This is a genomic window from Vibrio sp. 397, assembly GCF_033339395.1.
GTDB lineage: Bacteria > Pseudomonadota > Gammaproteobacteria > Enterobacterales > Vibrionaceae > Vibrio > Vibrio alginolyticus.
The window spans coordinates 1-56817 of the sequence record NZ_JAWOUN010000003.1; the positions used below are offsets into that span (position 1 = coordinate 1).

General features: G+C 46.5%; 58 protein-coding genes, 1 rRNA gene, 1 pseudogene and 1 riboswitch (1 of these 61 only partly in view). Of the genes and pseudogenes, 36 read left to right on the forward strand and 24 right to left on the reverse strand.

What is annotated here, in order from left to right:
* A 16S ribosomal RNA gene (locus tag R7P36_RS05450) occupies positions 1-394 on the reverse strand; the annotation flags it as partial.
* 468 nt (positions 395-862) lie between these two features.
* On the reverse strand, positions 863-1387 hold the full coding sequence (locus R7P36_RS05455) for a DUF3087 domain-containing protein (protein ID WP_053304014.1): 525 nt from the start codon (positions 1385-1387) through the stop codon (positions 863-865).
* Between the two features lie 158 nt (positions 1388-1545).
* Between R7P36_RS05455 and trmY the strand changes: the two genes are divergently transcribed.
* Positions 1546-2145 carry a tRNA (pseudouridine(54)-N(1))-methyltransferase TrmY gene (gene trmY, locus R7P36_RS05460; protein WP_017634347.1) on the forward strand — a complete coding sequence of 200 codons (600 nt, stop codon included), beginning with the start codon at positions 1546-1548 and terminating at the stop codon, positions 2143-2145.
* A 78-nt stretch (positions 2146-2223) separates the two neighbouring features.
* On the opposite strand, the gene R7P36_RS05465 is transcribed toward trmY, so the two are convergent.
* Both R7P36_RS05465 and R7P36_RS05470 read right to left on the reverse strand, forming a co-directional pair.
* On the reverse strand, positions 2224-3567 hold the full coding sequence (locus tag R7P36_RS05465; protein WP_053304013.1) for a TldD/PmbA family protein: 1344 nt from the start codon (positions 3565-3567) through the stop codon (positions 2224-2226).
* Entirely contained in the window at positions 3567-4952 is a 1386-nt protein-coding gene (locus R7P36_RS05470; RefSeq protein ID WP_170889897.1) for a TldD/PmbA family protein, read from the reverse strand. Before R7P36_RS05470 ends, R7P36_RS05465 begins: the two co-directional genes overlap by 1 nt.
* Before the next feature lie 311 nt (positions 4953-5263).
* Positions 5264-5371, forward strand: a riboswitch (TPP riboswitch).
* Between the two features lie 97 nt (positions 5372-5468).
* Between R7P36_RS05470 and thiD the strand changes: the two genes are divergently transcribed.
* The 8 genes from thiD (at position 5469) to R7P36_RS05510 (ending at position 12002) form a co-directional block, all read left to right on the forward strand.
* Positions 5469-6326, forward strand: a complete 858-nt coding sequence (gene thiD / locus R7P36_RS05475; protein ID WP_005383329.1) for a bifunctional hydroxymethylpyrimidine kinase/phosphomethylpyrimidine kinase — start codon at positions 5469-5471, stop codon at positions 6324-6326.
* Positions 6316-7071, forward strand: coding sequence for an ABC transporter ATP-binding protein (locus R7P36_RS05480; RefSeq protein ID WP_213900026.1), 756 nt, complete (start codon positions 6316-6318; stop codon positions 7069-7071). Before thiD ends, R7P36_RS05480 begins: the two co-directional genes overlap by 11 nt.
* Positions 7064-7864 (forward strand): ABC transporter permease, encoded by an 801-nt coding sequence (locus R7P36_RS05485; RefSeq protein ID WP_213886347.1) that lies wholly within the window; start codon positions 7064-7066, stop codon positions 7862-7864. The genes R7P36_RS05480 and R7P36_RS05485 overlap by 8 nt, the downstream gene beginning before the upstream one ends.
* Positions 7865-7911: 47 nt before the next feature.
* Complete coding sequence (locus R7P36_RS05490) at positions 7912-8862, forward strand: ABC transporter substrate-binding protein (protein WP_213900025.1); 951 nt, start codon at positions 7912-7914, stop codon at positions 8860-8862.
* Between the two features lie 54 nt (positions 8863-8916).
* Positions 8917-9579 carry a thiaminase II gene (gene tenA, locus R7P36_RS05495; protein WP_124008241.1) on the forward strand — a complete coding sequence of 221 codons (663 nt, stop codon included), beginning with the start codon at positions 8917-8919 and terminating at the stop codon, positions 9577-9579.
* A gap of 18 nt (positions 9580-9597) precedes the next feature.
* Positions 9598-10389: a hydroxyethylthiazole kinase gene (thiM, locus tag R7P36_RS05500; protein WP_213900024.1), complete on the forward strand. Its 792-nt coding sequence runs from the start codon at positions 9598-9600 to the stop codon at positions 10387-10389.
* 62 nt (positions 10390-10451) lie between these two features.
* Positions 10452-11066, forward strand: a complete 615-nt coding sequence (gene thiE, locus R7P36_RS05505) for a thiamine phosphate synthase (protein ID WP_213900023.1) — start codon at positions 10452-10454, stop codon at positions 11064-11066.
* 210 nt (positions 11067-11276) lie between these two features.
* Positions 11277-12002: a phosphatase PAP2 family protein gene (locus tag R7P36_RS05510; protein ID WP_005374297.1), complete on the forward strand. Its 726-nt coding sequence runs from the start codon at positions 11277-11279 to the stop codon at positions 12000-12002.
* Positions 12003-12072: 70 nt separating this feature from the next.
* Here R7P36_RS05510 and R7P36_RS05515 read toward each other — a convergent pair whose 3' ends face one another.
* Positions 12073-14520, reverse strand: a complete 2448-nt coding sequence (locus R7P36_RS05515) for a trimethylamine-N-oxide reductase 2 (protein ID WP_213900022.1) — start codon at positions 14518-14520, stop codon at positions 12073-12075.
* Between the two features lie 22 nt (positions 14521-14542).
* A complete protein-coding gene (locus R7P36_RS05520; RefSeq protein ID WP_005374302.1) occupies positions 14543-15637 on the reverse strand; it encodes a NapC/NirT family cytochrome c in 1095 nt (364 codons plus the stop codon).
* Between the two features lie 270 nt (positions 15638-15907).
* On the opposite strand from R7P36_RS05520, the gene R7P36_RS05525 reads away from it, so the two are divergent.
* The 5 genes from R7P36_RS05525 (at position 15908) to R7P36_RS05545 (ending at position 18783) form a co-directional block, all read left to right on the forward strand.
* On the forward strand, positions 15908-16423 hold the full coding sequence (locus tag R7P36_RS05525) for a GNAT family N-acetyltransferase (protein ID WP_213900021.1): 516 nt from the start codon (positions 15908-15910) through the stop codon (positions 16421-16423).
* Between the two features lie 9 nt (positions 16424-16432).
* Positions 16433-17164: a glucose 1-dehydrogenase gene (locus R7P36_RS05530; protein WP_318122056.1), complete on the forward strand. Its 732-nt coding sequence runs from the start codon at positions 16433-16435 to the stop codon at positions 17162-17164.
* 1 nt (position 17165) lies between these two features.
* Positions 17166-17636 carry a GNAT family N-acetyltransferase gene (locus R7P36_RS05535; protein ID WP_213900020.1) on the forward strand — a complete coding sequence of 157 codons (471 nt, stop codon included), beginning with the start codon at positions 17166-17168 and terminating at the stop codon, positions 17634-17636.
* A gap of 118 nt (positions 17637-17754) precedes the next feature.
* Positions 17755-18222: an HAD family hydrolase gene (locus R7P36_RS05540; protein ID WP_025768769.1), complete on the forward strand. Its 468-nt coding sequence runs from the start codon at positions 17755-17757 to the stop codon at positions 18220-18222.
* A 33-nt stretch (positions 18223-18255) separates the two neighbouring features.
* Positions 18256-18783 (forward strand): GNAT family N-acetyltransferase, encoded by a 528-nt coding sequence (locus tag R7P36_RS05545; protein ID WP_054575248.1) that lies wholly within the window; start codon positions 18256-18258, stop codon positions 18781-18783.
* Between the two features lie 37 nt (positions 18784-18820).
* On the opposite strand, the gene R7P36_RS05550 is transcribed toward R7P36_RS05545, so the two are convergent.
* The 3 genes from R7P36_RS05550 to R7P36_RS05560 form a co-directional block, all read right to left on the reverse strand.
* The gene (locus R7P36_RS05550) at positions 18821-19411 is read right to left on the reverse strand and encodes a type II secretion system protein (protein ID WP_225455765.1); all 591 of its coding nucleotides are present in this window, start codon (positions 19409-19411) and stop codon (positions 18821-18823) included.
* 154 nt (positions 19412-19565) lie between these two features.
* On the reverse strand, positions 19566-19853 hold the full coding sequence (locus R7P36_RS05555; RefSeq protein ID WP_005374318.1) for a hypothetical protein: 288 nt from the start codon (positions 19851-19853) through the stop codon (positions 19566-19568).
* 66 nt (positions 19854-19919) lie between these two features.
* A complete protein-coding gene (locus R7P36_RS05560; RefSeq protein ID WP_213900019.1) occupies positions 19920-20819 on the reverse strand; it encodes a DMT family transporter in 900 nt (299 codons plus the stop codon).
* Between the two features lie 92 nt (positions 20820-20911).
* Between R7P36_RS05560 and R7P36_RS05565 the strand changes: the two genes are divergently transcribed.
* Positions 20912-22348: a PLP-dependent aminotransferase family protein gene (locus tag R7P36_RS05565; protein ID WP_064369519.1), complete on the forward strand. Its 1437-nt coding sequence runs from the start codon at positions 20912-20914 to the stop codon at positions 22346-22348.
* Between the two features lie 95 nt (positions 22349-22443).
* Here the strand turns inward: R7P36_RS05565 and R7P36_RS05570 are convergent, their stop codons facing one another.
* From R7P36_RS05570 to R7P36_RS05580, 3 genes and pseudogenes are all read right to left on the reverse strand, one after another.
* Positions 22444-23580: a glycerate kinase gene (locus R7P36_RS05570; RefSeq protein WP_054576490.1), complete on the reverse strand. Its 1137-nt coding sequence runs from the start codon at positions 23578-23580 to the stop codon at positions 22444-22446.
* A gap of 16 nt (positions 23581-23596) precedes the next feature.
* Positions 23597-24948 (reverse strand): annotated as a pseudogene (locus R7P36_RS05575) (GntP family permease).
* Between the two features lie 158 nt (positions 24949-25106).
* Positions 25107-26249 carry a sugar diacid recognition domain-containing protein gene (locus R7P36_RS05580; RefSeq protein ID WP_005374330.1) on the reverse strand — a complete coding sequence of 381 codons (1143 nt, stop codon included), beginning with the start codon at positions 26247-26249 and terminating at the stop codon, positions 25107-25109.
* Between the two features lie 234 nt (positions 26250-26483).
* Here R7P36_RS05580 and R7P36_RS05585 point away from each other — a divergent pair, with 234 nt between their 5' ends.
* On the forward strand, positions 26484-26657 hold the full coding sequence (locus tag R7P36_RS05585) for a hypothetical protein (RefSeq protein WP_005374332.1): 174 nt from the start codon (positions 26484-26486) through the stop codon (positions 26655-26657).
* A gap of 72 nt (positions 26658-26729) precedes the next feature.
* Here the strand turns inward: R7P36_RS05585 and R7P36_RS05590 are convergent, their stop codons facing one another.
* On the reverse strand, positions 26730-27092 hold the full coding sequence (locus R7P36_RS05590; protein WP_017634365.1) for a hypothetical protein: 363 nt from the start codon (positions 27090-27092) through the stop codon (positions 26730-26732).
* Between the two features lie 276 nt (positions 27093-27368).
* Here R7P36_RS05590 and R7P36_RS05595 point away from each other — a divergent pair, with 276 nt between their 5' ends.
* From R7P36_RS05595 to R7P36_RS05615, 5 genes are all read left to right on the forward strand, one after another.
* Complete coding sequence (locus R7P36_RS05595; protein WP_213900018.1) at positions 27369-29216, forward strand: M3 family metallopeptidase; 1848 nt, start codon at positions 27369-27371, stop codon at positions 29214-29216.
* A 69-nt stretch (positions 29217-29285) separates the two neighbouring features.
* Positions 29286-29822: a DUF924 family protein gene (locus tag R7P36_RS05600; protein ID WP_213900017.1), complete on the forward strand. Its 537-nt coding sequence runs from the start codon at positions 29286-29288 to the stop codon at positions 29820-29822.
* A 24-nt stretch (positions 29823-29846) separates the two neighbouring features.
* Positions 29847-30203, forward strand: a complete 357-nt coding sequence (locus tag R7P36_RS05605; RefSeq protein ID WP_213900016.1) for a DUF4144 domain-containing protein — start codon at positions 29847-29849, stop codon at positions 30201-30203.
* Between the two features lie 139 nt (positions 30204-30342).
* Positions 30343-30828 carry a VOC family protein gene (locus tag R7P36_RS05610; RefSeq protein ID WP_213900015.1) on the forward strand — a complete coding sequence of 162 codons (486 nt, stop codon included), beginning with the start codon at positions 30343-30345 and terminating at the stop codon, positions 30826-30828.
* A 174-nt stretch (positions 30829-31002) separates the two neighbouring features.
* A complete protein-coding gene (locus R7P36_RS05615) occupies positions 31003-31428 on the forward strand; it encodes a VOC family protein (RefSeq protein ID WP_213900014.1) in 426 nt (141 codons plus the stop codon).
* 77 nt (positions 31429-31505) lie between these two features.
* Here R7P36_RS05615 and R7P36_RS05620 read toward each other — a convergent pair whose 3' ends face one another.
* Positions 31506-32642: an MBL fold metallo-hydrolase gene (locus R7P36_RS05620; protein ID WP_213900027.1), complete on the reverse strand. Its 1137-nt coding sequence runs from the start codon at positions 32640-32642 to the stop codon at positions 31506-31508.
* A gap of 180 nt (positions 32643-32822) precedes the next feature.
* Between R7P36_RS05620 and R7P36_RS05625 the strand changes: the two genes are divergently transcribed.
* Positions 32823-33068 carry a Rho-binding antiterminator gene (locus tag R7P36_RS05625; protein WP_005460845.1) on the forward strand — a complete coding sequence of 82 codons (246 nt, stop codon included), beginning with the start codon at positions 32823-32825 and terminating at the stop codon, positions 33066-33068.
* 96 nt (positions 33069-33164) lie between these two features.
* On the opposite strand, the gene R7P36_RS05630 is transcribed toward R7P36_RS05625, so the two are convergent.
* From R7P36_RS05630 to ompW, 3 genes are all read right to left on the reverse strand, one after another.
* Positions 33165-34655 carry an MDR family MFS transporter gene (locus R7P36_RS05630; RefSeq protein ID WP_213900013.1) on the reverse strand — a complete coding sequence of 497 codons (1491 nt, stop codon included), beginning with the start codon at positions 34653-34655 and terminating at the stop codon, positions 33165-33167.
* Positions 34652-35677 carry an HlyD family secretion protein gene (locus R7P36_RS05635; RefSeq protein WP_053303998.1) on the reverse strand — a complete coding sequence of 342 codons (1026 nt, stop codon included), beginning with the start codon at positions 35675-35677 and terminating at the stop codon, positions 34652-34654. Before R7P36_RS05635 ends, R7P36_RS05630 begins: the two co-directional genes overlap by 4 nt.
* 214 nt (positions 35678-35891) lie before the next feature.
* Positions 35892-36536: an outer membrane protein OmpW gene (gene ompW, locus R7P36_RS05640; RefSeq protein WP_005391962.1), complete on the reverse strand. Its 645-nt coding sequence runs from the start codon at positions 36534-36536 to the stop codon at positions 35892-35894.
* A gap of 494 nt (positions 36537-37030) precedes the next feature.
* Between ompW and R7P36_RS05645 the strand changes: the two genes are divergently transcribed.
* Genes R7P36_RS05645 through R7P36_RS05655 form a run of 3 tightly spaced genes read left to right on the forward strand, consistent with a single transcriptional unit; the run spans position 37031 to position 38661 of the window.
* On the forward strand, positions 37031-37681 hold the full coding sequence (locus R7P36_RS05645) for a Qnr family pentapeptide repeat protein (protein ID WP_005374358.1): 651 nt from the start codon (positions 37031-37033) through the stop codon (positions 37679-37681).
* Positions 37682-37690: 9 nt separating this feature from the next.
* Positions 37691-38002: a cupin domain-containing protein gene (locus R7P36_RS05650; RefSeq protein ID WP_005383281.1), complete on the forward strand. Its 312-nt coding sequence runs from the start codon at positions 37691-37693 to the stop codon at positions 38000-38002.
* 38 nt (positions 38003-38040) lie between these two features.
* Positions 38041-38661: an HAD-IB family hydrolase gene (locus tag R7P36_RS05655; protein WP_033907205.1), complete on the forward strand. Its 621-nt coding sequence runs from the start codon at positions 38041-38043 to the stop codon at positions 38659-38661.
* Positions 38662-38777: 116 nt separating this feature from the next.
* Here R7P36_RS05655 and R7P36_RS05660 read toward each other — a convergent pair whose 3' ends face one another.
* Both R7P36_RS05660 and R7P36_RS05665 read right to left on the reverse strand, forming a co-directional pair.
* Positions 38778-39956, reverse strand: coding sequence for a lytic polysaccharide monooxygenase (locus R7P36_RS05660; protein ID WP_213900012.1), 1179 nt, complete (start codon positions 39954-39956; stop codon positions 38778-38780).
* 214 nt (positions 39957-40170) lie between these two features.
* Positions 40171-40611 (reverse strand): Lrp/AsnC family transcriptional regulator, encoded by a 441-nt coding sequence (locus R7P36_RS05665; RefSeq protein ID WP_005482841.1) that lies wholly within the window; start codon positions 40609-40611, stop codon positions 40171-40173.
* Between the two features lie 114 nt (positions 40612-40725).
* Between R7P36_RS05665 and R7P36_RS05670 the strand changes: the two genes are divergently transcribed.
* Both R7P36_RS05670 and R7P36_RS05675 read left to right on the forward strand, forming a co-directional pair.
* Positions 40726-41310 carry a LysE family translocator gene (locus tag R7P36_RS05670; protein ID WP_053303997.1) on the forward strand — a complete coding sequence of 195 codons (585 nt, stop codon included), beginning with the start codon at positions 40726-40728 and terminating at the stop codon, positions 41308-41310.
* Between the two features lie 179 nt (positions 41311-41489).
* Positions 41490-42263 carry a siderophore-interacting protein gene (locus tag R7P36_RS05675; RefSeq protein WP_318122059.1) on the forward strand — a complete coding sequence of 258 codons (774 nt, stop codon included), beginning with the start codon at positions 41490-41492 and terminating at the stop codon, positions 42261-42263.
* Positions 42264-42362: 99 nt separating this feature from the next.
* Here R7P36_RS05675 and R7P36_RS05680 read toward each other — a convergent pair whose 3' ends face one another.
* Together R7P36_RS05680 and R7P36_RS05685 are read right to left on the reverse strand one after the other, a co-directional pair.
* Positions 42363-43235 carry a LysR family transcriptional regulator gene (locus R7P36_RS05680; RefSeq protein ID WP_017633836.1) on the reverse strand — a complete coding sequence of 291 codons (873 nt, stop codon included), beginning with the start codon at positions 43233-43235 and terminating at the stop codon, positions 42363-42365.
* Between the two features lie 80 nt (positions 43236-43315).
* Positions 43316-44122: an arylamine N-acetyltransferase family protein gene (locus R7P36_RS05685; protein WP_017821026.1), complete on the reverse strand. Its 807-nt coding sequence runs from the start codon at positions 44120-44122 to the stop codon at positions 43316-43318.
* 293 nt (positions 44123-44415) lie between these two features.
* On the opposite strand from R7P36_RS05685, the gene R7P36_RS05690 reads away from it, so the two are divergent.
* The 5 genes from R7P36_RS05690 to R7P36_RS05710 all read left to right on the forward strand — a co-directional run bounded on the left by R7P36_RS05690 (position 44416) and on the right by R7P36_RS05710 (position 48883).
* Entirely contained in the window at positions 44416-45564 is a 1149-nt protein-coding gene (locus R7P36_RS05690) for an S-(hydroxymethyl)glutathione dehydrogenase/class III alcohol dehydrogenase (RefSeq protein ID WP_017821027.1), read from the forward strand.
* Between the two features lie 62 nt (positions 45565-45626).
* Positions 45627-46466, forward strand: coding sequence for an S-formylglutathione hydrolase (gene fghA, locus R7P36_RS05695; RefSeq protein WP_005374382.1), 840 nt, complete (start codon positions 45627-45629; stop codon positions 46464-46466).
* Positions 46467-46910: 444 nt separating this feature from the next.
* The gene (locus R7P36_RS05700) at positions 46911-47366 is read left to right on the forward strand and encodes a hypothetical protein (RefSeq protein ID WP_005374384.1); all 456 of its coding nucleotides are present in this window, start codon (positions 46911-46913) and stop codon (positions 47364-47366) included.
* Positions 47367-47371: 5 nt separating this feature from the next.
* On the forward strand, positions 47372-48469 hold the full coding sequence (locus tag R7P36_RS05705) for a GGDEF domain-containing protein (protein WP_005383270.1): 1098 nt from the start codon (positions 47372-47374) through the stop codon (positions 48467-48469).
* A gap of 24 nt (positions 48470-48493) precedes the next feature.
* The gene (locus tag R7P36_RS05710) at positions 48494-48883 is read left to right on the forward strand and encodes a hypothetical protein (RefSeq protein ID WP_005464976.1); all 390 of its coding nucleotides are present in this window, start codon (positions 48494-48496) and stop codon (positions 48881-48883) included.
* Between the two features lie 107 nt (positions 48884-48990).
* Here R7P36_RS05710 and R7P36_RS05715 read toward each other — a convergent pair whose 3' ends face one another.
* Positions 48991-49794, reverse strand: a complete 804-nt coding sequence (locus tag R7P36_RS05715; protein ID WP_025516303.1) for a Cof-type HAD-IIB family hydrolase — start codon at positions 49792-49794, stop codon at positions 48991-48993.
* Between the two features lie 94 nt (positions 49795-49888).
* A complete protein-coding gene (locus R7P36_RS05720) occupies positions 49889-50776 on the reverse strand; it encodes a LysR family transcriptional regulator (RefSeq protein ID WP_213900010.1) in 888 nt (295 codons plus the stop codon).
* A gap of 126 nt (positions 50777-50902) precedes the next feature.
* Here R7P36_RS05720 and R7P36_RS05725 point away from each other — a divergent pair, with 126 nt between their 5' ends.
* From R7P36_RS05725 to R7P36_RS05735, 3 genes are all read left to right on the forward strand, one after another.
* The gene (locus R7P36_RS05725; RefSeq protein WP_213900009.1) at positions 50903-51769 is read left to right on the forward strand and encodes an MBL fold metallo-hydrolase; all 867 of its coding nucleotides are present in this window, start codon (positions 50903-50905) and stop codon (positions 51767-51769) included.
* Complete coding sequence (locus R7P36_RS05730) at positions 51763-52383, forward strand: DsbA family protein (protein WP_213900008.1); 621 nt, start codon at positions 51763-51765, stop codon at positions 52381-52383. The genes R7P36_RS05725 and R7P36_RS05730 overlap by 7 nt, the downstream gene beginning before the upstream one ends.
* A gap of 117 nt (positions 52384-52500) precedes the next feature.
* Positions 52501-54180, forward strand: coding sequence for an RluA family pseudouridine synthase (locus tag R7P36_RS05735; protein WP_213900007.1), 1680 nt, complete (start codon positions 52501-52503; stop codon positions 54178-54180).
* Positions 54181-54277: 97 nt separating this feature from the next.
* On the opposite strand, the gene R7P36_RS05740 is transcribed toward R7P36_RS05735, so the two are convergent.
* On the reverse strand, positions 54278-55618 hold the full coding sequence (locus R7P36_RS05740) for an MATE family efflux transporter (RefSeq protein ID WP_005374400.1): 1341 nt from the start codon (positions 55616-55618) through the stop codon (positions 54278-54280).
* Positions 55619-56125: 507 nt separating this feature from the next.
* Here R7P36_RS05740 and R7P36_RS05745 point away from each other — a divergent pair.
* Positions 56126-56817, forward strand: the 5' portion of a protein-coding gene (locus tag R7P36_RS05745) for a GGDEF domain-containing protein (RefSeq protein WP_053308037.1). The gene runs 457 nt beyond the window's last position; only the first 692 of its 1149 coding nucleotides appear in the window; it begins with the start codon at positions 56126-56128; its stop codon lies beyond the right edge, outside the window.

The window sequence follows — 56817 nt, forward strand, 5'->3', positions numbered from 1 at the left end:
CTTGCGCCCATTGTGCAATATTCCCCACTGCTGCCTCCCGTAGGAGTCTGGACCGTGTCTCAGTTCCAGTGTGGCTGATCATCCTCTCAGACCAGCTAGGGATCGTCGCCTTGGTGAGCCCTTACCTCACCAACTAGCTAATCCCACCTAGGCATATCCTGACGCGAGAGGCCCGAAGGTCCCCCTCTTTGGCCCGTAGGCATCATGCGGTATTAGCCATCGTTTCCAATGGTTATCCCCCACATCAGGGCAATTTCCTAGGCATTACTCACCCGTCCGCCGCTCGACGCCGTTATCGTTCCCCGAAGGTTCAGATAACTCGTTTCCGCTCGACTTGCATGTGTTAGGCCTGCCGCCAGCGTTCAATCTGAGCCATGATCAAACTCTTCAATTTAAGATTTTGTCGGCTCAATGAATACTGAACATTACATAAAGTAATGTTTGAATTGACTGTGCTGAATCCTAAGATTCAATGGTCACTTCGTATCATTGAAACCTAATTTGATACCGAGGTATCTAATTGGATCATCATCAACGAGTGCCCACACAGATTGATAGGTCTATATTGTTAAAGAGCTTGCTTCGTAAGCTTTGCTACCGAAGCGGAGGCGTATTCTAAGGAATTAATTTTCAGTGTCAAACACTTTTTCAAATTAATTTTTAGAAGCTTTTCTTTCGCCTCATTGCCAACTGCTTTTGCGTTTCCGCTTTGCCCTGACAACGGAGGCGCATTATAGGGAGATGATTTTTCTTGGCAACCCTTTTTTAGAAAAAAACTTTAAAAAAAACGTCGAGTGATGAAATCTCACTCAAACGCTTATTTTTAACACTTAGTTGTTAACTTAACGTAGCAAATAGGCAATCAATATGTGTCAATCCAAGACTCTTCAAAGCTTGTGATATCAAGATCCAGTGACTTCGCCGCTTCGATTTGCTCAATTGCCTCTAATTCTTTATTTACACTGCTCATCGTTAATGTGTTGTTGTCTAACTCAAACACCTGACTTTGAGTCGTATAGTAGAACTTAAGTATCGTCAGCGCTTTTACATCGTGCTCAGCAGAAGCGGCTTTAATGCTTTTCAGTTTGCGAAAGATCTTGTTCTGCAACTGCTTGAGTTTCCAGACATACAACACTTCTTCCATATAAGGGCGTGTTTTGAATTGGTTCAGCAAAGACAGTGAAGTAGCTAAGGCAAGCACAACACCAATTAAGTTCCAATGAAAGTTCCCCGTCGACTGTTCAGGTACTACATCTGTATTACCGAACAAAACAATCAACAAGGTACTAAAGGCAAGAGAGGAGATGGCGAGCAACGCAACAAAACCGCCAATCACAAGGTTTACTTTCTTTTTATAAATGTCTTTATTTATCTGTTTGATTTCCATATACCGCTCCTAACAGGTTACCTCTATTTTAACCAGCGCACTCCGCACGACAATCGAAGCTTTGTAAGTAAGTTCACATTTGCTATTAAACTCGCATCCCTTCCCTGCTTGGGTATATACTTCCGCGCATTCACTCTTCCTATATAGAGGCTAAATTCATGCGCTCTTTTGTTTTACGAGCTCGCGCGGCGCCAACCACCAGCAAAGCACTGTTAGAAGGTGTTGGTAATGAAGCGCATACAGAGATTCTTGCTCATACCATGATGAACACTATGTTCGTTGCTCAATCACACCGTGAAGATGTGGTTGTTCACTTGGTTTTGGAAAGCACAAAAGACTTCTCACGCACCATTACTATTCGCTCCAACGACATCACCAACATTGGCGGCTTCCATGAGTCAACCTTGATTGCAGCAGTGGCTCGCGCTTTGGATGCTTCGGTTGGTATGGGTAAAGAGCAACTTCGTGAAGTCGAACCTGGTATTACCGTTCGTACAGTGAGCTTTGAACGCCTAGTACAAGAGCTGGCAGAAGATCACCAACTATATATGTTGGATAAGAAAGGCGAATTTGTTCGTGATGCAGAAATTGGTGAAAATCCATGTTTCTTGCTAACTGACCATATACCGATGCCGAAAAAGTCTTTTAACAGCTTAAAGCGCCTTGGCACAGAGAAGATCAGCTTAGGTCCTAAGATGCTTTTCGCTTCTCAGTGTGTGGTATTGATCCACAATGAGTTGGACATACGCGAATTCTAGTTATTCGCGCACACGTTGCTAGGTAATGAAAGAGGACTCCATTGAGTCCTCTTTTTTGTTTCTATAGGGATGCTAAGTTTACTTACCACCAATGCTCAAACGAGCAAAACGAACGTCTGGCGAGAAGAAAGTTCGGCTATCGTTAATTAACTGAGTATCACCCACTGCCTCAACTTCTTGCAGCATCTTGTAGAAGTTACCCGCTACCGTGATCCCACGAACTGGTTGAACGCGCTCTCCATCACGGCACAAGAAGCCACTCGCACCAAATGAGAAATCACCACTCACTGCATCCGCACCAGAATGGACACCTTGAAGCTCGACTAACTCTAGGTACTCACCCGCTTTTACTTCTGACGCACTGCTGTTGCCTGTCGCAATCACTTTGTGATTCGCTGATACGTCTAGGCTCGATTTTGCACCGCGAGCGGCACTTGCTGTCGAGACTGCGCCCAAGTAACTTGCGGTCTGGCTGTTGTGTAGCAAGGTTTTCAACTCACCATTAGCAATCATGACATTATCTTGAGTAGCGAAGCCTTCACTATCAAAACTCGCGATTGCCATACCATTTGGCATGTAAGCCGTATCAGTAAAGGTAATTAAATCACTCGCAACACGTTGACCAAGCTTGTCACCCAGTGGCGTAATGCCTTTCATCGCGCTTACGCCAGAGAAAGCACTGCCGAAAGCACCGAATAAACTTGCTAGCGCATTAATGTGGAAAATAGCAGGGTAGTTACCTGTCGCAACCGGAGCACCTTCCAGAAGATCGCGAGCAAGGTTGTAGCCACCCTCGATACAGTAAGCTGGATTCAACTCATCAAAACGGCGACCCAGTGACATTCTACCCGCCATTGACTGTTTGCCGTCTTTTTCAAACAAGGTATACGCGTAACAAGTGAACGAGCGCTCGAAGTGTTGACACAATGTGCCTTGAGTATTGGCAATGATCAGTTGTGTTTCGCCATCGCTGTAACCATTGTAAGGTGCGCTAGAGGCGTGAGGCAGAGCCACTACGCCTTGCTCAAGAGCGAGAGACAGTTCGATTTTTTCGTCAACAGAAGTTGTATCTTCTTGCGCAATCTCAGCAACATCAGTCGCGATTTGGCTGTTCACGCAACTAATTGTCTGATGTTCATCTTGCTTGGAAAAGCGAGCGCTTTGCAGTGCGTTGGTCAGCATCAAATCCAAGCTTGGTTGCTCTAACGACTCAGAATAGCTTGTTGCAACACGCGCATCTTTCACAACACGAACACCCAGAACTTGGCTTGAGCTTACTTTGTACTCATCCAGCTTTCCTTGGTTCGCTTTCAAAGAAAAGCTACTGTTACGGTTTACAATGACGTCCGCTTCTGCACCTTGGCGTTTTGCTTCTGATAGGACGTAATCAACCGCATTAAGAAGTTGTTGTTCTTGGCTCATTAGTTACCGCCTCCTACCAGAATGTTATCTACTTTCAGCGTTGGCTGACCGACAGTTGTTGGTACTGAACCACTCACGGAACCACACATGCCCGGCGCAAGCGCCATGTCTTTGCCGACCATGCTGATTTCTTTCAACACTTTTGGACCCGTGCTGATCAGCGTTGCTGTTTTCAGAGGCTTGGTGATTTTGCCATTTTCAATGAGGTAGGCTTCACGAACAGCAAAGTTAAACTCCCCCGTACCCGGTTGAACAGAGCCACCGCCCATCTTCTTCGCATAGATACCACGTTCGATGCCTGCCAGCATGTCATTAAGTGAATGCTCGCCCTCTTCGATAAAGGTGTTACGCATGCGCGAGGTTGGTGCGAACTTGTAGTTTTGACGACGACCAGAACCCGTAGGTTCGTAACCTGTCTTCATGCCACCCATTTTATCGACCATAAAGCTGGTTAGCTTACCGTCTTTGATCAATTGGGTACGCTGAGTCTTCATGCCTTCGTCATCAACATGAATCGAGCCCCATTCGTTGGTCATGGTGCCATCATCGACTGCGTTCACCGCGGTGTGAGCAACCATTTCGCCCATCTTGTCGTGGAATACTGAAGCTTTCTTCGCAACTGAAGTGGTTTCTAGCAAGTGACCACACGCTTCGTGGAAGATTACGCCGCCAAAGCCGTTACCAATTACCACTGGCATTTCACCCGATGGACAAGCATCCGCGCCAAGTTTTACCAACGCTTGTTGCGCGATAGTTTGACCTAGCTCTTTGGCATCAAGCTGTTCACTGAATTCCCAACCAGCAAGAGCGCCAGGACCTTCCATACCAGAAGACTGCTCATTACCTTTTTGAGCGACGGTATTACCAGCAACTCGGATGTAATGACGAGTATCGTCAACGTGTAGACCTTCTGAGTTGAAGATAGACACTTGTTGTTCACGCTGAAGCACGCTGCCAATAAACTGGCTGATATGCTCACTCTCAGCACGTGCGGCTTGGTCAACTTTCAATAGAAACGCGATTTTTGAATCTAGGTTAGCATCCTTACTTAGTGGCATGCGGCAACCATGTTGGATTGGGTAGCGGTTCAAATTCAAAGAACCCGCTGACGCGATTTGCTCACGCTTGTCTTTTGCAGCAAGCAGCGAGGTTACGCGCTTTAGTTCGGCTTCATCTGTGCTGTTGGTGTAACCGTAAAGCACCTTATGACCGAAAAAAAGACGAATACCGATACCAAAATCGATACCCGAGTTAACCTTATCCACTTCACCAGATGCGATCTGGACAGTGTTGGTTTGGTGATGTTCAACGAATAGTTCAGCGAAATCAGCCCCCAAAAAGAGCGCATGATCGATCACTGACTTCGCTGTTACAGAATTAAGCATGAAGTCTCCTTGCTCGATGATCGTCTTAGCCATCCTAATTAACTGTGAAAAAGTTCAACAAAGTTAAATTGGCAACACGTTAAATTTTAACAGTTTTTTAACCTTGTTTTGTGCTAATCCTTGCTTAACGAGACCACGATTATTTATTAAATATTCCAGGTTCTGCTCATTCACCAGAGCGTTGCACTAGTAAATTCCACCCAGCAAACCATTTAGGTGCTTACTTTATCACTCACCTCGCATAATTGAATACTCATTATAATTACGCTCAAAAAACGTATCCCTTCCGCAATGGTCCTGCTATCATCCGAACGAAATAGTCGGGGGGCCACACGACAAGTGTTGGCTGAGATCGAAATTCGAGACCCGTTGAACCTGATTCAGTTAGCACTGACGTAGGGAACTATGCACACTTTGCCTTTCGTCGCCCCTCTTAGGTAAGCGATAGCGATCGAAAAATCGATCTATCTGCAACGGTCAAAGTCAGTTCCTATACGTCTTGTAGTAGGAGCGACCATGACGCAGCAATCACAACCTCATTCACATCACACGCCAGCCTTGCCTACCCCTATCGTATTGACCATCGCGGGCTCAGACAGTGGTGGCGGTGCAGGTATTCAAGCCGACATCAAAGCGATGTCCGCAACCGGCAGTTTTGCTTGCTCGGTAATCACGGCGATTACTTCGCAAAATACCCAAGGCGTTTCTGCGATTTTCCCCATTCCTCTCGACCATGTAGAGAGCCAACTTGATGCAGTATTTACCGACCTCAACATCGTTGCAGTCAAAGTGGGCATGCTGGCCGATTCCAACATCATCAAAGTCGTTGCAGACAAAATTAAGCAATACCAGCCAAAACACCTCGTGATTGACCCTGTAATGGTGGCCACCAGCGGCGATCTATTACTGGAACAGTCGGCAATCAGTACTTTAAAAGAAGAATTGATTCCGCTCGCAGACATCATTACCCCTAACCTACCCGAAGGCGCAGCATTGACGGGTAAGCCAATGCCTCAGTCTGAATCTGAAATGAACGATATGATTACCGACCTTCGCGCGCTTGGCGCCAAAGCTATTCTGCTCAAAGGCGGTCACCTTGAAGAAAATGAAAACAGCAACGATCTGCTTATCATGCAAGACAGTGCCGAGTTAATTAGCGCCAAGCGATTTCCAACCAAAAACACCCATGGCACAGGCTGTACACTTTCTTCCGCCATTGCGTCTTATCTTGGCCAAGGCAACAACCTACACAAAGCGGTGCACCTGGGTAAGCAGTACATCAGCCAAGCTATCGCACACGCTGATGAATTGGATGTAGGTAAAGGCCATGGCCCTGTGAACCACTTTTTTGCGGGTCATACTTATGTTCGCTAACGCGATTGGCATTCAGCTTTCCGATGCTAGCCTGCGATACAAAGATAGCCAAACACCGACTTTAGCAGGAATGAACATGACCATTCCCGTCGGTAAATGGACGGTATTACTCGGACGAAGTGGCTGCGGGAAAACCACAATATTGCGTTACTTAGCTGGCCTACTGGATGACCAAGTTGACTGGCATGGCGAACTCATCACAACCGATGGCGCTGCACTGCATGACCGTATCGCTTACATGGCTCAACAGGATTTATTGCTACCGTGGTTGAATGTGTTAGACAACGTCTGCCTCAGTTCTCGATTTTCTCAAGAGCAAGCACCAGAGCAAAATAGACAACGTGCACTGACTTTACTAAGCCAAGTGGGACTCGCCGATTACGCGGATGCTAAGCCAACTCAGCTCTCTGGCGGCATGAGACAACGTGTTGCCCTTGCTCGTACTCTGATGCAAGACAAGCCTCTGGTTCTGATGGATGAGCCCTTCTCTGCGCTGGACGCGGTTACTCGCCATAAGTTGCAAACCTTGTCTGCCGAATTATTGAAAAATAAGACGGTTGTTCTGATTACCCACGATCCACAAGAAGCGGTGCGATTAGCGCACCAACTCTATGTGTTGCAAGGCACACCTGCGCAAGCTCAGCACTTGGTCGTTCCAGACTCCAAGCCGCCACGAGTTCTCGATGGAGAGTGCGCCGCGCTTCAACAAGCGATTTTGGATCAATTGGAGAAAGACTATGAGTGATATGACTCAGTACAACTCCGTTTCGGCACGTATTAGTAAAAAAGAACGCGTGACCCATCCGGCTCTGCGCTTAGTTATCAGCACAGCGGTGATCTTGGGATTGTGGCAGTTGGTCGTGGTGATATTCGACATGCCAAACTTCATCTTACCTTCACCAATTGAAGTGCTGGATAGATTGGTCACTCGTTACGATGTCCTGCTCAAACATACTTGGGTTACCGCGCAAGAGATCTTATTTGGCTTGGCGCTTGGATTATCGATGGGTTTGCTGTTCGCATTGCAAATGCTGATGTTTGAGCCGCTGAAGCGTTGGTTACTGCCTATTCTGATTGCTAGCCAAGCGATCCCTGTGTTCGCCATCGCGCCAGTGCTCATGCTTTGGCTGGGTTACGGTATTGCATCGAAAGTCGTCATGGCAGCGATCATCATCTTTTTCCCCGTCACGACATGTTGCTATGACGGCTTACGCAATACACCAACAGGTTACCTCGATCTTGCCAAGACCATGGGCGCGTCGAAATGGCAGCTACTTCGTCATATTCAATTGCCAGCCGCGCTACCAACGTTAGCTTCAGGTATTCGTGTTGCCGTCGTTATTGCGCCAATTGGAGCAGTGGTCGGTGAGTGGGTAGGTTCAAGTGAAGGCTTGGGTTATCTGATGCTCCAAGCTAACGCTCGCATGATCATTGACGAGATGTTTGCGGCGCTGTTTATCCTCGCCGTGCTGTCTATCTCACTCTACTTCATCACCGATAAATTATTGAAAAAAGCCATCCCTTGGGAAAGCAAGTAATTACAGAAAATAACCAAAGAAAATTGGGAAAGAAAAGGAAGAACCCCGTGAATAAAAACAAACTTGTGAGCGCTGCTGCTCTACTCGCTTCAGTGGTATCAACCAACGTGCTTGCAGCTGAAAAAGAGATGACACTGATGTTGGATTGGTTCGTCAATCCAAACCATGGTCCTATCGTGATTGCCAAAGAGCGCGGTTACTTCAAAGAACAAGGTTTGAAGGTCAACATTCAAGAGCCTGCAGATCCAAGTACGCCACCTAAGTTGGTCGCTGCTGGCAAGGTCGACATGGCGATTTCATACCAACCGAGCCTAACTATCGATGTCGCGGCTGGTTTGCCACTAATCCGCTCTGCGACTTTGATTGCTACGCCACTCAACACGCTGATGGTGTTGGACAACGGTAAGAATGAAAACCTTGGCGACTTAAAAGGTAAGAAGATCGGTATTGCGATCGCAGGCAACGAAGAAGCGACAATCGGCACCATGCTTGCGCAAGAGAACGTGAAGTTTTCTGACGTACAAATCATCAACGTAGGTTGGGCGCTGTCTTCGTCTCTTGCATCTGGCAAAGTGGATGCGATTTGGGGCGGTCTACGTAACTTCGAAACCAACCAACTGGCACTAGAAGGTTATAAAGCTAAAGCCTTCTTCCCTGAAGAACACGGAGTACCAGCGTATGACGAGTTAGTCTTCGTAGCCAATGCAAAAACCTACGACAAAGAAGCCATCAAGGCATTCAACAAAGCACTAGAGCAAGCGACCACTTACATCGTTAACCATCCAAAAGAGTCGTGGAAAGAGTTTGTGGCTTATTCACCAGACACACTCAACAACGAGCTTAACCAACACGCTTGGAACGACACGCTAACTCGTTTCGCTCTTCGTCCATCTGCAGTGGATCTGAAACGCTACGATGATTATGCCGAATTCATGTATTCACAAAAAATCATCGAAACACTGCCAAAAGCGAAAGATTACGTACCGAGCTTTGACTAATTCTACTGACCTTAGGATCTAAGCCTAGGGTCTTTTGATAACGAGATACCCATAATGAAATACCAAGATTTGATCGACGCTTGCCGCCAAGATTGGCAAGAATACACTGAGCATGCTTTCGTGCAGCAATTGGCGAAAGGCACTCTGGCTCAGCCTTGTTTTCTGCATTACCTAAAGCAGGATTTTCTTTTCCTAAAACAGTACGCACGAGCTTACGCATTAGCGATCTACAAAGCACGTACTTTGGATGACATGCGCCGTGCCCTACCAAGCGTACATGCATTGCTCGATTCTGAAATCGCCCATCACGTGACTTACTGTGAGCAATGGGGACTGACGGAATCCGACTTAGAAAATGAGCCAGAAGACTTCGGCACGGTAGCTTATACCCGTTACGTATTAGATGCTGGCATGACCGGCGATCTTGTTGATCTTTACGCAGCACTTGCTCCTTGCTCTATCGGTTATGCCGTTATCGGTAAGATGCTGATTGAAGATGAAAAGACAGTAATCGAAGGCAACCCATACGCAAGTTGGATCAAACTCTACGGTGGTGAAGAGTTCCAATCTGGTGTCGCAAAAGGTACAGAACACTTTAACCAGTTATTGGCGGAAATCGACATCAATAGCCAGCGTGGTCAAAACCTGATTCAGGTATTCAAAACCGCAACGCGTATGGAAGTGGCATTCTGGCAACAAGGTCTGAACGCTCAGTAAGATTAATCGGAGAGTCTCATGTTAATTGAACAAATCACCCAAGCATTAACCGCAGTACGCCAGCAAAAGCCGTTAGTCGTCAACATCACTAACTACGTGGTGATGAATAACACAGCAAACGCACTATTAGCGATCGGCGCTTCTCCAATCATGGCGCACTCCAAACAAGAGATGGCAGAGATGATGTCGTTCGCTGGCGCACTGATTATCAACATCGGTACCCTAGACAGCGTTTGGACACCGCGCATGAGCTATGCCGTAGAGCAAGCCAATTCCAATGGTAAAATCGTTGTACTCGACCCTGTCGGTTGCGGAGCAAGCTCACTACGTACCGAGACATCACGTGAGATCGCACGCCTTGCAAACAAGCTGATCATTCGTGGTAACGCCTCAGAAATCATTGCACTCGCTGGCGAGCAAGCACAAAGCAAAGGCGTCGATGCGTTAGACAGCAGCGACGCAGCACTTGGCGCAGCCAACTTCTTAGTCGCAGAGTATGGTGCAAGTGTAGTGATTTCTGGCGAGACTGATTACATCGTCACGAAAGAGCAAACCGTCCAGTTGAATAATGGTCACGAGATGATGCCTTACGTAACCGGAATGGGCTGTACACTAACGGCACTGACGGGTGCTTTCGCTGCTGTTGGTGATGATACCGGCCTTGCTGCAGCGGCGGTACTGGGCGTTGTTGGCGAGATTGCAGCGGAACAAGCTCGCGGCCCAGGTAGCCTGCAAATGAACCTGTTGGATGAGCTTTACCAGTTGGATGAAGAAACGCTGGCAAAACGCTTAAAGCTGCAAGTGAGCTAAGCTTTTCTCTAACAAATACCGGCCTCTCATTCCATCTAGGAGAGAGGCCCAAAGGAAACACAATGAACGCCTATCGTTTGTATTTGGTCACCGACGACCAACAAGATTTACCCACTCTCAAACACGTTGTAAGAATGGCGGTAGAAGGTGGCGTGACCATGGTGCAGGTACGCGAAAAGCACGGTGATGTACGTGCGTTTATCGAACGTGCTCAAGCCGTGAAAGACATCCTTAAAGATACCAATGTGCCTTTGATCATCAATGACCGCGTTGATGTTGCACTGGCAGTTGATGCCGATGGGGTTCACCTCGGGCAATCAGACATGCCCGCAACTATCGCTCGTGAGTTGATTGGACCAAACAAAATCCTCGGCTTATCCATCGAAAATGAAGAGCAGCTTGCAGAAGCGGACTCTCTTCCGATTGATTACATCGGCTTGAGCGCAATCTTCGCGACGCCGACCAAAACCAACACCAAGAAGTTCTGGGGTATTGATGGCTTGAAGATGGCGTTAGAGACGACTTCACTGCCGATTGTTGCCATTGGCGGCATTAACGAAAGTAACATTCCGCAACTCAGCGCCACTGGTGTTCATGGCTTAGCTTTGGTTTCAGCGATTTTCCACGCAGAAGATCCAAAAGCCGCATCGGAATATTTATTAGGGTTGATGAGCTAACCTTGCTCACGCCTGAACAAAGCGCTTATGGATGAGCGCGTTTGCCTTTCAGTACTTTCAACAACCTCTCCTTTCACAACGAAGAGCTGCAATGTCACTTTCACGCTCGAATTGACAGAGCGTTGATAAGTTTTTCACGCCAGATAACGTAAGATAAGCCCCTTATTTTCACGTGGTTGAATAACCCTCAATAAAAACAAAACGCTCTCAATGAAAACCAAAAAATATGGATTGATGATGCTCGCCTTGTTTGTTCTTGGCATCATCCCAATGTCGCTGTTTGGCTCTTATCACAATCTCACTTCACAGGTGCCGGAAAGTCTGGGGATTACTTTTACTTTGCTCACAGATTCTGCTGGTAGCAAAGGCTTTTTAATTACGTTAACACTGCTACTGCTTTCTTTATTTCGCTTTAAACCAAGTCGCATTGAGTGGATACAAAAACTCTCAATGTTAGGGTTGTTACTGGTGATTGGTTTTGCCAGCAAAACGGGGCTAAAACTGATGACAGAAAGCCCGCGTCCCTACACGGAATTGCTCGCAGCAGAACAATTGATTGAGCACCCAGACGCGTTTTATCAGTTGGATACAAAGCAGCAAGCCAACGTAATTAACCAGATTTCTGAACACGTCAGTGATTGGCGAACGCGCCATTGGCAAGGCGAGAAAGACTATTCTTTCCCATCCGGCCATACGATTTTCGTTTCGATTTGTTTGGCTTTCTTTGGCGGGTTGTTCTTACAGAACAAGTGCTATATCTCTGCACTGTCATTATGGATGTGGGGAATGAGCGTCGCATATAGCCGCTTATGGCTGGGGATGCATCGCCCTGAAGATTTAATAGGCTCAGTCTTGTTTGTCGCGATTGTATTTACTTTACTCCCGACATTTCAAATTAAGAAACAGATGCCATTTGTTTCTCTCGCTTCGCGCTAATGTGAACGATTACTAGATAAAAAAGAAGCCAGCGATTCGCTGGCTTCTTGCTTTAAAACGCTACTTTTTTCTAACCATTTCTTGGTGGTTCAAACGCTGTTAGTTCTAATTCTGGGCCAGTGTATTTTTCAATACGAACCAGCGCCGAGTTCGCCGCACAGCCGTTTGCAAGTCGAGAGGTCGGAATATCCAACGTTAACACGTTACAACCGCCGTTCTTACAAATGCCGGTTTTCGGATCCAGATCCGGCCAGCCGCCTTCATGAATACACACTGAACCTTGCTTGATTCGGTCAGTCACTTCTGCACCAACCAATACTTGGCCACGATTGTTAAACGCACGAACTAGATCGCCCGTTTTAATACCACGCGCTTTCGCATCTTCAGGGTGAATCCAAATAGGTTCACGGTTTGCAATTGCGTACTCTTCGCGAATCTTCGCGTAGTTGAATTGGCTGTGTAGACGATGCGCTGCGTGAGCGGTCATTAGCTGCAACTCGCCATCTTTCGCAGTACCCGTGTACTCGGTTGGTGCCATCCACGTTGGATGTGGAGGACAGTCTTCCAACTGATAACCTTCAATGGTTTTCGAGAAGATTTCGATCTTACCACTTGGTGTACCGAGTGGATTCATGATCGGGTCTTCACGGAAATCTGCGTAACGAACAAACTGTGCGTTCTTCTCGTTCCACTTCATCTCGATCAGTTGGTTATCTTCCCAGAACTTGCTGAAGTTCGGCATTGCTACGCGAGAGCCACGGCCACCTTGTTGCGCCGCCTTGTAGAAGCCGTACAGCCATTCCATTTCAGTTTTGCCTTCGGTGTATACGTCACGGCCACCCGGAGCTAGCATCTCGGCCATGTCCGCGAATACATCGAAGTCATTACGCGCTTCACCTTGCGGCTCAACCACTTGCTTCATTGGCACCAAGTGTTGGTTACTGTAGTCACCCGTCATCGTTAAGTCGTTACGCTCGAACGATGTGGTGATTGGCAGAACAATGTCCGCGTGCTTCGCAGCCGCCGTCCAGTAAGGCTCTGAAATCACGATCAGCTCAGGCTTTTGCCACGCTTTGATCAGACGGTTGGTGTCTTGGTGGTGAGTAAAGTTCGCACCACCTGCCCACCAAATCATCTTGATGTCCGGGAACGTCAGTTCATGACCGTTATGATGGTAGGATTGACCTGGGTTTTCCAACGCCTCGACAATACGCGCCACAGGGAAGCTTTGCACCGCGCCAGACACCGCCCAGTCGTTCCCCGCAGAAGAGCCGCCACCCAGCGATGCCGAAATCGCAGGAAGTACGCCAGCATCACGAGCAGGGTTACCACCGTTTGAGTAGTGGTAAGAGAAACCAAAACCACCGCCCGGTAAACCGATTTGACCCAACATTGTTGCCAGTGTAACCAGCATCCAGTGACGCTGCTCACCGTATTGTTGGCGCTGCATGCCCCAACCAGCCATCAGCATGGTGCGGTTTTTACTGAAGATGTCAGCCAGTAGCTCAAGTTGCTTCGCAGGTACGCCACAGATTTGTGATGCCCATTCTGCTGATTTTTCTACGCCGTCTTCTTCGCCCATCAGGTACGCTTCAAACTTGTCGTAACCTGCGGTGTATTTATCGAGGAAGGCTTTATCGTGCTTACCTTGTTTCACTAAGGTGTGTGCGATACCCATCATCATTGCCACGTCGGTCATTGGGTGAGGAGCAATCCACTCCGCATTCTCGCCAAAGAACTCGATGGTTTCAGAACGAATTGGGTCAATCGCAATGATCGTCTTGCCTGATTTTTTCAATTGATGGAAGAATTCAAGACCAGCACAGTCTGTTGAGCTCCACGCGATTTTTAGGGTGTTGATTGGGTTTAAGCCCCAAAGCACAACCACATCACTGTGCTCTAGTACCACTGGGTACGTGGTTTGTTGCTCGTACACTTCGATAGAGCCCACAACGTGCGGCATGATGATCTGCGCAGCACCCGTTGAGTAGTCACCCAAGTGGCCTGAATAACCGCCCGCCATGCTCATGTAACGTTGCAGCAAGGTTTGTGCTTTGTGCAGCACGCCACTTGAACGCCAGCCGTAAGAACCAGCAAACACAGAAGCCGGGCTATATTCTTTGCGAATTCGCATGTGCTGTTCGTGGATCAGCTTGTAAGCCTCATCCCAAGACACACGCACAAACTCATCACTACCGCGCACACCTTCTGGCGACGATGGGTTTGCCAAGTAACCTTTGCGAACCATTGGGTACTTAACACGCGCTTTAGTGTGCACTTGGTCAGGACCGGTGCTTTGTAGGCTGTTTGGTACCGTTTGTGGCAATGCGTTCGTGGTTGAAACCAGCTTACCGTCTTGCACTTCACACAGCATTGGGCCCATGCGGCCCGCCGTTAGAATGCCTTTGCCGCGAGCATTAGAAGAAGCAACAGACATAGGTGCAAATGAAGTGAATGCCATTGCACCAGCCGCCATACCAGTGCCTTTTAGAAATCCGCGACGGGTCATATTAGTCATAATCTTATCCTTCTATTTATCGTTAGTGACCAACCACATCTTTCGCGTGGTGCTGGAAGAACTTGGTTAGAATTTCTAGGTTCTCGGCTGAAATATCAGTTCGATCACCCATACTTTTCGCTACCGGTCCCCATGCATTCACTGTGAAGTGATTTGAAGGAATTTTCGCGTGACAAGTTGCACAGTAAACGTTGTCCAACTCTTCTGCGTATGACCATACTGGTTCAAGCGTGTCAACAACTGGAGAATCAATAGCGCCAGTTAGAGAAACCGCGCGCCATTCGTTGCCGTAAACATCTGCCTCAAATTCACCAGTTTCAAGCGCTTGTTGGCCTTGCTCTGTTAGCGTTGCAACGATGGCACGTTGACCTTCTCCCATGTAAAGCACTTGCTCTGCGCCTTTCATTTGGAATGCGTTCAACTTAACAGTGCGGTTGTCGCCTTCAGAGCTGATTACTTCCAACTTCGTCGTTGGGTTAATTTTACCCATCTCACCCATTGCGATTTCAGTCACAGGGTAAACAACCTTGGCATTAGGTGATGTTTTTGTGGTGAAGCTCATCAACGTTTCAAATGCCTTGCTGTCTAGCTCTGCTTCTGGTGCAAAGTGCGCCACACCTTTATGACAATCGATACACGTTTGATCGTTTGCTTTCGCGTAAGCGTGCATCTTCGCCGCATCACGTGATTGCTCAAACTCTTCCATTGCATCGAAATCATGACACGAACGACACGTCGCTGAATCATTTTCACGGAACTGAGCCCATACCGTTTCAGCCATATCTTTACGATGTGCTTCATATTTCTCTGGCGTATCGATCTTACCTGTCACAAATTCATGGTAGATGTCTTTCGACGCGCGAATTTTGGTGATCAGGTAATCCATTGGTTCTTGAGGAATATGACAGTCAGAACATTCCGCGCGAATGCCTTTCGCATTACTGAAGTGCACTGAGCCTTGGTACTCTTTGTAAGGGGTTTCCATAGAGTGGCACGAGAGACAAAATTCAGTATCTGAGGTGTAATGCATTACTGCCGCACTCCCCCCCAAAGTTAACCAGCCCACACCAATGCCGGCAGCAACCAGCAGTGCAACATATCGTTTTTTTATTGACATAATTAGCAACACTTCCAAATAAAATGTAATTATAGGTCGCAAATTACTACTTTATGGGTAGTCCTCTCTTGATCCACATCATTTCCGTGTTGCTCTGTATGCCTCAAGTATGAAATTTTGTTATTTGCATCTCAAAGATGAATATATTGCAATAATCCATTACCCAGCCAACTATTCACCACATAAATCACTTTTATGAATGCAACTATTTGATTAAATAGATAAGAGGATGAGAGACTGAATCTCCACATTGATGCAGTAAGGACACGCATGTCAGTTTACATCGAGACGCACAGAAGCCAATTAAGACCCACCAAAGCCAGTGACTGGGAACTCTTTCAACGATTACTCTCCGAACAAGAGGTTATTGCGCTCTGTTTCGATCGTCCCAGCGAAACAGAAATAAGAGAAAAATTTGCTTCGCGATTATTACCATGGACCCCAAATTGCCAGCATTGGCTTTGCCTTGTAATACTCGATAAGCAATCTGAACAACCCATCGGCATCACTGGCTTTGCTATTGAAAACGGTAAGGCTGAGGTAGGTTACTTACTTTTGCCGGAATTTCATGGCCAACAGTTTGGAACAGAAACTCTTCAAGCGCTTCTATACTGGGCAACCTCGACACATAACATCAACCACTTTTCCGCGACGGTCACTGAAGGCAATATTGCATCAGAGCGTGTCCTGATAAAATGTGGTTTCGAACTCATTGAGGTCATTCCAGACGCATACCAAATTGGTGGCAAACCCTACGCCGATAAAATCTACTCACTACATAAATAAGGACGTATTTTGAATAAAGTAGTCATCATTACCGGCGCAAGCCGAGGCATTGGAGCCGCAGCGGCAAAAAAGCTGGCCGAGCAAGGCTATCGCGTTTGCGTTAATTACCGCACTCAGCAAGAGGCCGCCGACCAAGTTGTGGCAGAAATACAAGCAAACGGTGGAAAAGCGATTGCCATCGCCCCAGACGTAGCCGATGAGAAGCAAGTGCTCTCCTTGTTTGATGAAACAGAACGTGAATTTGGTGCAGTGACGCACTTGGTCAACAACGTTGGCATCCTATTTACTCAATCGCCTTTGTCAGAAATCAGCTTGGAACGCTTTCAGAAAGTAATGAACACCAATGTGAATAGCTGTTTTCTCTGCTGTCGAGAAGCGGCGAGGCGATTCAGTGCAGGCGGTGCAATTGTGAATGTCTCCTCTGGAGCGTCGCGCTCAGGCGCGCCATTTGAGTATGTCGATTACGCCACATCAAAAGGCGCGATGGATACCTTAACTAAAGGGCTCTCGCTAGAGTTGGCAGAGCGCAATATTCGCGTCAATGGCGTTCGACCTGGTTTCATTTACACTGATATGCATGCCGACGGCGGAGAACCAAACCGAGTAGATAGACTCAGCCCTCAAATTCCTCTTAAACGCGGTGGCACGGTAGAAGAAGTGGCAAATGCGATCGCTTGGCTATTAAGTGACGAAGCCTCTTATATCACAGGATCATTTATCGATATTGCAGGGGGCAGATAGAATGCAAGTCCATATCCGACAAGCGATTCCCGATGATTTAGACGAAATTTTTCAGCTTAATTTTCAAATTAATTTACTGCATTTTGCGAATGCGCCAGAAGCCTTTGTTGCGCCATCAGAAGCTGACCGTGAATTTCTTGCACAAGCACTAGAGAACAAAGAGCGACTCTTTTTGATTGCCGAACGCGAACAGCAAATTCTCGGCTTCTTAACCGCGATGATCACCCAAAACGACACCGTCAGTTTTCTGATCAAAGACCCAATTTGTCGCGTGGGAACAATTGTTGTCGATGAAGCGCAAAAGCAGCAAGGAATCGGCCGCCAACTGCTCCTAGCCTGTGAGCAATGGGCGCGCGACGCCAATGCCACACAAATTCGATTGGAAGTGATGGAATTCAATCAGCCAGCACAGCGCTTTTACGATAATCAAGGTTTTAAAACTAACTCACGCATTATGCTGAAACATTTGTAACGATAACGACAATTAAGCGCTTTTCACGACTAAACCCACCTAAATCGTATTTATCGATGCAATTTACCCCCTAATTTTAGAAAAAGACGATATGATGTGCGGATAAGGAGATTCGAACATGATTTATCTTTTCGATTGGGGGAACACCTTGATGGTAGATTTCCCTGAGGCACAAGGAAAAATGTGCGATTGGGAACACGTAGAAGCAGTTCCTCAAGCCAGAGAAACACTGGCAATACTTTCCCAAAATCATCCCATCTACATTGCGACCAGTGCATCTGATTCCAACATGGAAGAGGTTCAGCGTGCATTTGTTCGCGTCGACTTAGACCAATACTTAAATGGCTATTTTTGTTTTGCCAACCTCGGCATCGCTAAAAACCAACCTGAGTTTTATCTCGCCATCGCAAAACAGTTAGGGGTTAACGTGAGTGGAATAACCATGGTTGGCGATTTACCTCACAAAGATATTTACCCTGCGATGAAAGCGGGCGTAAACACAATTTGGTTTAACCCAACGGGCGCTGATGCACCAGCCGAAGCCATTCCTAACCAAATTCGTTGTTTATCTGAGCTTATCCCCTAACCGTTACTAACCTGCACTAATCAAGGAAGATGAATGCAAATCAGATCCATCAAGGTGAGCGATATCGCGCGCTTCACCGCGCTGTGGAATCGAGTGTACTCCGAAGGGGAATTTTTGATTTCTCCTGCACCCGATAACGCAACGCTTCGCAGAATCCTGCAACGTGTGGAAAACGAGTCCATCCCTCAGTTTGTCGCGTTTGACCGCCAAAAACTTATCGGTAGTGTTGAAATCTACCCAGCTGAGATGTGCGGTTACGAAAGAGAGCAACGCCTTCGCGTCGGTATTCTTGGTATTCACATCGACAAAAACTACCGAGGCAAAGGATTGGGGCGAAAACTGTTGGCTGTCGCGATCGCACGTGGTTGGGAATTTGGTTACGACCAAATCGCACTCTACGTATACAAAACCAACACACCAGCGATTGCTTTGTATGAACGGTTTGGATTTGAACATCAGGGGGAACTTGGGGAAGTGACCTTGCCAAATGGTAAAGTCTTGATGAGTCAAAAAATGATATTGTATAAAGCGCAAAGCCGTTCGAAAAGCCCAGATTTGTAGACTCACGATAACCGTTGTTCGCAACACTTATTCGGGGTTAACACCCTTGCGTCACATGCCCTCGAACAATTGAATCGTTAGAGGCTTGATTCACGTAGTAGAAATAGCATGCCTCTTCTGCCAGTGTGTAACCTTGCGGCCAAATGTACACCACGCGATCAACACCCGATTTATCTAAGAACTGATAATCAGGAATAGCGACAAAATGAGCACTGTTTGGGTGCTGCTGACCGATGATGCAAAAATCACTGCCTTTGCACGGCACGTCAATTTTCGAATAACCTCTGGCTGGTAGATCGATTTCTAACAAAGCTCGAATACTATCGGCACTCGCTTCTGGCATGCCTTTGCGTGTTTTGACATGTCGGTCAATGTAGTGAACGTGCTCTTGGCCGTAAGCGTTATCAATCACTGATTGAGCATGAAAGAATTTGAGAGCCGTACCCAAAGAAGACTGAGAACTGTGCAGCATCGCAGCGTATGCTTGGCGATGAATATCGAGTAATACTGGTAAAGCAGCTAATGCGATGAAAGCCAAAGTGGTAAGCACTATGGTGATTTCCATCAGCGTAAATCCCTTTGATTTCACGTTTCTTATCTCAACTAGCCCAAGACAATAGCCCCACATCCATGTGAGACCGAGCCAATATATCGCCAATTTCTTACGATTAAAGGCTTAAGGGGTAAGAAGAGACAAACACCACTCAAACTTGAGAACAGCAGCCAAAGAGCAGTGTAACAAAACGACGCTATGTGTCAGATATTAGACGGTTTTTTACTCTCTAGTTACTGAGTAAAGGCACATTATTTCGCACCAGACCACGACGAACATTCGTGCACATTTTGCCAAAACGACGAATCTCATCGAACTGCGGAACAATGCCGCGCTCCATGGCTGACTCCCAATAAGTGACTTCTGAATCGACCATTTCCAACAATTTCTTCGGACAGCCAATGCACTGCCCTTCTGGTCCACATACAAACGTTTCTGGTTCATAAATTGGTAGTTCCGCTTTTACTTGCTCGATGATGCTACGCATGGCGGTCATTCGATCTGGCTTTACCTTCATCATTCTGCTCCACGGATTAAGATGAAGCAGATTGTACCCACTGGTACGAAAATGTCCCTACCCAATTTAGGTATATTCTGTTTGAATCGATTTCTTTATCGTCAGATCCGGCTTTTTAACCACCAAATACATCGCCGTAGCTGCCAGTACGAAACCAGAAATCCCCATCCAATCAAATGACTCTCCAAACGCGAGCCAAGCCTGAATCGCCGTCGTTGGCGGCACCAGGTAGAATACAGAAGCTACGCTCGATGCAGCACCGTTCTTAACCATGTACAACAGCAGTAGAATAGCTACACAAGAGAGCACGACGACCAACCACAACACAGTCAAAATAAACTCCAGTTCCCACTGCACTTGCATGGTTTCAAACTGCATCGCAACGGGCAGAAACATGACGAGAGCGGCCAAATATTGCACCGTCGCACCACCCACCATATCCACTTGTTGGCAATGTTTTTTCTGATAAAGCGTCCCTAGCGTGATACCAACCAAAGCCAACAAACACAAACCAATGGCCAACACTTTATGCTGCTCGGATTGCCACTCCATTTTGCCCATCAACACCATAGCGATACCGACAAAACCAAGAGCCAAACCCAACCATTGCGAGGGTTTAAATTCCTCACGAACAAACGCCACCAGCAAAGCCGCGGTTAAAATCGGTTGAATACCCACCAGCAACGAACTCAACCCAGCAGGCATACCCAAGGCGATAGCGAAATAAGTACCGCCCAGATAGAAACCGTGGATCAACGCACCAACTACACAGCTGTGCCAAAAATCTTTTCCTGTCGGCAACCTTCTACGCAATACCGCCACAAGAACCAAAAACAATAAGACATTGAATGCCATACGGATAGAAAGTAGTGTCGCTGGCTCGGCATATTGCAAACCAAAACGCGCACCAACGAATCCAGAAGCCCAAAGGATGACAAATACAAAAGGGATGGCTCGGATTAACATGATCGCCTCACTCACGCTTGTTTTATGTTTTGAGATACTGCTAATGTAATTAGGTACAGTGTTTTCAAAAAGTGACAGATGGAAGTGTTTTTATGGGTACAGATTTATTGGGAAGCGGTGAAGGGAATAAGTACCTCGTGGTGGAAAAACACCTCAAACAAGCCATCAATGGTGGCGTTTATCAGGCGGATGATCGACTGCCCTCCATTCGCTCGTTGAGCCAAGAATTAAACGTCAGTAAAAATACCGTGATTCGTGCGTATCAAGAGCTGGAAGCACAAAACTTGGTTTACTCGGTTCCCAAATCGGGTTATCGAGTTAAAGTCGCCTTGCCGACCTCTCGCTCAATTCCGGATCCGACTCGCGTGGATTTGCTCTCGATCTGCAAAGAAATCCTTACTTATCCTGAATACCAAGAGCGTTTGCCTACCGGTTCTGCCCACCCAAACATTGACTCCCCCGCGATCAAAAGCTTGTACGCCGAGATCGGCCGCCACAGCCGCCAGCAAACGCATGTACCGAGCCATTACCAATTACCACCCGGTGATCACCTCTTAATCAAACAACTGGCGAAAATCACACAAGATTTGGGCACGCCAGCCAAGTTGGATGAGATCATGGTAACGCACGGCGCGCAACAAGCCATTAGCCTAGCGCTGCGCGCAACGACACAAAAAGGCGATATCGTCGCGGTGGAGTCCCCTTGCTATTTTGGCAACTTATTGATGCTAGAATCACTCGGCCTCAAAGTGGTGGAAATTCCGAGTTGCCCACGCGACGGTATGTGCCCCGAAGCCTTAGCAAAAGCAATGGCGACATGGGACATAAAAGCGATCATCGTAACGCCAAACTTCACCAATCCAACTGGTGCCATGATGCCGCTAGAAAAGCGTCAACAATTACTATTGGCGTCCGGCAATATTCCTATTATCGAAGACGATGTGTTTGGCGGGTTAAGTTATGATAAGCCGTTGCCAAGCTTGAGATTGCTCGATGACAAGCAACGCGTAATTTACGTGAATTCGTTATCCAAAACGCTCGATTCGCGTTTGAGAATTGGTTGGATGTTGGCGGGGCGATATCGAGACCAAATTGAACAATATCTACTGTGTGAGAACATGGGCAGTTTGAACCTGATGCAATCCGCCGTGGCAACGTTTCTAACGTCAGGCAAGTATCGAACGCATACTGCGCGAATGGGTCGGGTTTATCAAAACAACATGCGACGATTTATCCAGATGCTTCATCAATACTTGGATGAATACGAACCTCTAAAAAATCGATACCAGATCAACGCCGTACAAGGCTCGTTCTTACTTTGGTTGCGACTGCCCGAAGACACGGACAGCTATGCGTTGTATCAAGCATGCAATAAGCACAGAATCAGCCTACTTCCCGGCACCGTATTTGGCACTCAAGGGCAATATCGACATTGCGTGCGCCTCAGCGTGGCAAACTTTGGTCATGAAACCGATTGGAGTCACGCGATGCAAACACTGGCAAAATTGATAGCAAAGCATGCCTGTTAACTCGCTCTTACTAAATGAACTTATGCCGACACACGTAAACAGGTAACAACAAAAAACTCCACGCAAAGGTGGAGTTTTTCATATCGTCATCGCCTTCAGTGCGACTTAATTTGCCACATTCTCGCGACGTTTTCGGCTAAATTAGCAACGTTGACGTCGGCCTCTTTCATGGCCTCAGGTAAGCTCATCGCCCTTGGTACACAAGCAAACACCGCATCAATGCCGCACTCATAAACCGCCTGATAGTTGTCGCCCACACAGCCTGCTAATGCAATGACTGGTAAATTACACTGCTTAGCCACCTGAGCAACGCCCATCGGCGTTTTGCCATGTGCGGTTTGATGATCGATTCGACCCTCGCCTGTAAATACGATATCCGCATCCGCAACATGCTGAGCAAGTTTGACCGTTTCAAGCACAATCTCAATTCCCGGTTGCAAACGTGCTGGCGTGTACCCGAGCAAGGCCGCGCCCATACCACCAGCAGCACCCGCCCCTTCACGAGTCAGTACATGCTTACCCGTCGCTTGTTCCGTCAACTCGCCAAACTTGCGCAATGCGTTATCGAGCAGAGTAACGTCTGATACGGTCGCTCCCTTTTGCGGGCCAAAGATAGCCGACGCGCCTTTGTCACCACAGAGTGGGTTATCAACATCGCACGCTACCAACATTTCGCAAGTTGCTAAACGAGGGTCAAGACCAGAAATATCGATGGACGCAAGCGCCGCTAACCCGCCTCCATTTGGGGTAATTGCATGACCAGATTCATCAAGAAACGCCACCCCCAACGCGGTCAACATGCCCACGCCACCATCATTGGTAGCGCTGCCGCCCAAACCAATGATTAAGCGTTGAATACCTCTATCTAGCGCGTGTTTGATCAGCTGTCCAGTACCAATGCTGCTGGTCAGTTTTGGGTCGCGAGCATCACTCGGCACAAGGTGCAGACCACTGGCCTCCGCCATTTCAATAACCGCGGTTTCGCCGTCGCCGAGGATGCCATAAAACGCTTCAACATCATTCCCTAATGGCGCGGTCACCGTTGTGAAGACTTGTTCGCCTTGAGTTGCATCTATCAAAGATTGAACCGTGCCTTCGCCACCGTCTGCGACCGGAACCGTAACAAACTCAGCATCATGCCATACGCGAGCAAGACCTGTTTTGATCGCCTCGCTCACTTGTTTGGCGGTTAAGCTTTCTTTAAATGAATCAGGTGCAATTACCACTTTCATACGTATTTCCAGAGACTTATAAGAGAACGAGGCTCAAAATGTACACCAATGCCATTGCCGTGACACCTTGAACGAGCGTAGCCATGGTTTGCGCGCGGTACGCTAGGCCCACCGACATTCGACTAAACTGCGAAACTACCCAGAAGAAACTGTCGTTTGCATGAGAAACCGTCATCGCACCTGCACCGATCGCCATCACCGTTAATACGCGGCCCATTTCTGAATCGAGCCCCAATTGCGTGAGCATAGGCGCAACCAAAGCCGATGTGGTCACCAATGCAACCGTTGATGATCCTTGCGCCGACTTTAGCGCAGCCGCAACGATAAATGGCATGAAAATACCCACACCCAGCGCCGATAGCGTTGTACCTAAGTATTCACCTAGCGGCGTGGCTTTTAATACCGCGCCAAATGCGCCACCCGCACCGGTAATCAAAAGAATAGGCGCAGCAGCCGTAATACCTTGGCTGATTCGCTCGCCAAATTCTTCAATCTTGTTGTCTGATTTGAGTAGGCGAACAGAAAGGAACAGGCCAATCACTAATGCCGTTAGTGGCTGTCCTAAGAAAGTCAGAACATCAAACACAAAACCTTCGCCCAGCGGTAGGCTTGGGAATTTCGCGATAGAGCCAAAACAGATCAATAAGATAGGAACAAAAATAGGAGCGAATGCTTGGTTCGCCGTTGGCAATTTGCCGTAAGACGCTTTGAGTGCTTGCCAGTCTTGCTGAATTTCTTCTACGGCTTCAATGCCATCTGGTTCAACATGTTGGAATCGGTTCGCCCACAACATACCCGCTAACGCCGCAACCGCTGCAACAAACACACCCACACCAATCACTAAACCAAGGTTAGATTCCAGGCCTAAGTTACCCGCAGCGGCAATCGGGCCAGGAGTTGGCGGCACAAACGTGTGCGTTGCGTATAAGCCAGTTGCCAACGCCACACTCATCGCAACGCTTGAGGTTTTTAAACGCTTCGCGAGTGATTCTTTGAGCGAGTTCAGAATGACAAAGCCTGAATCACAAAATACCGGAACAGAAACGATGTAACCTATGATGCTCATAGTCAATGTTGGGAAACGCTCACCCAACACTTTGATGACCGTATCGGCCATGGTGATCGCCGCACCACTTTTTTCCAAAATAACACCGATGATGGTACCTAAAACGATAACCAAACCAATGTAACCAAGGATGCCGCCAAAGCCAGAAGCAATGGTTTTGGCAATGCTATCTGCCGGTAAGCCGTAAGCAAATGCCGCAAGGAACGCCGCGATGATCAGCGCTAAAAAGGATGTAATTTGAATTTGGTGGTCGTGAGCACAATAAATGCGATCACCCCAAGCAGGATTAATATAAGGTTCATGATAACTCCATTTATTCTTATTTTGCTGAGCGAGTCCGTGTTGGCTCACTCAACATGTAGGGACGCATGAATTATTAATCGTTTGCTTTCGAATTCCTTTAGGCGGAGTGACAAATGATGTGGTCAAAAAATAACGCGTATTGTGCAAATGCACAACATCACGACATTTTTGAGAGCCGAGTCGCAATATAAAGCTCCGCTAACCCCACAAAATTGGTGGTTGGTAGCCCTGTTATCTCGGTGATTTTCTCTAACCGATAGCGCAGAGTGTTCCGGTGAATAAACAGCATTTTAGAGCATTCTGTTACATTGCCATTGCATTCAAACAGTGCATCTAGGGTTTTCAGTAATTGCCCAGATTTGTCTTTCTCTTTCAACCGTTTCACACCATCAATAATTTGTTCACCTTGCCAAATATCCGCCAACGGCGCTAACAAAACAGGCAAACGAAGTTCATCGAACAGGTACTTACGTTTCTCTGGGTAGAACTGCTTGCCAATAGCTAATACCTGCTTCGCACTTTGGTATGACAACGCGACATCTTTAGGCTCATTAAACAGCTGCCCTAGCGCAATGTGAAACGTATGCGAATCGTGATCGCTTAAACGCGACATCAACTTATCAATGCGCTCACTTTCAACTTGGCTATCCCACTGCTTGGCGGAATGACACGGTTTCAACACCACAATTTCATTCACTGAGACAATCGCAACTAGGTTGTTACGCTCTGGGTATTCAAGCAGCTCAACAATATTGCGCACACTCTTCATGCTTTTCGAGGCCGACGGCGTCGAGACTTCAATCACCGTTGCCACCCGTGGTTGAGTAACATCGATAGAAAGACGCATCGCCCAATCTTTCAGCTCTTCATCGGTCAATTTCCCATTGATCCAAGCCAGAATAAACTCTTCGCGATGACGTCTGTCCCACTGAAATTTTTCCACCAGCGCGGCTTGCTCGATTGTCAATTCAGCGGTCATTTTAACCAGTTTGGCAAAATCTCGGATTTTCTCCGGCTCGCCTGTGACACCAACAATACCGACCACGTCACCATGCAATTTCAACAGCATATTGATACCGGGTTTGACACCCTGCAACGTCAAACATTGCTGCTCATTAAGCTCTAGCGAATCGCCATGATTCAGCGCCAGTACCGCGCCATCATGCACTTGCCCAACACGTTTAGGGTCGCCACTGCCAATGATGATGCCTGCCGAGTTCATCACATTCACATTGTGACCAATGATGGACATGGTTCGATCAACAATTTGTTGTGCTAAAGCGTGGTCGAGAATCACCATTTCGAGTTTCCAAATTGACCGTTTAATCACTCAATAAATCACAAATGGCAAACTATCGCGATGCTGCGGTTCTAAATAACGGAAGCAGCTCAAAGCATTATCCAATTACCCATATTTAAAAAGTGGATTAAACCTTCATTTTTAGCAGCGGGTTATATACTTAGAACAAAGGTTACCAATGCATTCTTCACTGTGCATTGATGCCACTCGTCTACCTACAGAGGAGAGATCAACATGGAGTTACGGAATAAATCAGGGGAAGTTGCAAATATTGCTGATAACCTCACTTTGAAGGAAATCACAGAAATGGGCTACACCGTAGATTTATGCGATGAAGCATTTGCTCCTGGAGAGCATTGGAAAGCGGAAGGTAAAACGCAAGGTATGGGCGAGTATCCAGAGGAGTAAACGTCCTGACGAACCAGCGTACAAAAGCGTTCCACAAACAGAAAAGCCGAGCGACTTAACGCTCGGTTTTTTTTACTTTTGAACTTCTTGAATAAACAAGCTCATCTCTTCAAGATAATTGCCGTTTGAGCATCCCCAGTCGGTGACCTCAATCAACTCTGTAACTAACTGTCCAGACTCATCATCTTGCACTCTCTGCACAAACGCTTCAAAACGTTCCAGTTGTGCCTGACTCTTAACGCCATGCACGGCATATTCTACAAGCAAGCCGTTGTACGTCTGCCAGCGCTGATCGCCCGCAACATCATTGCTTAAAATCACAGAACACTTTTGTTGAATGCTTTCAACCGCATCATTTCTTGGTGGCGCGACTGTGGAACATCCAACTAAAATCGTACCTACCGCCAATAACGTAACTTTTGTCTTATTTATCATATCGTTTCCAACTGTATCGCCACGATATGGAAATCTTATTACACCTGATAAGGATCATCGATAGCGCACCGCAGATTAATTACTTAATAAACTGTAAACTCCATACCAGTCTTAACACTGCAAGCTCATAACTCCTATTAACTCACCCAAATGTAAACAAATAGTAAAATCACCTTTACGCGATGCAAAATCGACAAATGAGATTAGCGTTCCTTTCTCGCGACCAAGCGTGCAATAATCAACTGTCTACATAACGAAACCATTTGAAGGATCAAAATGACCGCAACGGATTACCTCAACGACCTCAATCAACGTTACCTTGCGATTCACCGCACCAAAGAAGATTTCTTTTGGGAAACTTACATGGGGATCAGCGATGACCATGATGGCTCGACGCAAGCACAAACGGCATGGACAAGCTTTTTAAGCAACGCCGAGCAAATTACTGCCATCAAACAACAACTTGAAGCCGCGGACTCAATTACCGACCCACAAGAGAAACAACAAACCATTACGGGTCTATCTGGTTGGCTGGCGATGTTTGAATCTCACGCTATCGAGGGCGAAAAAGCACAAGCGTTGAAAAATCAGCTCATTGCCTTTGAAGCTGAGCTCTTCGAGAAAAAACAGAACCACGTACAAACATTTACCGATGAGAACGGCGAGCAAGTAGAAGGTTCACTACCCGTATTAAGCTCAACCATTCGCACCAGCAATCATGAAGAAGTTCGCCAATCGGCTCATCAAGCGTTGCTGAACCTTGAACAATGGCTACTGCAAAACGGCTTTATAGAGCTGATCAAACTGCGCAACCAGTTCGCTCGCTCACTCGGTTATGCGACTTTCTTTGATTACTCCGTGCAAAAAACGGAAAAGATGAGCTCTGAACAGCTATTCGAGATTTTGGAAGATTTCGAACAACGCACGCGAGATGCGCATCTAAACAGCTTAGAAAACTTGGCGAAAGAGAAAGGCGCAAGCGCACTAGCAGGCTACAACTTTGTTTACTCATTCGCGGGTGACGTTATGCGTGACCTTGACCCATACGTGCCGTTCTCAAAATCTCTGAGACGCTGGGTAGAATCATTTGGTCGCCTAAATATTGATTACTCTGGTGCGACGCTAACGCTGGATTTACTAGATCGCAAAGGTAAGTACCCGAATGGGTTCTGCCACGGCCCTATTCCTTCTTTCTATAATCAAGGCGAATGGGTCGCAGCGCAGGTGAACTTCACCAGTAATGCCAAACCAGACCAAGTGGGCAGTGGCTACGATGGCATTAACACGCTGTTCCACGAAGGCGGCCACGCAGCACACTTTGCGAACGTAAAAATGAACGCGCCTTGTTTCTCGCAGGAGTTTTCGCCGACGTCAATGGCTTATGCAGAAACTCAGTCGATGTTCTGTGATAGCCTGTTAACCGATGCCGATTGGCTAAAACAGTACGCACTGGATGATGAAGGGAATCCGGTTCCTGATGAGATTATTCAAGCGATGATCAACAGTCGTCAGCCATTCAAAGCTTATGAAGAACGTAGCATCTTGGTTGTGCCATATTTTGAGCGCGCGTTGTATCAACTGAGCGATGACGAGTTAACGCCAGAGCGCATCACTAAGCTAGCTCGCGATTGTGAAAAACAGATCCTTGGTTTGGAATGCAGCCCTCGCCCACTGATGGCGATTCCACATTTGCTATCCGACGAAGCGGCGTGTGCGTATCAAGGTTATCTACTCGCGCACATGGCGGTGTATCAGACCCGTGCATACTTCCTTGAGAAGTTTGGTTACCTGACGGATAACCCAGAAATTGGCCCACTGCTGGCAAAACACTACTGGCACGCAGGCAATCACTTGTCGCACAACGAAACCATTGTCAGCCTGACTGGCGAAGGCTTCAATGCCAAATACCTTGCAGACGTGTGTAACCTGTCACCAGAACAGGCATGGGAAGTGCAGCAGAAGAAAATCGACTCACTTGCGACGCGAGAGCGAGTACCAGTCGCTTCACTGAACGCCGCGATTAAAGTCGTCGACGGCAGTAAAGAGCTGGCAAGCAACACCATCTCTGACGAACAAATGTGTGACGATTTTGAACATTACATCGTAGAGACTTACGGTCGATAACACGCAGAAAGCCAGGAGCTCGCCTTCTGGCTTTTTATTCTTTAGCTAATGCAATAGGAAGGAAGATCCATGTACCAAGAAGTCATCAAATTTTGGTTCGAGGAGCTATCGCCCCAAAATTGGTTTGAAAACAACCCAGAACTGGACAAGCGTATTACATCGCGATTTGCCTCGGTATTAGAACAAGCGGCTCGTTGTGAACTGTTTAATTGGCGTGACAGCGCACAAGGACGATTGGCCGAAATCATCGTCCTCGACCAGTTTTCACGTAATGTGTATCGCAACACCCCAAAAGCGTTTGCACAAGACCCACTCGCATTAGCATTGGCTCAAGAGGCAATTCGGTTAGGTCACGACAAAGAATTAGCGCCCGAGCAGCTAAGCTTTTTGTACATGCCGTTTATGCATAGCGAATCTCGCCTCATTCATGTCGAAGCTGAAAAATTGTTTCGCGCATCAGGGCTTGAAAATAACTACGATTTTGAGCTAAAACACAAAGCCATCATCGACCAGTTTGGGCGCTATCCTCATCGCAATGCGATACTGGGAAGAAAGAGCACTCCCGAAGAGTTAGCGTTTTTGCAACAACCTGGGTCAAGTTTCTAAATAACAATGAATAATGAGTTAACCATGAGAGACCACGCAGTATGCTGGCCATGCTTGCTAAAACTAGACGGCGACGATGAGCTGATCTACACGCATTCCCAGTCCGACTTAGACTCTGAATGCGAAGCCCTCATTTTTGGGCAAGATGATTACGTTATTGACTCAAATGGCAACACGTTCGAATTGAAAAACAATGGCAACACGTTCGAATTGAAAAACAATGGTTCGAACACCACTCTTTTACACCCAAAAGAACGAACGCTGTCCGTAGAAGAGGTTACGTCATTAATCCAATCGCATGAATTCAGCCTCGCGCAACGGTGCATTATCAAGATTCATTTCACCTCGGTGAGGCAAGCTGTTGAGGCCTTAGCTCACTAAATCAATCCCAATACGCACATCATTAAATAAAATTATCATTTTTATAATTTATGATAATTTCATGTAATCAATATCACGCCATATACTCTCCCACATCGAAACAAGACAACGTTCAAACACACATGTTGGGAGCAAACAAATGAAAATGAATCATGTCGGTATTATGGTCGGAGATATGGACAAAGCGGTTGAGTTTTACACGCAAGCGCTAGGTCTAAAAGTCGTTATGGGCAACACGAAAGTGATTGAAGAACGCGAAACGGCAATTGGCAGAATGTGTATTGCGGTCTTTGGGGAAGGCTTTGAAGGCTTCAACATTGCGCACCTTGTGACAAGTGATGGCATCGGCCTTGAATTATTCGAAATGAAAGAGCGTCAAGAGCGCCATGAAGTGGATTTTTCTCGCATCGGTATCTTCCATTTCTGTTTGCAGACAGACGATTTTGAAGGTGCTATCAAACGCACCGAAGCACTAGGTGGCAAAGTTCGCATGGACATCATGCGTTACCACCCAGAAGACGATAATAAGCCTGCGAAAATGGTTTACCTAGAAGACCCATTCGGTAACCTATTCGAGCTTTACTCACACTCTTACGAAGAAACTTACGCTTCTGATTACGAGTAATAGCCCCATCCATATTCCAAAAGGCTAGCAATACGCTAGCCTTTTTTGTTTGCTTTAAGTTGCAGTGTTTCTGCACTCGCTCTAGCAAAAAAACGTCTGGAATTTGATCATTTCTCTCACCACTTTTAAGGTCACTTTATACTTACCTCAACACAATGCAAAAAGGAGTGAAGCATGCCCACCAAAAATCCAATCGCCATCAAAGCGCTTGATCATGTTGTATTAAGGACCTGTAACCTCGATGCTATGTTGCATTTCTATCGAGACATTTTGGGCTGCCCTGTCGAGCGCCAAGTAACGGAACTTGGTTTAACTCAACTTAGGGCAGGTAACGCATTGATTGATGTAGTGACGGTAGACAGCGAATTGGGTCAACTCGGCGGAAAGCCACCAGTTCAAAATGGTCGTAATATTGATCATTTTTGCCTGCAATTGGCGCCTTTTTCCGAGGATGAATTACTGGAATATCTGCGTGCGCGCGGCATTGAAACCGAAGAGTTTGCGAAGCGGTATGGCGCACAAGGGTTCGGTAGATCACTCTATATACATGATCCGGAAGGAAATGTCGTCGAGTTAAAACCTCAAGTGATTGATGAGTAAGCGAGTAAAAAACCTTGTTATATTCTGAAAATAACAAGGTTAACTTCTAAAATAATTATTGAAGTAAGAACATATTATTAAGTCAAAATTATATCTGGCTCACCTATTTCTTTTTCTCGCCACCATTGTTTATTTATATGTTCTTGATGAACGTAAAAACTCTCCCCCGGCATTGGCGTCAGCAGCGTTATATGTTCTTTTTGACAATGGGTAAGCAAATCTAAAATCGGTTCGTCCCAGCGGTGAGTAAACAGTTCGTATGTAGCCCAATGTACTGGCAACAGTTTTTTCGCATTTAAATCGCGAAACGCTTGCACGGTATGATGAGCCTGCATGTGCCCCCAGTTTTCGACCGGATAACCTTGGCCTTTCACATCAGCAGCCACTTCCAAACAGGCAATGTCGATTGGTCCACATCGCAGTGCGATCTCGGAAAAGTGCGAATCGTAAGCTGAATCGCCACTAAAATAGAGCGTCTCTTCTTTACCTTTGATGACCCAAGAAGCCCACAAGGTCGAGTTTTTATCGAAATAAGTACGACCAGAATTATGGTTAGCGGGCGTACAAATCAGTTCGATTCCGGCATAGTGCACGCTATCCCACCAATCGAATTCCACGATGTTGTCTGCGCAAACGCCCCACTTTATCAGATGCTTGCCAACCCCTAAGGGCACATAAAACGTCACGGATTTATCAGCGTAGAAACGTATGGTCGATGCTTCTAAATGGTCGTAATGATCGTGCGAAATCACGATAATTTCAGGAATCGGCAAACAATCTCTGGCGTAGGTATTGGGAATATTGCGTTCAAACCACGCTTTTGCGACGAACGGAGAAGCGTAATCAAATACCGGATCGGTCAGAATTCGAATGCCATCGACCTCCACCAGCATGGTGGAATGGCCCAGCCAAGTAACGCGCATCGATTCACTTCGCTGTGCAAACTGCGTAGGTTGAATTGGGAAATGTGGCAGATGTTCGTTAGGACTCAATGGCGTTCTACCACCAAGATAGCTCCAACACACCTGCCAGAATGATTGCGGACTAGGGACATTTGGCATCTCGTTTTTAACGCGGCCGTTTTCAAATTGAGGCGAGTGGTGAACACGGTGCGCCAACTGCGCATGGTAGGTTTGAGGCGGAATCAGTGAACTTGGCTTTTGTGTCTTTTGTTCACTCGTTAGGTATGTGCGCTTAAGTATCGTCTCAGACATATCGTAGTTTTGTCTCGCTTGCGAACGCTCAACAGTAGGTTTATTAAAACGTGCGTGTATGTCTATTTCGTGACCAAAATGAGGTGTAAGATGAAGATTCAGTTTCAATCAAACGTCTTCTATTTAAGGATACGGCTCTCAAACCTTCTGAATACTGCGTCGGTTTAAAAGGAGAAAACTATGGTGACTTGCAGCCAATACGATTTTATTGAAATCGCCTGTATGTTTAAGCTCCCTATCGAGATCACACTAAAAAATGGTGAAACTCATCAGGGCAACGCGTTCGACACAGGCTACGACATGCAGCGACAAGAGTGCTTGTTTTTAGATATGGATGGTGAGCACACCGCCTTCCCGACTGAACAATTAGTCGCAATGCGCGCGCTCAAAGCCAATCCGCATTTTGATGAAGTGACGTTTGAGTAAACGTCCTTCTTTCACTGACACCGTCCAATAAAAAACACCTCTCAAGCTGACACAACTTGAGAGGCGTTCTCTTACACGGTTCACCTGAACTTGTTGTTATTCACGCGACCGGATGAAAACCAGCATCGGCATCATGATCACGAACATCACTCCCACAAGCTGGAAGGTGTGCACAAACGCGACCATTTGCGATTGCTGCTGCAACATCTGTTGGTATTGGTCTAACGCAACCGGGTCGGTAATGGAAAGTCCCTGATTGGCCGCCCAGTCATGCAAGTTAGGATTATATGGATTAATACCCTCTCCCAGCGCATGCCATTGCTGCTGACTATCACGATATTGGAACGTGGTGGCGATAGAGATACCAAACGAACTACCAATCGTACGGAACAGATTGTAAATACTTGCCGCCGCGACAGATTGCTCTTTCGGAATCGTTAAATACGCCAAGGTGGACAGAGTCGAGAAGGTTAAACCAAGCCCCATGCCCTGAATTATACTCGGCATCACAATCCAAAATGTATCGATCTGCAGTGAGTATTGCGTCATCAAATAACTACCAATCCCGATGCAGCTCAAGCCAAAGACTATTTTGATTCTGGGATCGAATTGCGGATTGAGCTTAATCACCAAAATCAACATCGCCGCTGACGCCAACCCACGCGGTGCCATTAATAAACCAGTGGTTGAGACCGGATAATCCAGCAAGCTTTCCAACAGCATTGGTTGTTGAGTCGTCAGGCCAAACATCGCCATCGACACCACGGCAATCATCAATGACGAGACCATAAGGTTTCGGTCTTTCAGCAGCCACAATGGCGCTATTGGACTTTTGGTTTTCCAACTGCGATAGATCCACATCACCAATCCCATTACTGCGAGCAATATCGCCGTCTGAATCATGCGTGAGTCGAGCCAGTCTTCTTCATTCCCTTTATCCAACACAAACTGCAACGCGCCCACACCTAACGCCATGTAACCGATGATCCACCAGTCAAAGTTAGGTTTGGATTTGTTGTCGATGTGGATATAGCGATAAATCAAAGAGGTACAGATCAAACCGAATGGCAAGTTGATGTAAAAAATCCAGCGCCAGTTAATGTTGTCGGTGATCACACCACCCACAACTGGGCCCAAAATAGGACCAAGCAAAATGCCGATGGAGAAAATTGCCATCGCTTTGCCTTTTTGCTCATACGGATAAATCTGCACTAACGTCGACTGCGCCAATGGAATCACCGACGCGCCGAAAGCGCCTTGGATAATGCGAAATAGCACCATCTCTTCAAGAGACTGTGCTTGCCCACAAAGCGCACTGGCAATCACAAAACCGACCACGGCAACCAGCATGACTTTGCGTTCACCAAAGCGCGACACCCAGAAACTGGTCATCGGAATGAAGATCGCTTCCGCCATGCTGTAACCCGTCAGCACCCAAGTAATTTGGTCTGCCGTTGCGCCCAACGCGCCCATCATGTGCGATAGCGACACGTTCGCAACGGTCATATCGATTAACACCATGATGGCAGAAAGCATCACGGCGACGGTGGCAATCCCCCGTTTGTCTGCCGTAATTTGATGGCTCATTGCACGCTACTTTGCAAATCTATGGTGACTTCTGAGCTCGCACCCACGCGAAGTTGCGGCGCATCGGCAGGTACTTCTAATGCCAAACGTACAGGGAAACGCTGTTTGATTTTAACCCAGTTACCCGTTGCGTTTTCTGGTGGCATCAAGGAGAACGATGTACCACTCGCAGGCGACAGCTGTTCTACCGTTGCTTTCCACACCACGTCTGGGTACATATCAATCACCACATCCGCATGCATACCAGGTTTGATGTGAGTAAGATCTGTTTCTTTAAAGTTCGCGCGTACCCAATAGCTGTCTTTTAAAATCACAGGGAACAACGTTTGACCCACGCTAACGACCGAGCCTACGTGCGTATTGATCTCACCGGCAATGCCATCCACTGGTGACGTAATGTCGGTGTAGCTCAAGTTCAGCTCTGCTTGCGCTAACTGTGCTGCCGCTTGTTGAACAACCGCAGCCTCTGCGCCTTCTTCACCACGGTTCGCAATGGCTTTTTCTACCGTCGCGCGCGCTTGCTCCAGGCTCGCTTGGGCATTGGCTAGTTTGTTTTTTGCCGTATCTAAATCTTGGTCCGACGCCAGTTTGCGTTTCACCAAGGAATCCGTACGTTTGTACTCTACTTGCGCTTCTGTCAGGTTAGAGCGCGCCGCATCTAAGCCCGCAACAGCTTCAGTTACCTGCTTATCGGCAACGTCATGTTGCTGGACCGCCAATTGGTATGCCGCTTTTGCTTGCTTCACTGCCAACAAATATGGGCGTGAATCTATCTTCAGCAGTAGGTCACCTTTGTTAATAGATTGGAAGTCTTTGACATCCACAGAAACCACTTGGCCTTTTACCTGAGGCGCTACCGACAAAATTTTTGCCCTAACGTAGGCATCTTCCGTGCTTGGGTGACTGTCTGAATACTGCCAAGACCAATACATCGCACCAAATGCGATAACACAGAGAGTAAAGAAAAGAGTTTTTACCAGCTTAGATCTGGAAGAAGAATGCTTTGCGATGTCGTCGCTCATTTATATTGTCCACTTGTTCAATTATGTGATCAGTGTAGGACTTTTCGATCTTCCGACAATAAAATGATCTGCAAGGTAAAGATCCAATTTTGCATGTTGCTAAGTGGAGTAAATGATGTGCAATCAGAACGAGGATAAAAAAGAGGGGCAGTCCCCGTAACCGCCCCCAAAGTCATGCCAATAATAGTAATGTGCGTGTAACTACTGGTTTTTCTTAGAACTTGTAACCGCCGCTGATCATAAATACCCAAGGGTTAATTTTGACGTCGGTTTTTTGCTTCGCTCCACCTGCTTTGTAAGTTGCTTCTGTTTCAATGTTTGCGTACCACGCAGCAGCGTTGAGGAACCATTGATCGTTGATCATGTAGTCCACACCAATATTCGCTGCTAGACCGAATGAGTCATCCAACTTAAGATCTGAAAGACCAGCGCCTTTACCCGTGCTATTGAAGCCCTCATCAAAGAACATGGTGTAGTTGAGACCTGCACCCACGTATGGACGGAACTTACTTTGTGGCTCGCCAAAGTAGTACTGCACCATAAGCGTTGGTGGAAGGTGTTTGGTGTCCGCGATATCACCAAGACCTAACAAGTCTGTTGAAATATCGTGGCTGAATGGTGTTGCTGCTAGAAGCTCTAAACTGATGTTGTCTGTAAACATGTAGCCAAACGTCAAACCAAGCTGCGTATTTGAATCCACTTTCAATTCTTCTTGAGAACCAAGAATCTTATCGCTGCTGTCGTTTGGAACGACAGACGCCGCACCAACACGAAGAACGAAGTCACCTTGTTTATGAGCGAAAACACTTGGTGACACGAGTGCAGCAACCACTGCTAGACTGCAGATTGTTTTTTTCATTTTTATTTCCTTTCGTAGGGCTTCGTTATGTCGTACCCAAAGGGGTGCCTGCTAACTGATCTGAGATTTCAAGTAAACTCAGCGCCTTGAAGCACACGGGTATCTATATCTTTTTGAGCTGTGCGCAATCTAGCACATAGAAACCCTACTATTTTGATGGAAATCAATTTGTGAAAAATATAGGTTTTTTGTATGGAGAAACGCCATATTGATCAACAAATTATGCAAATAGGATACAATTCTGTAATGCAAACTGTGCGTGTGAGTTGCCATGCATACCCATAAATGCGAATCCTCTCGTTAAGGCTCGTAGCCAGTAAAAACTTTTTTCGTCCTCTACTTCTTCTATTTTCAAAAAAAAACCACTTAAAAAGCTCGTTTGACCCCTTAAAATCGCGATTTGAGGGGTTTGTAAAACACTGAAATACAAGAAGTTATTTTTATGGAAAATCAGTCACTTGGAGTGCTAGTCTGCTCGCAGCTAAGGAGAAGACATGTTAAAAACCGACCTCATTTTTGAACGAGAAAACTTTTCTCATCACGATTTTCAGAATGCCACCTTTAAAAACTGCCACTTTTATATGTGCTGTTTCGACCATGCCGATCTGCGCGATGCTAAGTTCATCGACTGTCGCTTTATCGAATCCAAAGCGCTAGAAGGGTGTAGTTTTCGCTTCGCGAACTTAAAAGACGCCAGCTTTACGAACTGTATGTTGGCGATGAGCCTGTTTAACGGCGCAAATTGTATGGGCTTGGAGCTGCGTAAGTGCGATCTCAAAGGGGCAAACTTCCAAGGTGCGAACTTTGCTAATCGCGTCAGTAACACCATGTTTTTCTGTTCTGCTTTTATTACTGGCTGCAACCTCACCTACTGTAACTTCGAACGAGTGTTACTAGAAAAATGTGACCTCTTTGAAAACCGTTGGAACGGTGCGAACCTCGCAGGGGCAACTCTCAAAGGCTCGGATTTATCTCGCTGCGAATTCTCGCCAGAACAATGGGGAACCTTTAACGTTGAGCAATGTGATCTGACTCATGTCGAACTAGACGGGCTGGATGTTCGCCGCGTTTCTCTGTTTGGTGTTAAAATTTGTGATTGGCAACAAGAGCAATTGCTTGCGCCTTTTGGATTGATCATTCTCTAAGGAAAGGCCATGAACCTGTTTAAAGACTTACCGAATAACCTCGACGAGGAAGTGTTCGAAGACCTGCTGACCCACAAAAACCTGCGTATAGAACGCATTGTCTCAACGGGGCAAACCTCGCCCGAAAGTGGCTGGTACGATCAAGAAGAACATGAATGGGTCTTGGTTCTTAAAGGAGCTGGAGAGCTGACTTTTGAATCAGGTGTAGTGCAACGACTTGAGGCAGGCGATCACGTTACGATTCCAGCTCATACCAAACACAAAGTGAGCTGGACTGACCCAACGCAAGAAACCATCTGGTTGGCGGTGTTTTATCAATAAACACAAAACGATCTTAAACCCAAAAATAGGCGCTGAGTTTGCTCGATACTACTAAGCCGTCACTGGCACTGTTTGATTTTGATGGCACCATCACCCGAGAGGATATGTTTAGCCTTTTCCTCCACTATTCTGCTTATGGCCTGCGCAAACGAGTAGGAAAGGTCGCTATCATGCCATTTTATGCGCTGTACAAACTCGGAGTGTTACCCGCTCGTGTTATGCGCCCTCTCAGCAGTTTTATTGCATTTTCAGGGAAAGAAACGCAGAAAATTGAAGCGATTGGCACTCAGTTTGCCCATGAAGTGATCCCGCTGTACTTACGGCCAGAAGCGATGGAAAGGTTGGCGTGGCATCAACACAGAGGCGATACCATTGTGGTGGTGTCGGCATCACTCAATGCATATCTCAAGCCTTGGTGTGAAGCGAACGGTTACCACTTGCTGTGCAGTGAACTGATCTCAGAGCAGCCAAAGCTGAGTGGCTTTTACCAGCAAGGTGATTGCAGTTTAGAAAGAAAAGTCTCGCGCGTGAAGGCGGCGTTTTCGCTCGACGAGTTTGCGTCTGTTTATGCCTACGGTGATACACACGAAGACATTCCGATGCTCAAACTGGCAGACTACGCGATGCTCAACTGGAGCGAGTGGAGAGCAAGCGAATAACGATATATGCTCTGATTTTCAAGACAACCACTCGACCAAAGTAGTCGTTTTAGACTGAAAAAACAAACCCTTCTCACATGAGAAGGGTTTTATTGATCAGGGCCCGAATAAATGGCTTAACGCCATACACCCCATTGACCCGTTGTGCCTGGTTCCTCACCAGACGTCCACCACTGGGCAGTCCATTCTTTACCGTTGTGCGTCACCACATCACCTTGGTCGTAAACGGCCGTCTTGTCCCACAAGTTGGTTGGTTCAACTGGTGGCGGTACATCCGCTTTGATCAGTGACAACGCATAACTGAAGTCTGCGCTTGGCGCTAATACTTGATTCGCATTCACGTTGTTACTATCGAACATGTAGTGGTTCATCTCTTGATGCCAAATGCCCACGTACCAATCACCCGTTTGCTGCGCATTAAATTGATCCGCAATTTCTGCCGCCCAAGTCGCCGTATTGTTTGCACTGATTGGTAGTGAAATATCGACAATTTCATTGCCTGTCGCATTAAACGTACGGAAACGAATGGTGTCACCCGCTTCTACTGGCCCAAAACCTTGCTGAACAAAGTAGCCTAGAGATGTCAGATTGTTGCCCGGTTCGGTTGGATCAACAGGGTCAGTCGGTGGCGTCGTGCTCGTTCCGTTTAACGTAATGTCACTACAGTTGTAGAAACCTTCCCCAGCGACATCAATGCGCTGCCAACGAGTATAAAGCACCGCATCGCCGGAACGATCAGCAGGGAAAGTCACCTGAATACGGTAGCGTTTTTCCGCATCAACATACACATCACCTGCGGTGTCGATCAGCTCTAAATCACTCCAAGTAAGAGGCTTTGAATCATCATAAGTTGGCTTGGTGAGATAGAATTCCCAGTACGATGGGTTGTGCGGCGCTTTGCCGTAAAACACCAATTCAATCTGGTTGTTTGCATCTGGCGTAACATTGGTGCGCTGCCAGTTTGGAGAAGGAATGTTCAAGCCTTTCTTAGCCGCATCGCCGGCAGAACACAGTTCACCGTCGCGAACCACGGCTTGCACATGCTCCATATCTCGGTAATTTGGTACGTTCGCCGCGATTTCGCTGCGTTGCACAAACGGATACGCGCCAGATTCTTCAAAAGCCGCTTTACACGCTTGGTTAGGGATCTCGTTGGTCCAAAAACCACCGTCTAAATAACACGTATTCTGACGAGCGCTTGGAAATTCTACCCAGCCGTGGGCGTTGACGTTAAATGAGCTCAATGCGGCAACAGCGCTTAAGCTCAAAAGAGGAAGTGTTACATGTGATTTCATCGTTCATCCTTAATTTTGCTGACTCGCCGCTCTGAAACACAAGCGGTTTAAGCAAAACTAGCAGGATGGGATTATTTAGAAGGTGAGAATAAATATGGAAATTGTAAGAGTGCCATCTGCTTTCCAGCATTTGTTGTGAACCATTCTCATACTCGACTGACTCTTTCGAGTCACTTCAAATTCATGTGCCACAAAAACTGTCACTCTCGTTTGGCTAGCGCTCGTCTTTTGGTGTGTCCATCACCACCATGGTTGTGATCGACTTGACGTGTTCGCACTCACCCAACACATCAGCGTGAAACGCTTTATAAGCGGCGAGATCTTGCGTTTCCACACGCAGCAAATACTCGTTCGCACCAGTGATGTTGTGACATTCCACCACCTCGTTTACAAAACGCACATGCTCTTCGAAACCCAACTGCGCCTGCTTAGAGTGCGAGGCCAAACCAATCGACACATAAGCGACAAAACCCACGCCAAGTTGCTGATTATCCAGTACTGCTCGGTAGCCTTTGATCACGCCTTTACGCTCTAAATCTTGCACTCGGCGTAAGGTTGCAGACGGAGATAAACCAACGCGTTCCGACAGCTCCACATTGGAGATTCTTCCGTCTCGTTTGAGCACTTGCAATATTCTTTCGTCAAATCTATCCATGATGATGTTTCATTGCTTATTTAGTTTCTAATCATCAAATAAAAGCACAATATTGACCTCAGTTCTACTTATAGTTGTTCTCAACTTATCGAGAACTGATTCAAGGAACAATCTATGGAATATCATCAACTGGGCGCTTTGGCGTTGTTCGCTTTTGTCTCCACTTTTACGCCGGGTCCCAATAACATTATGTTGATGACCTCAGGGGCAAATGTCGGCTTTAAACGCACTATCCCACATATGTTGGGCATTACCTTTGGCTTTGGTGCCATGCTAATTTTGGTGGGCATTGGCTTGATGAGCCTGTTCCACGCATATCCAATTACACACTCCATTTTAAAAGTATTGAGCTTGAGTTATTTGCTGTACTTGACGTACAAAATCGCCACCAGCGACAAAACCGAAGCAAAACACGATTTTCGCCCGATGTCTTTTTTAGGGGCTGTTGCATTCCAATGGGTGAACCCAAAAGGTTGGTCGATGGCGTTGACGGCCATTACGGTATACACCAGTGGCGGTTCTTGGCTCGAACTGACTTTTATCGCCGGTATCTTCTGTTTAGCCAACTTGCCATCGGTGACATTTTGGACGGCGGCAGGTATGCAATTGCAGCGTTGGTTGACCACCGATAAACGCGTTAAGGGGTTCAACTACAGCATGGCTGCGCTGTTGCTTTTGTCTACGATTCCAATGATATAAGTCCATTTATGGTTAAAAAACGACTCACTTTACGTGGTTAGAGAAAGGATAAAGGTAATATTTTTCTTGAGGCTTTGGCGTTAATTCACAGTGTAAATTTGTTTAAAGACGCTACCCTCTTGTTAGGGAACTTGATAATCTTTAAATGAGAAAGAGAATAATTATCGAGTAAAGTAACAATGAAAAAGAAGCCTCAACCTAAAACGCTTGTTGTCACAGACACAGAAACCATCACTCCAAACATGCAGCGCATTACCTTGCAAGGTGAAGCGCTGAGCCACTTTTCTCGTGACTGCGAAGGCAGTTACATCAAATTACTGTTTAACGATATGGGTGGCTCGGATCTGAGCATCCTGTCAGAATACGACCGACCAATCATGCGCACCTACACTATTCGACGCTTTCATCCAGAAACCAGTTCAATCGAAGTGGATTTCGTCCGACACGTAACGCAAGATCTGCAATGCGGATTTGCAGCGCGTTGGGCAATGGCCGCGCAAAAAGGCGACACGATCAGCATTGTTGGGCCAGGTAGCATCTCCAACTTAAATACTGAGGCGGATTGGTTCTTCATGGCTGCCGATATGACAGCACTTCCAGCACTTTCTGCGAAAATTCGTACGCTGCCAGAAGAGGCCAAAGGCTACGCTGTGATCAGCGTGATGTCTCCAGACGACATCCAACCCCTACACGCGCCAGCAGGCATGGAGTTGATTTGGTTAACCGAAGGGCAAGCCTTGGCTGATAGCGTTCGCGAACTCGAGTGGTTAGATGGTAACGCTTCGGTATGGTGTGCGTGTGAGTTCGATTCAATGCGCGCGCTGCGCCAATATTTCCGCAATGAGAAAGAAGTCGATCGCGAGAATATCTACATCAGCAGCTATTGGAAAAAAGGCGTGTCTGAAGATGGGCACAAAGTGATTAAACGTGAAGACGCGGAATCCAACCAATAGTGATTCATGTCTTTTCGATTCCAGCTCTCATCCTAATAAAAACGCCCGGCATCACCGGGCCTTTTAGCAACTTCAGTTGTATTAAAGTTCATGAAAACTCTAATCCGCTAGTTCCTGCGCTAAAAAGTCGATCAACAACCTCACTTTGGGCGATAAATTTCGGCTTTGTGGATACAGTGCCCAAATGCCTTCACGGTCATCTCGGTAATCGGTCAGCACCTCGACTAGCTCACCGTTATCTAGAGCTTCTTGAACGTAATAGTCCGGCAACTGCACTAAACCCAAACCACGCTTGGCGGCGCCCATTAGCGCAAAACCACTATTGCATTTAATCCTCCCCGACACACGCAAAGACTTATCGCGTTTATTTTCCTTAAAATGCCAATAATCGACCGAACCAACTAGGCACTGATGTCGAGCCAGTTCGGATAATGTGTGAGGCTCGCCAAATCGCTCCAAATACATAGGGCTAGCACACACGTAATTTTGACGCGACGAAAGACGCTTTGCGATCATGCTGGAATCTTGCAGGCGGCCAAGACGAATCGCCACGTCTACCCCTTGCTCTATCAAATCCAGTTTTTGATTGGTCAGAACTAAATCGAGGTCCACACGCGGGTATTTCTCCAAAAACTGATGCAAGAGCGGTGCGAGGTTCATTTCCCCATAGGTCACAGGCGCCGTCACACGCAGCAAACCTCGCGGTTCGGTCTGCATTTGCGTTACAGCAAGCTCAGCTAGTTCTAGCCCTTCGACCAAATGTTTGCACTGCTGATAATAAAGCTGTCCAGCTTCAGACAGAGAAACTTTTCGCGTCGTGCGATGCAGTAACTTAACCGCAAGACGCTCTTCAAGTGCCGATACGCGGCGACTGATTTGTGCCACTGACGTTTTCAGTTTAGCCGCGGCAGCTGTAAAGCTGTTAGTTTCCGCTACGGCAACAAACTCGCTGACTCCTTCCCAATTCGCCATGCTGTATTCCTGTCGACCTCTTCTAGACAAATAGTGATTACATTGTTCTCGTCGCGCTACGCTTTGAAAACTGGAAAACTTTACGCGTCAGGTAACGGACGAAGTTCGTCGTATTGCGCATCAAGCTCAATGCCAAAATATTCTTTCAACGCATCCAGGTAGGTTTGACCTGGCTCTAGCTCTATTTCTGTTAGCTCTTCATGATTGGTGCATCTGAGTGTGTAGTTAAGCAGCGTCACCAACCCACTTTCTGTCGCTCTAGCAGCGACTCTTGCGCTAGTAAAACGCGAATTAGGCGAAGTCGAGGTAAAGAAGTTGCTACATGCAATGTCACCAGCACACACGAACTCTAGGTCAAAGCTGTATAGATTGTTCCACACGTCCGTTCCATCGGTTGAAAGCACTTGGAGGAAATAACCAAACTGAGCATCTTTGACAAAACGGAAGGTTTGTAAATCCGTCTGAATCACTTGGTCAAGGATAAATGGCAATGGCGCTCGAGGGGTATTGGAGCCAAAACCCACATCGACAATCCATGTTTGTTCCTCTAACGTCACTAACGTGATTTGATGACTACGACCTGTTGGTGTACCAGACACATGTACACGCCCTAGCAAACTTCGCGCTTCAAACCCAAGAGTGTTGAGCACATCAAGCATTAAACCATTTAATTCAAAGCAGTAACCACCGCGAGAGTGGTACACGGTTTTTTGAATAATATCTTCAATCTCAACAGAAACGCCTCGCTGCAATGCGATGTCAAAATTCTCAAACGGCAGGCAACGATGCTGCGCCACGTGAACTCTGTGCAATGACTCCAAATCGGCGGGCAATTCACTAGGCAAGCCTAGCTTGGTTAAATAGGCACTCAGATCCGTCTTATTCATAATGACTCTTACTTAGCTGATGGTTTGACTGTTTTCTACTTTAGCCCCTCTATCTAACTTCAGGTCAATCACCTTTTCCATTTCCCTTCCGCTTTAAGGAGGCATAGCACTCTTTTTACATGCTCACCTTATCATTATTACGCATATGTAAAAATCATTTTCAAAATGGACGGATTATCATTTTTACTGAAACACCTAAAATGAGCACCAACAAAACGACGCAGCGCGGTAAGCAAACCTTAACTACGCTTATTACGTCACTCCATATACTGAAAATATAAAGGAAACATCCAATGTCGCTTGAAATCAAACCTGGTCAAACTCACATAAAATCAAAAGCAATGGTCGCTTGGGCTGCAGGTGAGCCGCTTAAAATGGAAGAAGTTGATGTACAACTTCCAAAAGCCGGCGAAGTGCTAGTACGCATCGTAGCAACTGGTGTTTGTCACACTGACGCATTCACACTATCAGGTGACGATCCAGAAGGTATCTTCCCTTCAATCCTTGGTCACGAAGGTGGCGGCATCGTTGAAATGGTTGGCGAAGGCGTAACAAGCGTTGAAGTTGGCGACCACGTTATCCCACTTTACACTGCTGAATGTGGTGAGTGTAAGTTCTGTAAATCTGGCAAAACGAACCTATGTCAGGCCGTTCGTGAAACGCAAGGTAAAGGCCTAATGCCAGATGGCACAAGCCGATTCTCTATCAACGGCGAAACTATCTTCCACTACATGGGTTGTTCTACTTTCTCTGAGTACACGGTTCTTCCAGAAATCTCACTAGCTAAAGTAAACAAAGAAGCACCACTTGAAGAAGTTTGTCTTCTAGGTTGTGGCGTAACCACTGGTATGGGTGCGGTATTAAACACAGCTAAAGTTGAAAAAGGCGACACAGTGGCAATCTTTGGTCTAGGCGGTATCGGCCTTTCTGCAATCATCGGTGCTCGCATGGCTGGTGCCAGCCGCATCATCGGTGTAGACATCAACGAAAGCAAATTCGACCTAGCGAAACAACTTGGTGCAACTGATTGCATCAACCCACAAAAATTCGACAAGCCAATTCAAGAAGTGATTGTTGAAATGACAGACGGTGGTGTTGACTACTCATTCGAATGTATCGGTAACGTAAACGTGATGCGCCAAGCACTTGAGTGCTGTCACAAAGGTTGGGGTGAGTCAGTCATCATTGGTGTTGCTGGTGCAGGTCAAGAGATCTCAACTCGTCCATTCCAACTGGTAACTGGTCGTGTATGGCGTGGCAGCGCTTTCGGTGGCGTTAAAGGTCGCTCTGAGCTTCCAGAAATCGTAAACCGTTACATGGCTGGTGAATTCGGCTTACAGGAGTTCATTACCCACACAATGGGATTAGCAGACGTCAACAAAGCGTTTGATCTGATGCATGAAGGTAAGAGCATCCGAACAGTTATCCATATGGATCAATAATGCTGCCTCAGGCTCTCCTTTTGGGGAGCCTGAATTCCTTCTGCTAATTAGAGAGTTTATTCATGACCATTGAAAATGTAAGCCAAGCCAAAGTGTTTGGCGGTTGGCACAAGCAATATACACACGAATCCAATGCCCTAAACTGCACCATGCGCTTCGCGATATTCTTGCCACCTAACGCAACGAAATCAAATCCCGTACCCGCGCTATACTGGCTCTCTGGTTTAACGTGTACCGATGAGAACTTTATGCAGAAAGCGGGCGCATTTCGTATGGCGGCCGAGCTTGGCATTGCGATCATTGCACCAGACACAAGTCCGAGAGGCGAAGGTATCGCTGACGACGAAAGCTATGACCTAGGAAAAGGAGCTGGCTTTTACCTTAATGCGACGCAAGCACCTTGGTCACTGCATTACTGTATGTACGACTATGTGACTGAGGAGTTGCCTGCGATCATCGAAAGTAACTTCCCAGTCTCTGACGTGAAGTCAATTTCCGGTCACAGTATGGGCGGCCACGGAGCGCTCACCATTGGTCTGAAAAATTCAGAACAGTACCGTTCTATTTCAGCGTTCAGTCCAATCAGTAACCCAATGCAATGCCCTTGGGGACAAAAAGCCTTTACTGCTTACTTAGGCAAGGAGCTTGAAAGCTGGAAGCAATACGATGCAAGTGAACTTCTAAAACAACAACAATCACCATTACCAATTTTGGTTGATCAAGGTGATGCTGATGGCTTCTTAAATGAGCAGCTTAGACCGGAAGCGCTGATTGCTGCGGCAAAAATACACGATTCAAACCTAACCTTGAGAATGCAACCAGGCTATGACCATAGCTATTACTTCATCTCAAGCTTTATTGAAGAGCACCTCAACTTCCATGCAAAATATTTGTTTGCATAGTTAATTTAAGTAAGCTCATGAAATAAAAAATAAAGTCACCAAAACTAGGTGACTTTATTTTCTTTACGTACTAACAAATACATATCTGAATATCGATGATTTAAATATGTAAAATAATGTAACTTAAGAGCAAATTCGACATCCATTTCTCGCCTTATTAAATTCTCATTTCCGACACAGTATCTTTATTAAAAATGACACAAAGCTGCACTAAAAACCAATTAAATACCGCGAAATCATTACGAAACTCTACCATCATCCCAATACTCTGAGCTTTTAATTAAGAAGCAACTTAATAACCTTGACGTGACGTAAACCGACAGTTATTTTTGAAACATAACGTATTATAAAATCTCATCCGGTTGGCTCTATAATTATAAATAAATTACCGCTAGCACCTTTGTCCTAGCTAAGAAAAAAGAATAAAACTCAAAAGGGCATATGATGAAAAAGATAGTCGCGCTAGGTCTGTTTTTTGTTGCGCCATTCTTGTCTGCAAATACGATCGTATTTAGTAGTAGCCAGCAGCCTAGTGTCATACTGGAACTGGAAGAGATCCAAGCTTTACCTACCACTAGCTACACGATGACATTGCCTTGGCTTCCTGCTTCGTCAGAGTTTTTAGGCGTTAAACTCAGCACGCTTCTTACACACGTCTACGGAAAGGTACCAGAGCAGGTTGATATCAGCAGCTTAAATGACTATCACTCGACATTGTCCCGACAAGATATTCTTCGATATCAACCAATACTGGCTTATCAACAAGATCAGAATTACATAAAAGTCAGGAATAAAGGCCCTTTCTGGGTGATATATCCACTCAATCTCTATCCAGAGCTAAACTACAATAAATATCATGCGCAAATGGTATGGCAAGTAAATGAAATAAAAGAAAAATAATAAGAATGAAGTTATCAGAACCCTATTCTAAGAAACAAAGAATATTGCAATATTCTACCACCAGCAAAATGCTGCTGGTGGTGTTTGCCGTTTCTTTGCTCCTCGCGAATGTCGTGCTTTTACAGCAAACACGTTCACTCTCACAAAATTTTAATAACGAACAAAAACAAGCGACTTGGTTTTTATTCCAACTCTCCAAAGAACTATCAGAACTTGTCGGCGAGGCCAGACGGTTAGATGAAAACGTATTGAATATTGATGGTGCAGAGCTTCAATACGAGTTAGCGTGGAGTCGCTTTGACTTATTGACCAGTAGCACGAAAGCCAATAAGTTCTTTTCTCGGAACAACATGCACCTTTACTTCATTAACCTTTTTGAAGAGTTCAAAGAGCTAGAAAAACAACTAGTAGAAGCTAGAACAGGTGATAGCCAAGCTGCTGCTGCATTTTATCGTTCAACTCAAACACTATATTTAGGCTTAATAGACTTCGTTAATCAAAACTTCCGTCTAAGCAGTAAAGCTTATGAAGCACAAAAAGGTCAAACCCAGCGCTTAATGCAAGCACAATATATGTTGTTTGCGACGTTCGTTTTGTCGATTATCTCTCTAACTTATTTCTTTTATCGTGAATCCCATTTCCATAGAAAATTGGCGCTAAGCGACCCTTTGACGAACCTAGGGAACCGCAATGCACTATTCATAACCCTAAACAAATTTACTCAAGAAAAAAGGCCCTTTTCTCTCTGGATTCTAGATTTAAATGGTTTTAAAGAAGTCAACGACACACACGGACACCAAGTTGGCGACACTGTACTGCGGGAAATCGCTAGGCGGCTTAATTCTATGGCACTCAATGATTTTACTGTTTATCGCATGGGAGGAGATGAGTTCGCGGTTATCCTTGAAGGTGAACATCTCAATGAAGAGAACGTACGTGAGCAGATAAATACCGTCTTTGATGCACAAATATTAAACTCCGATAAAGTCTCAACACTTTCAACAAGCATGGGCTTAGCGCAATACCCTAAAGACAGTGACAATGTTGACTTTCTTATCAGCATAGCGGATAAGCGCATGTACAAAATGAAATTTCAACGTTAAACGGTATATATGATGAGAAAGTTCATGCAAGTACTGCTTCTACTGGCAGTCATTGCGGCAGGTGTGTTGGCTTGGGTATTTATTCCATCGCACGAAACCATCGGGCAAAAAACGCTTGAGCAGGCACTCAACGACGACTATAGCCTCGTTGGCCATCGAATCTACTCAACCGATCCGGATGCTGGTAACCGATTCGGTTACTTCGTATTGGCAACGGGTCAGAGCATTGAAGAACAAGAGCCGTTTTTGGTCACTTCGGATCAGTTTATTCGCATGGAACAAACGGGTGATAACACCTTGTCTGTGACCGTCAATGGCCGTATCTACCAATACCACAACGACTTGTGGGTACCAAAATCGGATGGAAAGTTGCAGCACTTTTTAGTCAGCGCAACTGCCAACTACGTGCGCTAAAAAACGGGAACATTACTCCCCCCTCCCATCACACACAAAAAAACAAAGCCCCGCATGTACTGCGGGGCTTTTTACGTTAACAAGAAAGTAACATCGAAAGGAGGGCGTTACTTCGCTAACACTTTCTCTTTAATCACTTTGAGTACCCCAGCCTCTTGGTTGCTTGGCGCAGAATAACGAGCGATTTTCTTAATCTCTTCATGCGCATTGGCAACCGCGTACGAATGCTCACTGACTTGCAGCATTTCGAGGTCGTTGAGGTAATCACCAAACGTCATGGTTTCGGCCGGAGTAAAATTCATTGTATCTTGAAGATGCTTAATGGCCGCGCCTTTAGATGCCTCGGCATTCATCACATCCAGCCAAATTTTTGCGCTCACTACAACTTTATGCGTTGCACCAAACTTCGCGTTCATGGTCGGGAACAGGAGCTCTTCCGAACCGTCAAAGTGACAAATCGCTACCTTGATGAACTCGTCTTCGACCTCAAGCAAATCCGTCACCGTTTCACAGCGATGGTAGTACTTTTGAAACTCTTCCAGTGATTGCTGATCATGCGTTTCGATGTACGCCGAGCGCTTGCCACACAATACGATGTTCGCTCCATCAATTTCACGAGCCGCTTTCACAATCTCCGCCACTTCCGCTTTAGGAATGGCGCAACTGTAGAGCTCTTTGTCTTGGTACATCACCAAGGTGCCATTTTCGGCCACATACAACACTCTATCTTTGATTGGCGCGAACGTGTCTCGCAGGCTGTAATACTGACGACCAGACGCAGCGGAGAACAAAATACCTTGCTCTTCCAGTTGCAAAAACAGATCGAAAAACTCCGGATCCAAACGACCGTATTGGTCAAGCAATGTGCCATCCATATCGGAAGCAATAAATTTGATGCGAACTTGTGACATTAACTAAAACTCTAAATGACGCTGCGAAAATATATCCATGTAAGGTACAGGATCTTGTATGAATCTCAAGTCGGGATGACGACGCCTTTCGCTATTACCAAGGATGCTGTTTAAAGTAATCTTCACTGTGATCGATGAAAGCTCTCACCGCAGGAGACAAGTGTTTACGTGATGAATACAGCGCGTAAATGTTGAGATCATTTGGCTTCCAATCCGGCAACACCGACTCAAGCTGACCCGATTTGAGATAGATATTGCTCAAGTAAGTTGGCAACATCGAAATACCCATGCCTTGTAAAGCGCCATGCAATAACGCCGTGGCCTCATTGCTGGTTAGGCGACACTCAATTCCCACCGATTCGAACTGGTCGCCCTGAGACAAATGCCACACGTGGCGCTCAAAGTTTTTGTATCCCAAACAGTCGTGTGAAGATAAATCTCGCGGATGCGCGATCGCGTGGTGAGTTTGTAAATATTGCGGTGATGCTACCAACACCGATTCGCACACCGCAATCGGCTTACCAATCAAAGAAGGATCGGGATCTGACGCAATTCGGATCGCCAGATCGATACGTTGTTCGGTTAGATCACTCACTGAATCTTGCAGATCTATGTCGATATGCACTTTGGGGTGCTTTTGCATAAAACTGTTTACTACGGGGATCAACTGTGAGAATCCAAATGAAGTACTAGACGCAAGACGGATTTTTCCGGACAGCTCACCATCAGCGGCAATGTTCGACGTTAATGTATCGGCCTGTTTTAACCAGCGCTCAATCTGAGGCAAGCTGCGCTCCCCTGCGGTGGTGAGGGACACCTTGCGCGTGGTGCGGTGTAACAAACGAGTTTGCAGCCAGTTCTCCATCGCCTCTACATAACGAGTCACCATTGGCCGAGACATGTCTAACCGCTCTGCGGTCGAGGTAAAACTGCCAGAATACACCACATCCACAAACACTTTTGCTGCCGTTACTCTATCCATACATTTGCTCGAAATAAGAAATAGTGATGCACATTATTGTGTATTTTTCCGAGCGTATCAATTTCCTAATATAGCTCCCGTTCCCAAGCCATGGTCGCTTGGCCCCAAATTCTTTAGGAGCTTATTATGAAAAAATTCACTTTGATTGCTGCATCCATTTTAATGGCAAGCTCAGTTCTAGCGGCAAACCACTCTCCCCTTACCCTTGAGGTTTACAACGCCGACGGTAACAGCTTCCACGTAAACTCAACCTTGGTATACGGTGAGACTGACGCCATGGTTATCGACACTGGCTTCACCAAAGCTGACGCGATGCGCATTGCCGCTAAAGTGCTGGACTCAGGCAAAACACTTAAAACCATTTTTATCAGTCAAGCGGACCCAGATTACTACTTTGGCGCAGAGGCCTTACACCAACAGTTCCCTGATGCGCAGATCATCACAACGCCTGCGGTTCAAAAAATTATTAAAGAGAAATTGGCTGGAAAGCTGGCGTACTGGGGACCAAAGCTTGGCGCAAACGCACCGGTAAAACCAGTGATCCCTGTCGCGTACGATAAAGCATCATTAGAGCTAGAAGGTCATAAGATTGAAATCCGTGGTAACCATGGCACATCAGCACACCGCCCTTACCTATGGATTCCAGATAACAAAGCGATTCTGGGTAACGTAGCCGTGTACTCAAACGTACATTTGTGGATGGCAGATGCCGCAGACCAAACCGCCATCAATGCTTGGGAGCAGCAACTTAGCGAGATGCTTGCGCTTAAACCTCAAGTGGTCATTCCTGGTCACATGAAAGCAGGCACAAAGCTGAACGCAGACACTATTCGCTACTCGCAACAATACTTGCAGGATTTTCAGCAAGCGAAAAAACACAGCAATAACAGCGCTCAACTCATTGACACCATGTCAGCGAAATACCCAGAAGCTCAATTGCCAATCGCGCTAGAAATCGGTGCAAAAGTGCATACTGGTGAAATGTCATGGTAACCGTGCATTACTTCTTCGATCCCATGTGTGGTTGGTGCTACGGGGCATCACCACTCATCGAAGCCTTGATGGACACCTCTCAATTTAAGGTAGAGCTTCATCCCGGCGGTATGATTGAGAAACGCGCGATTGAATCTGAATTTCGTCAGCACATCATCAACAGTGACGCTCGTATCGTAACCGAAACCGGAGCAACGTTTGGTGAAGCATATCTGCAACGCGTGAAAAGCGAAGATGCGTTTGTTCTTGATTCTTATCTACCCACACAAGCGATCTTGAGTGCGGAGAAAATGGGGCTGAATCCATGGCACATGCTAAAGGCCATCCAATCTGCGCATTATCAGCTCGGGTTAAAAGTGAATGAAGCATCGACGCTCAAAGCCATTGCAGAATCGCTAGGTTTAACAAGTGATGCGTGGGAGCAAAACATGACGTTAAGCGAAGCCGAACTAGGTGAGAGAATTCGCACTAGCCGACAATTGATGCGCCAGTTGCACGTTGGTGGTTATCCAACCCTGATTGCAGAAGTAAATGGCGAGTACTTGACCTTGCCGCACTCGGCCTACTACGACAAACCGGCACAGTGGAAGCTTGCATTACAAAAACTGCAATAAACTCTTCCCCACTCGCTCTTGCCCTTAATCCAAGAGCGAGTGCCAACACCGACATGGCAATCCTGACTCAAACAGGTACAATCCTCGCTCGAATTTTTACTCGCGCGGATACCCACCATGCACTCGCCTGAACATTGTTTTACACGTTTTACTGCTGATACTTCTGACTATGAATTACCAACGCAGTTTACGTTTCCGTTCTACTACACGCCGCATCCTCTTTGCGTTGTGGCCGCAAAGCAATTGCAACAGCACTTATTAGCGCAAACCGACTTCGAACACGATTTTGGTTTGGTTAATGAAGAAACGGGGCGAGGCAAAATGTTTGGCGTATTGCTGGTAAAAAGCCCTCAAGGCGAGCTCGGCTTTTTAAGTGCGTTTTCTGGCAAAATTGCCGACCAAAACTTGATTCCAGGATTTGTCCCTCCTGTGTACGACATGCTGACCGATGAAGGCTTCTTCCGCGCAGAAACGGATGCCATCAACGCCGCCAATGCGGAGTACAAAACCTGTGCTGCGAATCCGGAATTGGCAGATCTTAAAGCGCAAATCCAAGCCGACCGAGCCGCTTATCAGCAAGAGGAGCAAACACAGCGCCAAGTGATGATTGATGGCCGCGCCGCACGCAAACGACAGCGCCAACAGGGCGAGCAAACGCTCAATGCCGATGATCTCAAAATCTTGTTGGATGAGTTGGGTCAACAAAGTGTCGCCGAGAAAAATGTTCTCAAATACTTAAAGCAAGCGTGGGATGAAAAGCTTGCAACCAAAGAAGCACGATTGGCCGAGTTAGAGCAGCAACTTGCTCACCTGAAAGAGCAGCGCAAGACGCTCTCCAACGCTTTACAGCACAAACTGCATAAACAATACCGCTTCCTAAACAGCCATGGCGAAACACGCGACTTGGTGGACATTTTTACGGACACCACAAACCCAATACCACCAGCAGGTGCAGGGGAATGTGCTGCGCCAAAACTGCTTCAATACGCGTTTAAACACGGATTCAAACCGCTGGCGCTGGCAGAATTTTGGTGGGGTGTGTCGCCAAAGTCTGAAGTTCGCCAACACAAAAAATTCTACCCATCGTGCAACAGCAAATGTCAGCCGATTTTGGGCCATATGATGCAAGGGCTGGATGTCGAACCTAATCCATTGGCGGAGAATTGGGCAGAAGACAAAGAACTAGAGATAATCTACCAAGACGACGCTATGGTCGTCGTCAACAAGCCCTCGGGCTTACTTTCAGTGCCTGGTAAAACTATCAAGGACTCTGCTTATACGCGCCTACAAGCGATGTACCCTGATGTGGAAGGGCCGTTTGTGATTCATCGTCTCGACATGGCGACCTCTGGCATTTTGGTGTTTGCCTTAACCAAGCGCGCGAACAAGGGTCTGCAAAAACAGTTTATGGCTCGCGGCGTACAAAAACGTTATATGGCACTGCTCGAAGGCGTATTAAACGAGCCGGAAGGGGAAATTTCACTGCCAATGCGTGGTGACCCCGACGACCGCCCACGTCAACTGGTGTGTTTTGAACACGGGAAACATGCGGAAACCTACTGGCAACTGATTGAAGTCAAAGATGGACGCAGCAAGGTATACATGTATCCGAAAACCGGGCGAACTCACCAACTACGTGTACACAGTGCTCATCACATGGGGTTAAACATGCCAATGGTTGGTGATGGTTTATACGGCGAAAAAGCGAATCGCTTACACCTGCATGCTGAGATGCTAGAGCTGGATCATCCATACAGCAAAGAGCGTATGGTGTTCAAAGCTGAGTGCGAATTCTAACGTCTTCCAGATTTTAAATAACAAAAAGGCACTGACTATCAGTGCCTTTTTTGGTTTCTAACAACAGAATAAGCGTGATGCGCGATACCGAAAACCGTTAGCTCACCTTAAACTTGGTCCACACCTGAGAACGCCAACGCCTTGCCATGATGATACCACGCACCCATTCATCGAGTGCGATTGCCATCCAAGCCCCTAAAACGCCATAACCCAAGTGGATGCCAAAGATGTAAGAGAAAAGCACGCCTAGTCCCCACATACTCAAAATCCCCATTTGCACTGGGAACTTGATGTCACCCGCGCCTTTGAGCCCCGCGATAAAGATCAGGTTAAACACACGTCCGGCCTCGAGCAAAATTGAGCCCATGACTAACGAACCGGCCAATGCGAGTATCTCTGGTTGATCGGTAAATACGCGCAGAATCTCTTCTCTAAACAGGTAAATCAGTGTGGTTGCCGCCGTTGATGCCACAAATCCCACTAAGAAGTAGATTTGTACGCGTTTTAAAATGCTGCTCACCCAACCTTTACCGATGTAGTAACCAGTCTGAATTTGCGCTGCCTGACCAATTGCCAACGCGAAAGCAAACGAGAAACGGGCAATGTTTTGTGCATAAGTGAAAGCCGCCAACGATGCCGTCCCCATTTGCACCACAAAGTACACAATGCAGATTTGCGCCACGTTGTAAGACAGCACTTCACCCGCGTTCATACCGCCGATTTTTAAGATCTTTTTGTAAATCTCTGCCGGTACTTGTTTCATAGTCGACATTGGTAGTTCAATGCTACTGCGAGCGAGAATAAACCATAACATTAACGTACCGATGACTTGGCTGACGACGGTTGCTATTGCTACACCTTGCACACCATACACAGGTAAACCGAATGGCTGGTAAAGCGCAATATAGTTACCAATGATGTTGAACACACCCGAGATCAAATTCACCACCATTGGGGAACGTGAATAACCATGACTACGCAGAATAGTTGTAAAAACAACGCCAATCGTAACGTTAAACGTCATCGCACCGCTTATCAGCAGATATTCATGAGCGTACTGCTCGACTTGCGCTTCCAAGCCGTAATACGGGAGTAGATACATCGCACCAAGCACGGCAATCACACTCAATAGCACACCGACGAGCACAGACAACGCAATACTCGCAACACCAACGCTCACTGACTCTTGCTCGCGTCCAGCGCCATTGTATTGGGCAATCAAAATCCCCGTACCGCTACTGACAAACGTCGAAACGATGATTAAAAAGAAGGTAATCTGCGTGATCACACCAACAGCGGATACGGCTTTGTCTGAGTAGCCACTCAGCATGAACACGTCACTGGTTCCTAAAGCCGTCCGTAGCAAAATTTCGACAAGAATTGGCCAAGCTAATGCCACGATGGACATTCGTTGGTTGATGTTTTGGCTTTTAGGCATGCTTGTAACCTTTCCTACAACTAAAAACTGCCTCACAATATTTGTGAAGCAGTTTAAAAATAGTGACTCGAACGAAGCTCGATATGAGGTTGTGATTTAGCGCGGATTCTAGTCGCATATTGGTCATAACGACAACAATATTTCGCCCTGTTTCGGAAAAATATTTCTAATGCATTTTCGAAACGACATATGCCTTGACGATACGTAGAGCAGAGATTGGTGAACAATACTCTCAATCAACGAGCACCGAACAGAATCAGGATAATCAATAGAAATGTGTCTAACTAGATACATTACTTTGATTTATCAGTCCAACCATATAGAGCCATGAAGAACCGTCATGAAAACCTGCATGCGCCACCATTCCTCTTTGAACACTCGCACCAAATCACACTGATGGCTTTGCACTAAAAATGACTGATATCACATTTGGAAACTTTGTTGTTCTATTTATCGCGAAAATACCGCCTAGAATAAGCGTACACGTTAATTAAGCAAGGATACATAATGTCGACATTGGCTGGGGCGCGCTTAGAAGAAATGGCGGACATCCGTTCAACAAGAAAAAAGAAAATTGTCTTTTTATGCTCCAGTATCGCCGCTGCCTGTTTAACTTATGGTTCCATTGCTCAATCACTTGAGAATAACTGGGGTTTAAGCTTTTTCCATGCTTTGTGTGCCTTGGCATGCTTAGCAATCAGTTATGTAATAAAAGTCCAGCGGCACCATCAATACGCCGACTTATGGCTAAGTGCTGTCTTAATGTTCGAAGGGTTATTGTTACTTCTGTATAACGACGCTCCGTCAGGCAAAATGTTATGGCTATATCCTATTGTCGCCACTCTGGTATTAATTAATGAGTTTAAGGTCGGTCTGTTGTTCAGTGGTACCTACATTTTACTGATCTTTTTTGGGGTCGCTTTTTTAGATCGACTGCCAGCAGCCACAGAAATCATAGAGCGGAGATTGATGCTGACCCTGATAGCGACCGCGTTTGTGTGTCACACGTTCTCGTATTACTACACGAAAGTCCTCAATTACATTCAAACACTGTATCGTGAGGGGATTGAGGAGTTAGCATATTTTGACCAGCTCACTGGGCTTGCCAATCGCTGGAGCTTTGAGACTTGGGCGCGCGCAAAGCTCGATGAAATCAAGCACTCATCTGATGACAGCATCACCGCATTGGTTTTTCTCGA

Bases quoted from the DNA above. Each gene is read 5' to 3' on its own strand.
- R7P36_RS05535 (WP_213900020.1), top strand. From the start codon at position 17,166: ATGCAAGTCCATATCCGACAAGCGATTCCCGATGATTTAGACGAAATT.
- R7P36_RS05720 (WP_213900010.1), bottom strand. From the start codon at position 50,776: ATGGATAGAGTAACGGCAGCAAAAGTGTTTGTGGATGTGGTGTATTCT.
- R7P36_RS05740 (WP_005374400.1), bottom strand. From the start codon at position 55,618: ATGCCTAAAAGCCAAAACATCAACCAACGAATGTCCATCGTGGCATTA.
- R7P36_RS05725 (WP_213900009.1), top strand. From the start codon at position 50,903: ATGAAAAAATTCACTTTGATTGCTGCATCCATTTTAATGGCAAGCTCA.
- R7P36_RS05550 (WP_225455765.1), bottom strand. From the start codon at position 19,411: ATGTGGGGCTATTGTCTTGGGCTAGTTGAGATAAGAAACGTGAAATCA.
- R7P36_RS05660 (WP_213900012.1), bottom strand. From the start codon at position 39,956: ATGAAATCACATGTAACACTTCCTCTTTTGAGCTTAAGCGCTGTTGCC.
- R7P36_RS05590 (WP_017634365.1), bottom strand. From the start codon at position 27,092: ATGATAAATAAGACAAAAGTTACGTTATTGGCGGTAGGTACGATTTTA.
- R7P36_RS05470 (WP_170889897.1), bottom strand. From the start codon at position 4,952: ATGCTTAATTCTGTAACAGCGAAGTCAGTGATCGATCATGCGCTCTTT.
- R7P36_RS05630 (WP_213900013.1), bottom strand. From the start codon at position 34,655: ATGAGCCATCAAATTACGGCAGACAAACGGGGGATTGCCACCGTCGCC.
- R7P36_RS05730 (WP_213900008.1), top strand. From the start codon at position 51,763: ATGGTAACCGTGCATTACTTCTTCGATCCCATGTGTGGTTGGTGCTAC.
- thiE (WP_213900023.1), top strand. From the start codon at position 10,452: ATGAACGCCTATCGTTTGTATTTGGTCACCGACGACCAACAAGATTTA.
- R7P36_RS05485 (WP_213886347.1), top strand. From the start codon at position 7,064: ATGAGTGATATGACTCAGTACAACTCCGTTTCGGCACGTATTAGTAAA.
- R7P36_RS05580 (WP_005374330.1), bottom strand. From the start codon at position 26,249: ATGGTGATTCTCGACCACGCTTTAGCACAACAAATTGTTGATCGAACC.
- R7P36_RS05565 (WP_064369519.1), top strand. From the start codon at position 20,912: ATGGGTACAGATTTATTGGGAAGCGGTGAAGGGAATAAGTACCTCGTG.
- R7P36_RS05560 (WP_213900019.1), bottom strand. From the start codon at position 20,819: ATGTTAATCCGAGCCATCCCTTTTGTATTTGTCATCCTTTGGGCTTCT.
- R7P36_RS05685 (WP_017821026.1), bottom strand. From the start codon at position 44,122: ATGAATAAGACGGATCTGAGTGCCTATTTAACCAAGCTAGGCTTGCCT.
- R7P36_RS05600 (WP_213900017.1), top strand. From the start codon at position 29,286: ATGTACCAAGAAGTCATCAAATTTTGGTTCGAGGAGCTATCGCCCCAA.
- R7P36_RS05705 (WP_005383270.1), top strand. From the start codon at position 47,372: ATGAAGTTATCAGAACCCTATTCTAAGAAACAAAGAATATTGCAATAT.
- R7P36_RS05585 (WP_005374332.1), top strand. From the start codon at position 26,484: ATGGAGTTACGGAATAAATCAGGGGAAGTTGCAAATATTGCTGATAAC.
- R7P36_RS05670 (WP_053303997.1), top strand. From the start codon at position 40,726: ATGGAATATCATCAACTGGGCGCTTTGGCGTTGTTCGCTTTTGTCTCC.
- R7P36_RS05540 (WP_025768769.1), top strand. From the start codon at position 17,755: ATGATTTATCTTTTCGATTGGGGGAACACCTTGATGGTAGATTTCCCT.
- R7P36_RS05700 (WP_005374384.1), top strand. From the start codon at position 46,911: ATGAAAAAGATAGTCGCGCTAGGTCTGTTTTTTGTTGCGCCATTCTTG.
- R7P36_RS05615 (WP_213900014.1), top strand. From the start codon at position 31,003: ATGCCCACCAAAAATCCAATCGCCATCAAAGCGCTTGATCATGTTGTA.
- R7P36_RS05610 (WP_213900015.1), top strand. From the start codon at position 30,343: ATGAAAATGAATCATGTCGGTATTATGGTCGGAGATATGGACAAAGCG.
- R7P36_RS05710 (WP_005464976.1), top strand. From the start codon at position 48,494: ATGCAAGTACTGCTTCTACTGGCAGTCATTGCGGCAGGTGTGTTGGCT.
- R7P36_RS05520 (WP_005374302.1), bottom strand. From the start codon at position 15,637: ATGTCAATAAAAAAACGATATGTTGCACTGCTGGTTGCTGCCGGCATT.
- R7P36_RS05690 (WP_017821027.1), top strand. From the start codon at position 44,416: ATGTCGCTTGAAATCAAACCTGGTCAAACTCACATAAAATCAAAAGCA.
- R7P36_RS05735 (WP_213900007.1), top strand. From the start codon at position 52,501: ATGCACTCGCCTGAACATTGTTTTACACGTTTTACTGCTGATACTTCT.
- R7P36_RS05635 (WP_053303998.1), bottom strand. From the start codon at position 35,677: ATGAGCGACGACATCGCAAAGCATTCTTCTTCCAGATCTAAGCTGGTA.
- R7P36_RS05595 (WP_213900018.1), top strand. From the start codon at position 27,369: ATGACCGCAACGGATTACCTCAACGACCTCAATCAACGTTACCTTGCG.
- thiD (WP_005383329.1), top strand. From the start codon at position 5,469: ATGACGCAGCAATCACAACCTCATTCACATCACACGCCAGCCTTGCCT.
- R7P36_RS05570 (WP_054576490.1), bottom strand. From the start codon at position 23,580: ATGAAAGTGGTAATTGCACCTGATTCATTTAAAGAAAGCTTAACCGCC.
- R7P36_RS05480 (WP_213900026.1), top strand. From the start codon at position 6,316: ATGTTCGCTAACGCGATTGGCATTCAGCTTTCCGATGCTAGCCTGCGA.
- R7P36_RS05650 (WP_005383281.1), top strand. From the start codon at position 37,691: ATGAACCTGTTTAAAGACTTACCGAATAACCTCGACGAGGAAGTGTTC.
- R7P36_RS05525 (WP_213900021.1), top strand. From the start codon at position 15,908: ATGTCAGTTTACATCGAGACGCACAGAAGCCAATTAAGACCCACCAAA.
- R7P36_RS05665 (WP_005482841.1), bottom strand. From the start codon at position 40,611: ATGGATAGATTTGACGAAAGAATATTGCAAGTGCTCAAACGAGACGGA.
- R7P36_RS05515 (WP_213900022.1), bottom strand. From the start codon at position 14,520: ATGACTAATATGACCCGTCGCGGATTTCTAAAAGGCACTGGTATGGCG.
- thiM (WP_213900024.1), top strand. From the start codon at position 9,598: ATGTTAATTGAACAAATCACCCAAGCATTAACCGCAGTACGCCAGCAA.
- fghA (WP_005374382.1), top strand. From the start codon at position 45,627: ATGACCATTGAAAATGTAAGCCAAGCCAAAGTGTTTGGCGGTTGGCAC.
- R7P36_RS05625 (WP_005460845.1), top strand. From the start codon at position 32,823: ATGGTGACTTGCAGCCAATACGATTTTATTGAAATCGCCTGTATGTTT.
- R7P36_RS05555 (WP_005374318.1), bottom strand. From the start codon at position 19,853: ATGAAGGTAAAGCCAGATCGAATGACCGCCATGCGTAGCATCATCGAG.
- R7P36_RS05620 (WP_213900027.1), bottom strand. From the start codon at position 32,642: ATGTCTGAGACGATACTTAAGCGCACATACCTAACGAGTGAACAAAAG.
- R7P36_RS05455 (WP_053304014.1), bottom strand. From the start codon at position 1,387: ATGGAAATCAAACAGATAAATAAAGACATTTATAAAAAGAAAGTAAAC.
- R7P36_RS05545 (WP_054575248.1), top strand. From the start codon at position 18,256: ATGCAAATCAGATCCATCAAGGTGAGCGATATCGCGCGCTTCACCGCG.
- R7P36_RS05680 (WP_017633836.1), bottom strand. From the start codon at position 43,235: ATGGCGAATTGGGAAGGAGTCAGCGAGTTTGTTGCCGTAGCGGAAACT.
- R7P36_RS05510 (WP_005374297.1), top strand. From the start codon at position 11,277: ATGAAAACCAAAAAATATGGATTGATGATGCTCGCCTTGTTTGTTCTT.
- R7P36_RS05675 (WP_318122059.1), top strand. From the start codon at position 41,490: ATGAAAAAGAAGCCTCAACCTAAAACGCTTGTTGTCACAGACACAGAA.
- R7P36_RS05645 (WP_005374358.1), top strand. From the start codon at position 37,031: ATGTTAAAAACCGACCTCATTTTTGAACGAGAAAACTTTTCTCATCAC.
- trmY (WP_017634347.1), top strand. From the start codon at position 1,546: ATGCGCTCTTTTGTTTTACGAGCTCGCGCGGCGCCAACCACCAGCAAA.
- R7P36_RS05465 (WP_053304013.1), bottom strand. From the start codon at position 3,567: ATGAGCCAAGAACAACAACTTCTTAATGCGGTTGATTACGTCCTATCA.
- R7P36_RS05715 (WP_025516303.1), bottom strand. From the start codon at position 49,794: ATGTCACAAGTTCGCATCAAATTTATTGCTTCCGATATGGATGGCACA.
- tenA (WP_124008241.1), top strand. From the start codon at position 8,917: ATGAAATACCAAGATTTGATCGACGCTTGCCGCCAAGATTGGCAAGAA.
- ompW (WP_005391962.1), bottom strand. From the start codon at position 36,536: ATGAAAAAAACAATCTGCAGTCTAGCAGTGGTTGCTGCACTCGTGTCA.
- R7P36_RS05605 (WP_213900016.1), top strand. From the start codon at position 29,847: ATGAGAGACCACGCAGTATGCTGGCCATGCTTGCTAAAACTAGACGGC.